Source organism: Campylobacter sp. FU_497 (assembly GCF_025772425.1).
Taxonomy (GTDB): domain Bacteria; phylum Campylobacterota; class Campylobacteria; order Campylobacterales; family Campylobacteraceae; genus Campylobacter_D; species Campylobacter_D lari_C.
Map to the genome: position 1 here is coordinate 1 of NZ_JAKMSC010000014.1, position 40,416 is coordinate 40,416.

General features: G+C 30.7%; 39 protein-coding genes. 30 read left to right on the top strand and 9 right to left on the bottom strand.

The window, feature by feature from the left end; all coding sequences use genetic code 11:
* The first annotated feature begins 211 nt into the window (after positions 1 to 211).
* From L8W68_RS06175 to uvrA, 24 genes are all read left to right on the top strand, one after another.
* Entirely contained in the window at positions 212 to 1,384 is a 1,173-nt protein-coding gene (locus L8W68_RS06175) for a phosphoethanolamine transferase (RefSeq protein ID WP_263675410.1), read from the top strand.
* Positions 1,381 to 2,103, top strand: coding sequence for a UDP-2,3-diacylglucosamine diphosphatase (locus L8W68_RS06180; RefSeq protein ID WP_263675411.1), 723 nt, complete (start codon positions 1,381 to 1,383; stop codon positions 2,101 to 2,103). The genes L8W68_RS06175 and L8W68_RS06180 overlap by 4 nt, the downstream gene beginning before the upstream one ends.
* The gene (locus L8W68_RS06185) at positions 2,103 to 3,056 is read left to right on the top strand and encodes a chemotaxis protein (protein WP_039628997.1); all 954 of its coding nucleotides are present in this window, start codon (positions 2,103 to 2,105) and stop codon (positions 3,054 to 3,056) included. The genes L8W68_RS06180 and L8W68_RS06185 overlap by 1 nt, the downstream gene beginning before the upstream one ends.
* A 2-nt stretch (positions 3,057 to 3,058) precedes the next feature.
* Positions 3,059 to 5,353, top strand: a complete 2,295-nt coding sequence (locus L8W68_RS06190; RefSeq protein WP_263675414.1) for a chemotaxis protein CheW — start codon at positions 3,059 to 3,061, stop codon at positions 5,351 to 5,353.
* Positions 5,354 to 5,357: 4 nt separating this feature from the next.
* Entirely contained in the window at positions 5,358 to 5,876 is a 519-nt protein-coding gene (locus tag L8W68_RS06195) for a chemotaxis protein CheW (RefSeq protein WP_039619209.1), read from the top strand.
* The gene (gene serB, locus L8W68_RS06200; protein ID WP_039619207.1) at positions 5,876 to 6,502 is read left to right on the top strand and encodes a phosphoserine phosphatase SerB; all 627 of its coding nucleotides are present in this window, start codon (positions 5,876 to 5,878) and stop codon (positions 6,500 to 6,502) included. The genes L8W68_RS06195 and serB overlap by 1 nt, the downstream gene beginning before the upstream one ends.
* Positions 6,499 to 7,470 (top strand): transaldolase, encoded by a 972-nt coding sequence (locus L8W68_RS06205; RefSeq protein WP_263675416.1) that lies wholly within the window; start codon positions 6,499 to 6,501, stop codon positions 7,468 to 7,470. Before serB ends, L8W68_RS06205 begins: the two co-directional genes overlap by 4 nt.
* A 46-nt stretch (positions 7,471 to 7,516) precedes the next feature.
* A complete protein-coding gene (locus L8W68_RS06210) occupies positions 7,517 to 8,053 on the top strand; it encodes a 50S ribosomal protein L25/general stress protein Ctc (RefSeq protein WP_133319540.1) in 537 nt (178 codons plus the stop codon).
* Between the two features lies 1 nt (position 8,054).
* Complete coding sequence (gene pth, locus L8W68_RS06215) at positions 8,055 to 8,594, top strand: aminoacyl-tRNA hydrolase (protein WP_263659767.1); 540 nt, start codon at positions 8,055 to 8,057, stop codon at positions 8,592 to 8,594.
* A 3-nt stretch (positions 8,595 to 8,597) separates the two neighbouring features.
* Positions 8,598 to 9,659, top strand: a complete 1,062-nt coding sequence (locus L8W68_RS06220) for an LptF/LptG family permease (RefSeq protein WP_039642280.1) — start codon at positions 8,598 to 8,600, stop codon at positions 9,657 to 9,659.
* Between the two features lie 18 nt (positions 9,660 to 9,677).
* Positions 9,678 to 10,883, top strand: coding sequence for a diaminopimelate decarboxylase (gene lysA / locus L8W68_RS06225; protein WP_263675418.1), 1,206 nt, complete (start codon positions 9,678 to 9,680; stop codon positions 10,881 to 10,883).
* 1 nt (position 10,884) lies between these two features.
* Complete coding sequence (locus tag L8W68_RS06230) at positions 10,885 to 11,646, top strand: HAD-IIA family hydrolase (RefSeq protein ID WP_263675419.1); 762 nt, start codon at positions 10,885 to 10,887, stop codon at positions 11,644 to 11,646.
* A complete protein-coding gene (gene pheA / locus L8W68_RS06235) occupies positions 11,643 to 12,716 on the top strand; it encodes a prephenate dehydratase (protein WP_070255253.1) in 1,074 nt (357 codons plus the stop codon). The genes L8W68_RS06230 and pheA overlap by 4 nt, the downstream gene beginning before the upstream one ends.
* The gene (hisC, locus tag L8W68_RS06240) at positions 12,706 to 13,797 is read left to right on the top strand and encodes a histidinol-phosphate transaminase (protein WP_263675420.1); all 1,092 of its coding nucleotides are present in this window, start codon (positions 12,706 to 12,708) and stop codon (positions 13,795 to 13,797) included. Before pheA ends, hisC begins: the two co-directional genes overlap by 11 nt.
* Positions 13,798 to 13,811: 14 nt before the next feature.
* A complete protein-coding gene (gene fliF / locus L8W68_RS06245) occupies positions 13,812 to 15,497 on the top strand; it encodes a flagellar basal-body MS-ring/collar protein FliF (protein WP_263675421.1) in 1,686 nt (561 codons plus the stop codon).
* The gene (fliG, locus tag L8W68_RS06250; RefSeq protein ID WP_039619192.1) at positions 15,497 to 16,525 is read left to right on the top strand and encodes a flagellar motor switch protein FliG; all 1,029 of its coding nucleotides are present in this window, start codon (positions 15,497 to 15,499) and stop codon (positions 16,523 to 16,525) included. Before fliF ends, fliG begins: the two co-directional genes overlap by 1 nt.
* Before the next feature lie 4 nt (positions 16,526 to 16,529).
* On the top strand, positions 16,530 to 17,348 hold the full coding sequence (fliH, locus tag L8W68_RS06255; RefSeq protein WP_263675422.1) for a flagellar assembly protein FliH: 819 nt from the start codon (positions 16,530 to 16,532) through the stop codon (positions 17,346 to 17,348).
* The gene (dxs, locus tag L8W68_RS06260; protein WP_263675423.1) at positions 17,345 to 19,174 is read left to right on the top strand and encodes a 1-deoxy-D-xylulose-5-phosphate synthase; all 1,830 of its coding nucleotides are present in this window, start codon (positions 17,345 to 17,347) and stop codon (positions 19,172 to 19,174) included. Before fliH ends, dxs begins: the two co-directional genes overlap by 4 nt.
* 81 nt (positions 19,175 to 19,255) lie before the next feature.
* The gene (gene perR / locus L8W68_RS06265; protein ID WP_087699633.1) at positions 19,256 to 19,669 is read left to right on the top strand and encodes a peroxide-responsive transcriptional repressor PerR; all 414 of its coding nucleotides are present in this window, start codon (positions 19,256 to 19,258) and stop codon (positions 19,667 to 19,669) included.
* A 1-nt stretch (position 19,670) separates the two neighbouring features.
* A complete protein-coding gene (locus L8W68_RS06270; protein ID WP_263675424.1) occupies positions 19,671 to 20,813 on the top strand; it encodes a hypothetical protein in 1,143 nt (380 codons plus the stop codon).
* A gap of 49 nt (positions 20,814 to 20,862) precedes the next feature.
* A complete protein-coding gene (ubiE, locus tag L8W68_RS06275) occupies positions 20,863 to 21,564 on the top strand; it encodes a bifunctional demethylmenaquinone methyltransferase/2-methoxy-6-polyprenyl-1,4-benzoquinol methylase UbiE (RefSeq protein ID WP_263675425.1) in 702 nt (233 codons plus the stop codon).
* Positions 21,561 to 22,724, top strand: a complete 1,164-nt coding sequence (gene xseA, locus L8W68_RS06280) for an exodeoxyribonuclease VII large subunit (protein ID WP_263675427.1) — start codon at positions 21,561 to 21,563, stop codon at positions 22,722 to 22,724. The genes ubiE and xseA overlap by 4 nt, the downstream gene beginning before the upstream one ends.
* Positions 22,725 to 22,736: 12 nt before the next feature.
* Positions 22,737 to 23,813: a phosphoserine transaminase gene (gene serC / locus L8W68_RS06285; protein WP_263675429.1), complete on the top strand. Its 1,077-nt coding sequence runs from the start codon at positions 22,737 to 22,739 to the stop codon at positions 23,811 to 23,813.
* A 21-nt stretch (positions 23,814 to 23,834) separates the two neighbouring features.
* On the top strand, positions 23,835 to 26,660 hold the full coding sequence (uvrA, locus tag L8W68_RS06290) for an excinuclease ABC subunit UvrA (protein WP_263675430.1): 2,826 nt from the start codon (positions 23,835 to 23,837) through the stop codon (positions 26,658 to 26,660).
* A gap of 18 nt (positions 26,661 to 26,678) precedes the next feature.
* Here uvrA and trpB read toward each other — a convergent pair whose 3' ends face one another.
* Positions 26,679 to 27,854, bottom strand: coding sequence for a tryptophan synthase subunit beta (gene trpB, locus L8W68_RS06295; protein ID WP_263675431.1), 1,176 nt, complete (start codon positions 27,852 to 27,854; stop codon positions 26,679 to 26,681).
* A gap of 275 nt (positions 27,855 to 28,129) precedes the next feature.
* Between trpB and L8W68_RS06300 the strand changes: the two genes are divergently transcribed.
* A complete protein-coding gene (locus L8W68_RS06300; protein ID WP_263659782.1) occupies positions 28,130 to 28,573 on the top strand; it encodes a YqaA family protein in 444 nt (147 codons plus the stop codon).
* On the opposite strand, the gene L8W68_RS06305 is transcribed toward L8W68_RS06300, so the two are convergent.
* Positions 28,529 to 29,533 (bottom strand): nucleoside hydrolase, encoded by a 1,005-nt coding sequence (locus tag L8W68_RS06305; RefSeq protein ID WP_263675445.1) that lies wholly within the window; start codon positions 29,531 to 29,533, stop codon positions 28,529 to 28,531. The two genes, L8W68_RS06300 and L8W68_RS06305, sit on opposite strands and share 45 nt — an antisense overlap.
* Entirely contained in the window at positions 29,533 to 30,885 is a 1,353-nt protein-coding gene (locus L8W68_RS06310) for an MFS transporter (protein ID WP_263675433.1), read from the bottom strand. The genes L8W68_RS06305 and L8W68_RS06310 overlap by 1 nt, the downstream gene beginning before the upstream one ends.
* Positions 30,886 to 31,017: 132 nt before the next feature.
* Here L8W68_RS06310 and polA point away from each other — a divergent pair, with 132 nt between their 5' ends.
* Genes polA through motB form a run of 3 tightly spaced genes read left to right on the top strand, consistent with a single transcriptional unit; the run spans position 31,018 to position 35,188 of the window.
* Positions 31,018 to 33,657, top strand: a complete 2,640-nt coding sequence (polA, locus tag L8W68_RS06315) for a DNA polymerase I (protein ID WP_263675435.1) — start codon at positions 31,018 to 31,020, stop codon at positions 33,655 to 33,657.
* A gap of 12 nt (positions 33,658 to 33,669) precedes the next feature.
* Entirely contained in the window at positions 33,670 to 34,443 is a 774-nt protein-coding gene (gene motA / locus L8W68_RS06320) for a flagellar motor stator protein MotA (protein ID WP_039619177.1), read from the top strand.
* A 10-nt stretch (positions 34,444 to 34,453) separates the two neighbouring features.
* Positions 34,454 to 35,188 carry a flagellar motor protein MotB gene (motB, locus tag L8W68_RS06325; protein WP_263675437.1) on the top strand — a complete coding sequence of 245 codons (735 nt, stop codon included), beginning with the start codon at positions 34,454 to 34,456 and terminating at the stop codon, positions 35,186 to 35,188.
* 16 nt (positions 35,189 to 35,204) lie between these two features.
* Here the strand turns inward: motB and L8W68_RS06330 are convergent, their stop codons facing one another.
* The 6 genes from L8W68_RS06330 to L8W68_RS06355 form a co-directional block, all read right to left on the bottom strand.
* Entirely contained in the window at positions 35,205 to 36,188 is a 984-nt protein-coding gene (locus L8W68_RS06330) for a beta-ketoacyl-ACP synthase III (protein WP_263675438.1), read from the bottom strand.
* Positions 36,175 to 37,164 (bottom strand): phosphate acyltransferase PlsX, encoded by a 990-nt coding sequence (plsX, locus tag L8W68_RS06335; protein WP_263675439.1) that lies wholly within the window; start codon positions 37,162 to 37,164, stop codon positions 36,175 to 36,177. Before plsX ends, L8W68_RS06330 begins: the two co-directional genes overlap by 14 nt.
* 5 nt (positions 37,165 to 37,169) lie before the next feature.
* The gene (rpmF, locus tag L8W68_RS06340; protein WP_012662034.1) at positions 37,170 to 37,316 is read right to left on the bottom strand and encodes a 50S ribosomal protein L32; all 147 of its coding nucleotides are present in this window, start codon (positions 37,314 to 37,316) and stop codon (positions 37,170 to 37,172) included.
* Between the two features lie 14 nt (positions 37,317 to 37,330).
* On the bottom strand, positions 37,331 to 37,684 hold the full coding sequence (locus L8W68_RS06345; protein ID WP_263675440.1) for a DUF177 domain-containing protein: 354 nt from the start codon (positions 37,682 to 37,684) through the stop codon (positions 37,331 to 37,333).
* A complete protein-coding gene (gene ndk, locus L8W68_RS06350) occupies positions 37,684 to 38,097 on the bottom strand; it encodes a nucleoside-diphosphate kinase (RefSeq protein ID WP_039642239.1) in 414 nt (137 codons plus the stop codon). The genes L8W68_RS06345 and ndk overlap by 1 nt, the downstream gene beginning before the upstream one ends.
* A 139-nt stretch (positions 38,098 to 38,236) precedes the next feature.
* Entirely contained in the window at positions 38,237 to 38,521 is a 285-nt protein-coding gene (locus L8W68_RS06355; protein WP_039619165.1) for a ferredoxin, 4Fe-4S, read from the bottom strand.
* Between the two features lie 186 nt (positions 38,522 to 38,707).
* Here L8W68_RS06355 and L8W68_RS06360 point away from each other — a divergent pair, with 186 nt between their 5' ends.
* Together L8W68_RS06360 and L8W68_RS06365 are read left to right on the top strand one after the other, a co-directional pair.
* Positions 38,708 to 39,304 carry a peroxiredoxin gene (locus tag L8W68_RS06360; RefSeq protein WP_263675442.1) on the top strand — a complete coding sequence of 199 codons (597 nt, stop codon included), beginning with the start codon at positions 38,708 to 38,710 and terminating at the stop codon, positions 39,302 to 39,304.
* Positions 39,305 to 39,483: 179 nt separating this feature from the next.
* On the top strand, positions 39,484 to 40,416 hold a 933-nt coding region (locus L8W68_RS06365; protein WP_263675444.1), incomplete at its 3' end, for a cache domain-containing protein.

The following is a 40,416-nucleotide window of genomic DNA, read 5'->3' on the forward strand; positions in this document are numbered from 1 at the left end:
TGAAATTTATGAATTTTTTGAATTTTATATTGATATTAAATTGATCAGCATTTTTATATTGTTTCTGCTTTTTATTTTTTTATGGATTTATTTTTTTGGTAAAATACAAAAATATTTATATTTATCAAATAAAAAAATACTAATATCTTTTTTTACTATTTATATTTTTGTTATTGTGGGATTGTTTTTAGATTGTGCTAATAGATATTTTATGAAAAAACAGGGAATAAATTCTTTAGATAAAATTAATTTTACCTTTTTGCTTGATTTGCCTTTGCAAATTAGAGGTTATTATGGTGATACCGGATTGTGGGCAAATTATGTTTTTTATTTAAATAATTATCAAAATGTTGCTAATTCTTATAAAGAGAAAATAAATATTAAAAAAAGAGTCCCTTATGTAATTTTTATTGTAGGTGAAAGTACTCAAAGAAATTATATGAGTTTATATGGTTATGATTTAAAAACTACTCCAAATTTAGATATTTTAGAAAAAAATGGAAACTTGATTAAATTTAGCGACACGATATCGCCTTTTGCAAGCACTCAAGCTTCATTAAGAAGGATTATGAATTTTTCAAATATAGAAAATGATGAAAATTGGTATGATAGACTAAATATTATTGATTTATTTGAGTTAGCAGGATACAACACTGTTTTTATATCAAACCATGAACCGATGAGTGGTCATACGAGTATTACTACTGCTGTAGCAAATCGTGCCAAAGAAACTATTTTTTTAAATAAATTTACAACAGATGATAAAATTTTTACTAAAGCATTTGACGCTGAAATGTTACCACTTATTAAAGATAGAATTGATGAAAAGAATTTTTTTGTTTTACAATTGATGGGAACTCACTTTAGATATGACAGAAGATATGAGAAACAGTTTGCTAAATTTACAAGTAAAGATATAAAAAGAAATTTAGATGAGAAATTTAAAGTAAATATTGCTAACTATGCAAATGCGGTATTATATAATGATTATTTTGTCAACGAAGTGTTTAGTTTTTTCAAAGATAAAGAGGCAATTATTGTTTATATTAGTGATCATGGAGAAAGTGTCTATGAATATAGAGATAGAGCGGAACATTTTGTAACTTCAAGATTCACTGCTGAAATTCCGTTCTTTTTTATAGTTAGTGATAAATTCAAACAAAACAATCCTGAATTAGTAGATAGGATAATAAAAGCTAAAAATAGACCATTTATGATAGATGATTTGATTCATACGATGACAACCATTGGTGGCATTAAAGTCGAGGATTATGATCCCGCTAGAGATGTGTTAAGTGATAAATTTAATTCTAATAGGATTAGAATTTTTAATGGCGAAGTAGATTATGATAAAGTGTTAAAATACGAGAAAGCAAGATATTGATTTGTATAAAAGAAAATGCTATTTTCATCGCTGATGCGCATGAAAATGAGAATAGGCATGGTTTTTGGGATTTTTTGCAAGCCTTGAAAGATAAAAAAATTCAAGCCCCACAGCTTTTTTTAATGGGTGATATTTTTGATCTTTTAATTTATGAAGTAAAAGCTACTCATGGTTTTGCAAAAGCTTATATAGACTTACTTGAAGAGCTTGCTGATGAGATTGAAATCATTTATTTAGAAGGTAATCATGATTTTAATTTGGCTAAATTTTTTAAAAAAGTGAAGGTTTTTAGTATAAAACAGCAACCTTTACTTTGCGAATTTCAAGATAAAACCTTAGTAAAATTAGCTCATGGAGATATTTTTTTAAAACCTTTTTTGCAATTTTGCTTAAAAAGTTTAAGAAATCATTATCTACTATTTTTTTTAAATTTTTTAAATATTATTAATAAAGAAAAAATAACTCAAAAAATTCTAAAAAATCAAAACAAAAAACAACTTATTAGAAAAATTCCTCATTTTTCTACTTTAGTAAAAGCGCGTTTAAAGCACTATAATATAGATTTTGTGATAGAAGGTCATTATCATCAAGATGTGTTTTTAGAATACGAAAATATAAAATATTTAAATTTAGCTACTTTTGCATACAAGGAAAGTTTTTTTGTAGTAAAATATGAGCCAGAAATCAGATTTCACAAAATAGAACTTAAGGAGGCATAATGTTTGATGAGAATGTCGTTAAAACAGGTTCAAATGAAATGGAACTTGTTGATTTTCGCATCTTTAAGCAAGGCCACGATAAAGTCTATGAGGGAATTTATGGTGTAAATGTTTCTAAGGTTAGAGAAATCATTAAAATTCCTTTTTTGACTGAAATTCCAGGGGTACCTGACTATGTGGAAGGTATTTTCGATCTTCGTGGTGTGGTGATTCCTGTAATCAACCTAGCAAAATGGATGCAAATTCAAGAACCAGAAATGACAAATATAAAACCTAGGGTAATCATTACTGAATTTAGTAATGTTTTAATTGGTTTTATTGTGCATGAAGCAAAAAGAATTCGTAGAATAAATTGGAAAAATATAGAACCAGCTAATTTTGCCACAAGTGCAGGCAGCTTGGATAAGAGTAAAATTACCGGCGTAACTAAAATCGAAGGAGATGAGGTTTTGCTTATCCTAGATTTAGAAAGCATAGTGCAAGAACTTGGAATTTATACTCCACAAACTGATATTGAAGATGATAAAATTCAAAAAATTGATGGTATGGCTTTAGCGCTTGATGACAGTTCTACTGCAAGAAAACTTGTTAAAGATTTGCTTAATAAAATTGGTTTGAAAGTTATTGAGGCTAAAGATGGAGTTGAAGGTTTGCAGAAATTGCAAGAGTTACATAGTACTTATGGTGATGACTTAAGTAAACATTTAAAAATTATTGTAAGTGATGTTGAAATGCCACAAATGGATGGCTTCCACTTTGCAGCTAAAGTAAGAGATGATGAGAGATTTAAAAATATTCCTATCGTGTTTAACTCTTCTTTATCAAATGAATTTATGAGTGATAAAGGTGTTAAAGAAGCGGGTGGTGAAGGATATTTAGTTAAATTTAACGCAAGTGATTTCTTTGCTGAAATTTCTCGTGTTATTAAAAAACATGAAAAAGGTGAGGAGTAAAAATGGAAGATATTCAAGAAATACTTGAGGATTTTTTAGTTGAAGCCTTTGAATTAGTCGAGCAAATTGACCATGATTTGGTTGAATTAGAAGCAAATCCTGAAGACTTAGAACTATTAAATAGAATTTTCCGTGTTGCGCACACTGTTAAAGGCTCATCAAGCTTTTTAAATTTTGATGTTTTAACAAAACTTACTCATCATATGGAAGATGTTTTAAATAAAGCAAGACATAATGAGCTTAAAATTACTCCTGAAGTAATGGATGTGGTTTTAGAGTCTATTGATATGATGAAAACCTTGTTAAATTCTATCAGAGATAATGGAAATGATACAGCAATAGGACTTGACATAGCTCCAATTTGTGCAAGATTAACTGCTATTTCAGAAGGTGAAAGCTTAGAATCTGTTGCGCCGGCTAAAGCTGAAGAGCCAAAAGAAGAACCAAAAGCTGAAGAGCCTGAAGTTGATGTTAATAAGCTTAGCGATGATGAGGTTGAAGCTGAAATTGAAAGGCTTTTAAAAGTAAGAAAAGCTGAAGATCAAGCAAGACGTGCTGAAAAGAAAAAAACACAAGAGGCAAACCCAGCTTCAAGTAAACCAGCCGCTCAAGCCCAAAATGCAACTGCTGAGAAAAAAGTTCCTGCAGCAGGTGGTGGAAGTAGTGGTGCGAATATGGATCAAACCATTAGGGTTGAAGTTAAAAGACTTGACCATCTGATGAACTTAATTGGTGAGTTAGTACTAGGTAAAAACCGCTTGTTGAAAATTTATGATGATGTTGAAGAAAGATATGATGGAGAAAAATTCTTAGAAGAATTAAACCAAGTTGTTTCTCAACTTAGTATTGTTACTACAGATATTCAGTTAGCAGTTATGAAGACAAGAATGCAACCTATTGCAAAAGTATTTAATAAATTCCCAAGGGTTGTACGTGATTTGGGTCGTGAGCTTGGTAAGCAAATGGAGCTTGAAATTTCAGGGGAAGAAACTGAACTTGATAAGTCTATTGTGGAGGAAATCGGCGATCCTATTATGCACATGATTAGAAATTCATGTGATCATGGTATAGAAGATCCAGCAACGCGTGTGGCTAATGGTAAACCAGAAAAAGGAACGGTTAATCTTAAAGCATACAATGAAGGAAACCACATTGTAGTAGAGATTGCTGATGATGGTAAAGGGCTTGATGCTGATGTATTAAAAGCAAAAGCTATGGAGAAAAATCTAATCACAGAACGTGAAGCTGATCAAATGAGCGATAAAGAAGCGTTTGCTTTGATTTTCAAACCAGGTTTTTCAACTGCGAAAAAAATTACTAATGTTTCAGGTCGTGGCGTTGGAATGGACGTTGTTAAAACCAATATTGAAAAATTAAATGGTGTGATTGAAATCGACAGTGAACTTGGAAAAGGCACTGTGATGAAACTTAAAATCCCACTTACCTTGGCGATTATTCAATCATTGCTTGTGGGTACACAAGAAGAGTTTTATGCTATTCCTCTTGCAAGTGTTCTTGAGACAGTTAGAGTGCCAATTGATGATATTTATACTATTGAAGGTAAAAATGTACTACGCTTAAGAGACGAGGTTTTATCTTTAGTAAGACTTTCAGATGTATTTGGTGTAAAACAAGTGCTTGAAAATACTGATCAAACTTATGTCGTTGTTATCGGGGTAGCAGAAAGTAAGCTTGGTATTATAGTAGATACTTTAGTGGGTCAAGAAGAGATTGTTATTAAATCTATGGGTGAGTATTTACAAAACATTCAAGGTATAGCAGGAGCAACTATTCGTGGTGATGGTAGAGTTACTTTGATTATTGATGTTGCTGCTATGATGGATATAGCTAAAGAAATCAAAGTAGATATTAAAGCGCAAATTGAATCACAATCTAAAAAGACTGCTAAAGAAAAACCAAGTGATTATACAGTGCTTATAGTGGATGATTCTAAAATGGATAGAAATATCATGCAAAAATCACTAGAACCACTAGGTGTGAGTATTGTAGAGGCAACTAATGGTGTGGAAGCTTTAAATATGATCAAATCAGGCGAACATGATATTGATGCAGTCTTGATTGATATTGAGATGCCAAGAATGGATGGTTATACCCTAGCAGGTGAAATTAGAAAGTATTCTAAATATAAAAACCTTCCACTTGTTGCAGTAACTTCAAGAACTAGTAAATCAGACCGCTTAAGAGGTGTGGAAGTAGGAATGACTGAGTATATTACTAAGCCTTACTCTCCAGAGTACTTAGAAAATGTAGTTAGAAAAAATTTAAAACTAGGATAAGAAGATGAATGATAAATTAAGCCAGGTTTTGCAAAAACAACAAGCACAAATTGCAGAACCTGATGTAGATAAAGAAGAGGATATTATTCAGCTTGTTGGTTTTGTGGTAGGAGATGAGGAATATGCTATTCCTATTCTTAATATCCAAGAAATTATTAAACCTATAGAATATACTAGGGTTCCAAGTGTGCCTGATTATGTTTTAGGTGTGTTTAATATGAGGGGTAATGTTATGCCTTTGATTGATCTTGCAAAAAGATTTAATCAAGGTAGTTCTAAAATGACACCTCAAACTAGATATATTGTTTTAAAAGGTATGGCAAATGGCAATCAAACTCCTGCAGGTAATGCGGGTTTTGTGATAGATAGATTAACAGAGGCTATCAAAATTCACAGAAGCAGGATTGATCCACCACCTGAAACTTTATTAAAAGAAAAAGGTATGATTTTTGGTATAGGTAAAAGAGAAGAAAATATCTTGACTATATTAAAAGCTGAAGCTTTATTAAAGCGTGAGTTTTAATGATAAAGCTTTGTGCCTTTGACTTTGATTCTACGCTAATGGATGGAGAAACCATCGATATTTTAGCGCAAGAGTATAATGTTGGTGATGCTGTAAAAGCAATCACCAACAAAGCAATGAATGGTGAGCTTGATTTTTTTGAAAGCTTGAGTGCTAGAGTAGCCTTGCTTGAGGGAATGCCTATTGATCAAGTAAGAAAATGCTGTGAAAATTTACCTTTGATGAATGGCGCTAAAGAATTATGCGAGTATTTAAAAAATAAAAACATAAAAATAATTGTTTTTAGCGGTGGATTTCATGAAGGAATTGACTTAATACAAGATAAACTTCATTTTGATTTTGGTTTTGCTAACTTTTTGCATAGTAAAAATGGTATGTTAACAGGAAAAGTTGGCGGAGAAATTATGTTTAATAACTCAAAAGGTATTATACTACAAAGACTTAAGAAATTTTTAAATTTAAAAACAGAAGAAATTATGTGTGTGGGTGATGGAGCTAATGATATTTCTATGTTTAAAGAGTGTGGATTAAAAATAGCTTTTTGTGCCAAAGAAATTTTAAGATCCCATGCAGATATTTGTATAGATAAAAAAGATTTAAAAGAAATAATAAAGGTAATACAATGAAAAAATTTTCACTATGGTGTGATTTTATAGAAAATGAATTTTTAGATCATGAATTTTTAGATTTAATATACTCAAGAACAATCAACGGTGCTACTTCAAATCCTGCTATTTTTAAAAATGCGATTTTAAATTCAGCTATTTATAAAGAAAAAATCAAAAAATCAAATCTTAAAGATAAAAAAGCTTTATATGAGTATCTTGCGGTAGAAGATATAGCTAAGGCCGCAGATAAATTAGCTATTAATTATTATGAAAATAATGATGGTTTTATTAGTATTGAAATTGACCCAAGATTAAAAGATAATACTAGCTCATCTTTGGCTGAGGCAAAAAGATTATACACGCAAATTGCAAAAGAAAATGTAATGATGAAAATTCCTGCCACGGAAGCTTCTTATGAAGTAATGCAAGAATTAATGAAAAATGGTATTAGTGTCAATGCGACTTTGATTTTTGATTTTGAGCAAACTAAAAAATGCTTTGAAGCTTTAAATTTGGGTTTAAAAGAATTTAGAAAAAATAATATCGCAACCAAAAAAGAACCTCAAGCAGTTATTAGTATTTTTGTAAGTCGTTTTGATAGATTATTAAATAATCAAGTTTTAGATAAAAATTATATAGGAATTCTTACTGCAACAAAGGCTTATAATTATATCATTAAACAAAATGAAACAAATATTAGAGCTTTATTTGCAAGTACAGGTGTTAAGGGTGATGATTTAGAAAAAGATTATTATATTAAAGAATTACTCTATGATAAAGCTATTAATACTGCACCACTAGATGCTATTAAGGCTTTTAAAGGTAAGCAAATTATATTTAAAGAGCCTTTGAAAGATGAATGTATAGAGAAAAAATTAAATGCAAATATTTCAAAAGATGCTTTAAGTAAAGCTTGTAAAGATTTGCTTGATGATGGTTTGGAGCAATTTTGCATAGCTTATGAAGATATTTTAAAATCTTTATAAACTTATTTGGCTATAATTAGCGTTTATTTTTTTAGAAAGGAAACAGATGTTAGAAGGTATCGTTAGAGAGAGTATCGGTAGAAAAGCTGCTAAAGCTTTAAAAAGAGATGGTTATCTAATCGCAAACATCTACGGAAAAGGATTAGAAAACATCAATGCTGCTTTTAAAGTAAATGAATTTATTAAAGAAGTACGCAAAAAAACTACTTTAGCTTTTGATGTAAAAGTAGCAGATAAAGTATTAAATGTTGTGGTAGTTGATTATCAAAAAGATCCTGTAACTGCAGAATTAAAACACGTAGATTTAAAAGTAGCACAAAAAGGTGTTATTTCTAAATATATGGTTCCTGTAAAGATCGTAGGAACAGCTATGGGTCTTAAAAATAAAGGTGTTTTAATCCAATCAAAAAGAAGATTGAAAGTAAAATGTGCAGCTGAAAACTTACCAAATTATTTTGAATTAGATGTAACTAAACTTGATGTTGGTGATGCACTTTTAATCCGCGATGTAGTTGTACCTGAGGGTGTAACTATGGTTGATGCTGATAGAGTAGCTGTAGTTGGCGTAGAAAAAGCAAGATAAAATGACCTTAGTCGTAGGACTTGGTAATATAGGAGAACAATACGCCCAAACCCGTCACAATGTAGGGTTTATGCTAATTGACTTAATTTTGAAAGATTTGCAAACAGCAAAGCTTTCAAATGCCAAATTTAAAGGAGAGCTTTTTAAAGGCTCTTCTACTCTTTTTTTAAAACCTTCCACTTATATGAATTTATCAGGAGAAAGTGTAAAAGCTGTTAGTGAATATTATAAATGTGATAGAATCATTGTAATCCATGATGATATAGATTTAAATTTGGGTGCATTGAAATTTAAAATGGGTGGATCAAGCGGTGGACATAATGGGCTTAAAAGTATAGATAATCTTTGTGGCAATGCTTATGAGAGGGTACGCATAGGAGTAGGAAAAGGACAAGATGTAATTTCTCATGTTTTGGGAAAATTTAAACAAGAAGAACAAGAAAGTTTAACTAAGGTTTTAGAACATAGCAAAAAAGCTTTACTTGAGCTTTTAAATTCTGATATAGAAAAAATCGCTTCAAAATATTCTTTAAAAAGTTAAACGATGAGTATATTTTTTCGCTATATTTCATCTTTGTATTTAAAATCATTTTTTATTTTATTTTTTTCTTTAACTTTTTTCTTTGTAGCGATTGATTTTTTGCTCAATTTCAATAGACTACCAAAAAGTGCAAATTTAGAGCTTTTATATATATTTTTCTTAACATGCTCAGCGGCTTCTTATATACTACCTTTAGCCATAGTCCTTGCTTTGGTTTTATGTATTTTTAATATGATACGCTCGAATGAATTTGTTAGCTTGTATGCTTTGGGTTTAAGTAAAAATCAAGTGATTTTTTACCCTTTTTTATGGGCTATGTTTTTTTGTTGTGTTTATGTTGGACTTAATTTTAGCTCCTTTGCTTATGCAGATGAATATAAAAGTAATATTCTTAAGCGTGGCGTTGTAGATAGAGAGGGTGGGGAAGTTTTGATTAAATATAATGATAAATTTATTTATATACAAAAAACAAGTTCTCAAACCCTATATAATGTAAAAATCTTTGATGTAAAAAATTTAGACATTCAAAGCATAATCCACGCAAAAACTGCTAAATTTAATGGAGATTCTTGGGATTTAAATGATGCTAAAGCTACTAATGTACCGCAAAATTTGATTGTTTCAAAAGAGGGTTTAAGTATAGAAGAATTTAAAAATATTAAAGGTTTAGAAGACTTTTCTCCAAAAATTTTAGAAAGAATTTCTTTAGTAGAGAGTAATCCTTCTTATTCTATTTTAGACGCACTAGAAAGTATGGTGATTTTTGCAAAACAAAATATTTCTACTAATACACTTAGAACAAGTTTATATTCTTTAATTCTTACACCATTTTTTGCACCATTTTTGATGCTTATTGTGTATTATTATTTTCCTTTAACTGCAAGATTTTTTAATCTTGCACTTTTAGCTTTTGTGTTTTTTGTGTGCATACTTTTAGTTTGGGGTTTATTATTTTTATTAACAAGATTGAGCGAAAATGAAATTTTACTTCCAGAGCTTGGTATAATGCTACCAGTATTTATTTTAATGAGTATAGGAAGTTTTTATTATTTTAAACACAAATAACTACAAGTGAGGTTTTTTATGGATTATTTAAAACTAGCAAAAGAATATAACACACCATTTTATATTTACGATTTTGATAAAATCAAAGAACGTTTTGCAATGTTAAAAGATGCATTTAAGGCAAGAAAATCACAAATTTTTTATGCAGTTAAAGCAAATTCTAATTTAAGTGTTTTAAAACTTTTAGCTTCTTTAGATAGTGGGTTTGATTGTGTTAGCGCAGGCGAGATTTATAGAGCTTTAAAAGCAGGAGCTAAAAATTATAAAATTATTTTTAGCGGGGTAGGTAAAAGTGCTGATGAGTTAAAATATGCTTTAGAACAAAACATACTTTATGTAAATTTAGAAAGCTATGAAGAAATGCTTCTTTTGGAACAAATTGCTAAAGAAAATCAAAAGATAGCCCGTATAAGCATAAGAGTAAATCCAAATGTAGATGCTAAAACACATCCTTATATTTCTACAGGTTTGCATGAAAATAAATTTGGTGTAGATATAGAAAGTGCTAAAAAAATGTATCTTTATGCTAAAAACTCACAATTTTTAGAGCCAGTTGGAGTGCATTTTCACATAGGCTCTCAAATTCTTGATATAAGCAGTATTCATGAAGCTTCAGTGATTGTTGCAAAATTAGTAAAAGAACTTTTAGCTTTGAAAATTAATATTAAATTCTTTGATATAGGCGGGGGTTTAGGAGTTTGTTATAAAGATGAACAAGAGCCAAATTTATATGATTATGCTCAAGGAATTTTAGCAAGTTTACAAGGTCTTGATGTGTGTATAGGTATGGAACCTGGTAGATTTTTAGTGGCAAATGCAGGTGAGTTTGTTACTAAAGTTTTATACGAAAAATTTAATGATAAAAAGCGTTTTGTGGTTGTTGATGGGGCGATGAATGATTTATTGCGTCCAAGTTTATATAGTGCTTATCATGAAATCAAGCTTTTGAGCGAAAATAAAGAAGAAAGCCTTTGTGATATTGTTGGCGGGGTTTGTGAAAGTGGAGATTTTTTAGCTAAAGATAGAAAACTAGCTAAGACAAAAGCAGGAGATTTGATCATAGTTAAAAGCGCAGGTGCGTATGGTTTTAGCATGAGTAGTAATTATAATACTCGCAATAGAGTATGTGAGCTAGCTTGTGAAAACGGCACAGTAAGAATGATTAGAAAAAGAGAAAGTTATGAGGATCAAATTGCTTTAGAGCTTGATTTTTTAAAGGATTGAAATGTTGTTTTTAGATGTGCAAGGAACTTTGATTTCAGATTATGATAAAAGTCCTATAAATGGTGCTTTAGAACTCATTAAATCTTTAAATAAAGAAAAAATTCCTTATGTGATTATCACTAATAATACCAAAAAATTAGATTTTTTAAATTATTTGCAAAATTTGGGTTTTGAAATTAATGAAAAAGTTTATATCGATCCTTTTTGTGTTTTAAAAGATCATTTAAAGCCTTGTAAAATAGCAGCTTTTGGAGCAAAAGAATTTTTAGATTCACTTCAAGAGTTAGGTTATGAGCTTGATTATAAAGATCCAAAAGCATTCTTGGTGGCAAGTTATGATGATTTTAAATTTCAAGATTTTGCTAGTATGATAGAGTATCTTAAAAATGGCGTGCAAGCTATAGCAATGCATGAAAGTAGTATTTATAAGAAAAACTCAAGGCTTTATCCAGGCGTTGGAAGTATCATGTCTATGCTTAAAAATGCATGCGAGTTTGATTATAAAGTGATAGGAAAACCTAGTAAGGCTTTTTATGAAAGTGCTTTAAATTTATTAAAACAGCAAGATTGTAATGTGAGTTTTGAAAATACTTTAATCATTAGTGATGATTTTAAAGGTGATTTGCTTGGTGCCTATGAACTTGGCATGCAAACAGCCTTAGTTTTAAGCGGTAAAATTTCTAACATTCAAGGTCTTGATACAACTAAACTTAATTTTGTATATGATAGTATTAAGGATTACTACATATTGAGGTTCAAATGAAAGAGATAGAAAAATTACGCAATAAAATCGACACTATCGATGATAAAATTTTGGCTTTACTTAATGAAAGAATGCTTCATGTTAAAGATATAGGAGTTATTAAACAAAATTTAGGTGGGAGTATTTATAGACCTGAGCGCGAAAGAGCTATTATAAATAGACTTAAAAATTATAATCATGGTTTATTAGATCAAAATGCAATAGAAGCAATTTATCAAGAAATTTTTGCTGTATCAAGAAATTTAGAAATGCCTCAAAGCATAGCTTATTTAGGCCCTGAGGGAAGTTATACGCATCAAGTAGCAAGAACGCGTTTTGGTGCTATGAGTCGTTATACTCCACTTGCAAATATAGAAGATGTTTTTAAAGAATTAGCTCACAAAGAAGCAAAATATGGAGTAGTACCTATAGAAAATAATACAGCAGGTGCAGTGGGTGTGACGCTTGATTGTCTTGGAAAATATGAAGATGTAAAAATTTTTGCTGAAATTTATATGGATATTCATCATTCTTTTGTAAGTATGAGTGAAAATTTAAAAGATATTAAACGCATATATTCTCATCCACAAGGTTATAATCAATGTAGAAATTTTTTAGAAAGTCATGATTTAAGTGAAGTAGAATTTGTAGCAAGCAAATCCACAGCTCATGCGGCTTATTTAGCTTCGCAAGATGTTACTTCAGCTGCGATTTGCTCTAAGATTGCAGCAAAACTTTATAATGTGCCTATATTATTTGAAACGATTGAGGATAATTTGGCAAATCGCACTAGGTTTTTGATTTTAAGTGATATAAAAATACCTCAAATGCCTCATTGTAAAACTTCTATTTTGGCACTTGCTGCACACAAACCAGGTGGGCTTAGTGATTTGTTATATGAGTTTAAAAAAGAGGGGATAAATTTAACAAAACTTGAATCACGCCCTATAAAAACAAGAGAATTTGTGCATAGTTTTTATATAGATTTTGAAGGACATATTGATGATGAAAATGTCCAAAGAGTATTAAAAAAAGCCGAGCATATAAAATGGCTTGGATCATATTTATCAGGAGAAAGTAATGAAATTTAATCCTTTTTTAGAAGCTATTAAAACTTATGAAAGTGGCAAGGATATGGATTTAATTGCTAAAGAATATGGTTTAAAAGAAGTTATTAAACTAGCAAGTAATGAAAATCCTTATGGCACAAGCAAAAAAGCCAAAGAAGCCATTATAAATAATGCACATTTAGCTCATTTATATCCTGATGATACTATGAGTGAATTAAAACAAGCTTTAGCACAAAAATATGATATTTTGAAAGAAAATCTCATCATAGGTAGTGGGAGTGATCAAATCATAGAATATATAGTACATGCAAAACTTGATCATTCTAAGGCTTATTTACAATGCGGGGTTAGCTTTGCTATGTATGAAATTTATGCAAAACAACTAGGAGTTAAGGTTTATAAAACCCCAAGCTTAACCCATGATTTAAATGAGTTATATGAGTTATATCAAAAGCATAAAAATGAAATTAAAGTAATCTTTTTATGCTTACCCAATAATCCTTTAGGTGAGTGTTTAGACGCAAGTGCGGTTTTTGAGTTTTTAGAAAAAATTGATGAGGATTGTTTGGTAGCTATTGATGGAGCTTATAATGAATTTGCTTCATTTAAAGATAGTAAAAAGCATATTAATCCTAAGGAATTAATCCATAAATTTCAAAATACAGTATACCTAGGAACCTTTTCTAAGCTTTATGGTTTGGGTGGTATGAGAGTAGGTTATGGTATAGCTTGCAAGGAAATTATCAATGCATTTTATAAATTAAGAGCACCTTTTAATGTGACTAATTTGAGTTTAAAAGCTGCTGTTGCTGCGTTAGATGATGATGAGTTTGTGCAAAAAACTTTGGAAAATAATTTTTCACAAATGAAACTTTATGAAGATTTTGCTAAAAATTATAAAATTCGATACATTCCAAGCTATACAAATTTTATTACTTATTTTTTTGATGAAAAAAATAGCACAGATTTATCTGAAAAACTGCTTAAAAACGGTATAATAATAAGAAATTTACAAAGTTATGGTTTAAATGCTGTGCGTATAAGTATAGGTACAGAGTATGAAAATTCAAGGTTTTTTGAAGAGTTTTCTAAAAATTTTTAGTTTGTAGGAAATAAATGGATTATAAAACTATACTGCACCAAGTAGGTCAGCTTTATCAAAATTTAAGTTTAAGACAGCGTATTATCATTGCTGCTTCTATTGTTGTTGTAGTTGGATTTTTAGTATTTTTAACCCTTTTTAGAAGTGGCTCTACAGTGGCTAGCGAGGCTGGATATTCAGTATTATTTGAAAATGCTAATACTAGTGATTCGGCGATGATAGTAACTCAACTTGAAAAAAGTGGGGTTCCTTATATTTTGCGCAATGAAGGAACAATTTTAGTTCCTAACGAACAAGTATATAAACAGCGTTTAGCTATTGCTTCTGCAGGATTATTGCCAAAAGATAATAAGGTAGGTTTTGAGCTTTTTGATAAACAAGAATTTGGTGCAACAGAAGCTGAACAAAAGGTAAAATACCAAAGAGCATTAGAAGGTGAGCTTGCTAGAACGATTGAAAGTTTAGAGCCTATTCATAGTGCTACGGTGCATATTGCTTTTGCTAAAGATACACTTTTTACCCAACAACAAGTTCCACCAACTGCTTCAGTAGCTTTGACTATAAAAGAAGGTTTAAAGCTTAATAAAAAGCAAATTATGGGGATTAAAAACTTAATTGCTTCCTCAGTAACAAAACTTACTCCTGAAAATGTAAAAATCATGGATCAAAAAGGTATTCCTTTAGATGATGAGGGTGCTTTTGAAAGTGATTTAATCGCTGCTCAAATTAAATATAAAAGAGATCAAGAATATGAATTAGAGCAAAAAATTGTTGCTTCTATTGCTCCATTTGCAGGTGGCTATGATAGGGTAGTAGCAAAGGTTAGTATTGATTATGATTTTTCTAAAGAAGAATCACAAAGTGAAGTTTATGATCCAAACACAGTTGTACGCAGTGAGCAAACCTTAGAAGAACATAGAGAAGGCTATAAAGATAAAGAAATTCAAGGTGTGCCAGGCGCTGTTTCAAACATCGGTCCTGTAGAAGGTTTAGATGATAAAGGCGCGCGCGAGGTTTATACTAAAAATCAAACCACAACTAACAATGAAATTTCTAAAAAAATTACCAACACCACTAAGCAATTTGCAACCGTTAAGAGAATTTCTGCAGCTGTTGTGGTAGATGGAAAGTATAAAGTAATTACTGATGATCAAGGAAATGTTACTAATGAATATATTCCTTTGAGTGATAAAGAAATTAAAGCGATTGAAAATCTCACTAAAGGTGCTATAGGTTTTAATCTTGCTAGGGGTGATGCGGTTGAAGTAAATAATTTGGAATTTCATAGAACAGCTAAAGTTGAAAATAAGGTTCAAACTTTTTATTCAAGATTTGTTGAGCCATTTATCCCACCTGTTAAGTATGTCTTTGCTGCGATTTTGCTTTTTATCTTTTACAAAAAAGTTATTGTGCCATTTTCTCAAAAAATGCTTGCAGATATCAAGCTTGAAGAAGAAATGGAAGGTAAAGATGGACAAGTTATTGATGAAGCTGAAGACGCTATTGAAAAATTCAATGCAGCGCGTAAGAAGGTTGAAGAGCAACTTGGCTTTGGGGATAATTTTGATGAAGATGCGCTTCAATATGATGTCTTGCTCGAAAAATTAAGAGCAGTGGCTAATGAAAAAGGTGAAGAAGTAGCATTGTTGCTACAAAAACTTGTTGAAAATGAAGCTGAATTTGGTGAGAAGGATATCTGATGATAAAGCTTAGTGAAGAACAAAAAATGGTCTATGATGACCTTTCTATGCCAGAAAAGGTCGCAATTTTTTTAATTCAACTTGGAGAAGATGTAACAACAGTTTTATTTTCTCATATGGATATTAATGTTATTACCGAAATTTCTCGCTATATTGCTTTAGCAAAAAATGTTGACAAACCAGTTGCTACTGCAGTGCTTGAGGAATTTTATACTTTATTACAATCAAACCAGTATCTAAAAAGTGGCGGTTTGGAATATGCAAAAGAAATTTTATTTAGAACTTTTGGTCCTGAAATTGCCAATAAAATTTTGGAAAAACTTACCAAAAGTATGGAAAATAACCAAAATTTTGCTTATCTTTCACAAATTAAACCACAACAGCTTGCTGACTTTATCATTAAAGAACACCCGCAAACTATAGCTTTGATTTTAGCTCATATGGATACCACTCAAGCTGCTGAAACTTTGGAGTATTTTAGTGATGAATTAAGAGCTGAAGTTGTAATAAGAATGGCAAATCTTGGGGATATTTCACCTTCAATCATCAAAAGAGTATCTGCTGTGCTTGAAAGTAAGCTCGAAAGCCTTACTTCTTATAAGGTTGAAGTGGGTGGTCCAAGAGCAGTTGCTGAAGTGCTTAATCGCTTGGGTCAAAAAGCATCCAAAACAACACTTTCTTATATTGAGCAAAGTGATGAAAAACTTGCTACAACCATTAAAGATTTAATGTTTACCTTTGATGATATTTCTCAGCTTAGCACTAATGCGATTAGAGAAGTTTTAAAAGCTGCTGATAAGCGTGATTTGATGATAGGTTTAAAAGGTGCAAGCGAGGATTTAAAACAAAAATTCATGTCCAATATGTCTACGCGTGCTGCTGAAGCTTTTGTAGAAGAAATGGGCTTTTTGGGTGCTGTGCGTGTAAAAGATGTTGAAGAGGCACAAAGAAAAGTTGTAGAAGTGGTGCAAAAACTTGCAGAACAAGGTCTTATCCAAGTGGGTGAGGCTGATGAGATGATAGAGTAAGATTATGGCAAAATTAACTAATGTAATTTCACCCGAAAACATTTCTGCTCATGTAGTTGAGGGTTATCATTTTAAAGTTATGAGTGAAATGCCCTCTAATGAAGAACAAAAACAAGAAGAAACTCAAACTATAAATCAAGCCTCTCCTGTCCAAAATACTACTCAGCAAGCAGTAGAAAATCAAACGGTAGAAACCACACCACAAGCCCCTCAACCACAAATTCAACCTGATTTTGTAGAAGATTTACTTAAAAAAACTGATGAGATGTCAGGAAATATCATTAAGCTACAAATGCAAATAGAAAGCCAAGAAGCTGAATTTAATAATCGCTTAAATACAGAATTAGAACACGCAAAAGAAAAATTTACTAAAGAAGGTTATGAACAAGCTCAAAAAAATTTTGAAAGCGAATTAGAAGCTTTAAAAGAAAAATACTTAAAAAGTGTAGAAAAGCTTGAAAATACAGTGCAAAATTTAAATAACTTTTTATCTAAAAATGAAAAAGAATTAGCCGATACAGCTGTAATTATCGCAAAAGAGGTAATTGCAAAAGAACTTGAGGAAAATTCTTCACTTATAGCCTTAAATTTGGCAAAAGAACTTATGAATGAGCTTAAAAATGCTACTAAGATAGAATTAAAATTAAATCCTGATGATTTTGAGTATGTAAAATCACATTTAGAACAAGAGCAAAGTAATATCAAATTTAGCCTTGATGATGCGATTAATAAAGGAAGTATTTTAATATTAAGTGATGCGGGTAATATAGAATCAAATCTTAACAATCGTTTGCAAAAAATCAAAAATATGGTTAATGAATGATAGATTTAAATAACTTAAATATTAAAAATATGCAAATTAAAGAGCTAGAAAATTTAGCTAATAATTTGCGTGAAGTTATTATAGATACAGTGAGTAAAAATGGTGGACATTTAAGTTCAAATTTAGGTGTAGTTGAGCTTAGCATAGGAATGCATTATGTTTTTGATGTGCGAAAAGATCCTTTTATTTTTGATGTTTCACACCAATCTTATCCGCATAAGCTTTTAAGTGGTAAAATAAATAATTTTCATACTCTAAGACAGTTTAATGGTTTAAGTGGCTATACCAAGCCTGATGAGGGAGATTATTTTGTAGCAGGACATTCAAGCACTTCTATATCTTTAGCAGTTGGAGCTTGCAAGGCTATAAGATTAAAAAATGAAGATCGTTTGCCAGTTGTATTAATAGGCGATGGAGCGCTAAGTGCAGGTATGGCATATGAAGCCTTAAATGAGCTTGGCGATAGAGAATATCCTTGTGTGATCATTTTAAATGATAATGAAATGAGTATTTCAAGGCCAATTGGGGCTATTTCAAAATACCTTTCTCAAGCAATGGCAACGCAGTTCTATCAAAAATTTAAAAAACGCATAGAAAATCTTTTAGAATACTTTCCTCAAGGTGCTTCTTATATGGCAAAGCGTTTTGAAGAGGGTTTAAGACTTATTACACCTGGACTTTTGTTTGAAGAATTAGGACTTGAATATATTGGACCTATTGATGGGCATAATTTAAATGAGGTTATTAATGCGCTCAATCAAGCAAAAGCTATGAATAAACCTTGCGTTGTACATGCGCAAACTATCAAAGGTAAAGGTTATGCATTAGCTGAAGGTAAAAATGCTAAATGGCATGGGGTAGGTGCTTTTGATAGAAGTAGCGGGGAGAGTTTAAAGGCAAATGTAAGTAAAAAAAGTGCTACAGAAATTTTTTCAAATACGCTTTTAAATTTAGCTCAAAAATATGAAAACATAGTAGGCGTAACTGCTGCTATGCCAAGTGGTACTGGAATAGATAAGCTAATGGAAAAATATCCTGAACGCTTTTGGGATGTTGCAATTGCAGAACAACATGCAGTTACTTCTATGGCGGCTATGGCAAAAGAAGGTTTTAAACCTTTTATAGCAATTTATAGTACTTTTATGCAAAGAGCTTATGATCAAGTAATTCATGATTGTGCTATTATGAATTTAAATGTAGTTATCGCTATGGATAGAGCAGGAATTGTAGGAGAAGATGGAGAAACGCATCAAGGTGTTTTTGATGTTAGTTTTTTAAGTGCTATTCCAAACATTACTCTAGCAGCTCCAAGAGATGAGGCTATGATGGAAAAAATCATGGAATATGCTTATTTTCATCAAGGTGTTTTTGCTTTTCGTTACCCTAGGGGTAATTTTTTATTAAATAATGATTTTAATCCATGTGAGATAAAACTTGCCAAAGCTCAAATTTTATCTAAAACACAAAGCGATAAAGTATTTTTAGGTTTTGGTCAAGGTGTAGCCAAAGCAAAACTAGCTTTGGATAAACTTGGTTTAGATTATGCGAGTTTGATAGATTTGATTTTTGTAAAACCTTTAGATGAAGAGCTTTTAAAAGAATTAGCAAAAGATACAAAAACTTGGTTTGTTTTTTCAGATAGTGCTAAAATAGGTGGAGTGGGAAGTTTAATTACAAATTTTTTACAAAAAGAAAATCTTTATCACATAAAGCTAGTAAGCTTTGAATTTGAAGATTGCTTTATCACGCATGGTAAGACAAATGAGGTTGAGCAGTTTTTAAAACTTGATGTTGATTCTTTATGCGAAAAGATTAAAATTTATTAAAAGATAAAAAATATCCTTTAATATAATTATTTTTTTATAAAAAAAGCGTTATACTATAGAAAAAATATTGGAGAATTTATTATGGAACTTATTCAAATGCTTAAAAACTGTGATTTAAAAGCTACTCCACAAAGACTTTGTATTTTAAAAATTTTAAAACGCCATGAACATCCTAATATAGAATCTTTATACGAAAGCATTAAGGAAGAATATCCTTCTATTTCTTTAGCTACAGTGTATAAAAATTTAAATACCTTAAAAGAACAAGGTTTGGTTGTAGAAATCAATACGCCAAATCAAAAAACTTGTTATGATATTTATGAATATCCTCATATTCATGTAATTTGTAGTAAATGTAATCATATAGAAGATGTATGTTATGAAGATAGTGGGATTAATAAATATCAAGAAGATCTTGAGAAAAAAATTGGCAATATTATTGATTATCTTGGTGTATTTGCCTATGTAAATGGCTGTAAAGCTTGTAAAAAATAAAATGGTTTGTGAAGTTCAAAGACGCTTTTTACTTGAAAATGATGATTTTATAAAAATTTTAAAAGAAGAAAAAATTACTTATTCTAAGGATAAGATACGCGTTTTTTTTACGCGTATAAGTCCTTTTTGTGATGCTAAATATAAAAAAATCAATCAAGATTATTATCAATTTTCACTTTATAAACTGCACGATATTATAGATAAAAAAACTCATAAACTCTCTAAAAAAGAATTTAAGCGTCAAAGTAAAAATGCCATAGGGGATATCATTAAAAAAACTAGAATTAGTTTTGAGATTAATGGCATTTGGTTTTTTCTTTATAAATTTAAAAATAATTTGCAAGATTTAATTATTTTGAAAGTTATTTTTCCTACTTTTGAGCAAGCAAAATGCTTTAATTTACCTCATTTTTTGCAAAACTATAAAGAAATCACAGATAATGAAAATTTTTATAGTAAAAATTTAGCATTATATGGAGATTTTTCTAAAATTTTTGATAGCACAAAATGTATTAAAATTTTAGACAAGCAAGAAGATATTAGTTTATATTTCCCAAGTCAAATTCAAAGTTTTGAAGCGGGTAAAATCTTACTTTTTGTGCTTTTAAAAAGATTAAAAAATGAAAGATTAAATTTTTTACAAAAATTGACTTTTGAAAGCTTGGAGCAATTTTTTATAAGCCTTAGGCAAATTTGTATTTTCTTTGAGTTTTTTAGCACTCTTTTTGAAAAAAGTATTCAAAATAAACTTCAAAATTATATTTTAAATTTAGAAAAACAAGTATGTAGTGATAAAAATTATAAATTTGAATTAGAAAAATATATTTTTATTTTAAGTGATGAAAAAATCAATGATATTTTTCTTGATATGGATTTTATTTTAAAGAATGATTGTGATTTTTATCAAGGAGAAAAAAATCAAATTTTAAAGTCCTTGGTAGCTTTTAAACTAAGAAAAGAATTAGTTTTTTTAAAGAAAAAAATTGTAAAATCTCAAAGAAATCTTGAAGAAGAAATAGAAAGAATAAAATTTTTATTATGCTATTTTGCAACTATGTTTGAAGTAAAAAGTATTTTAAAACTAATACTTTATTTTGAATATAATCATTTACAGCATATTTCATATGATTCATATATAATATAACAATTTGAATAAAGTATTCAATAATTAAAAATATATAGTTAGGAAAAACATGCAAAAACAAGAAAAAATAGTTAAAATGTTTGATGATATAGCACCAACTTATGATAAGGCTAATAGAATTTTAAGTTTTGGAAGTGATGTGAGTTGGAGAAAAAAAGCTTGTTTGGATGTTTTTAAATTTTCTAATAATGAACTTGATATTATCGATGTAGCTTGTGGTACGGGCGATATGATTATAGAATGGCAAAATCAAGCCTTAAAAGCAAATAAAAACATTACGAGTATAAAAGGGGTTGATCCAAGTGCGGGTATGCTTGAAATGGCTAAGAAAAAAATTCCTGAAGCAACTTTTGTGCAAGCAAAAGCACAAGAGCTTCCGCTTGAAAGTGAAAGTGCAGACATCATAAGTATAAGTTATGGCATACGCAATGTGGTAGATAGAAAAGAAGCTATAAAAGAATTTGCAAGAGTGTTAAAAAAGGATGGGATTTTACTTGTACTTGAATTTACCAAAAGAGAGCAGGGTGGTTTTATAGCTGCTTGTAGAGATTTTTACTTAAAAAATATTTTGCCAAAGGTGGGTGGATTTATCAGTAAAAATTATAGCGCTTATGAGTATTTACCAAATTCTATAGAAGATTTTTTAAGCAAAGAAGAATTTATCAAAGAATTGAGTGAGCATTTTGAAATGTTAGAGTATAAAAGCTTTAGTTTTGGTGTTTGCTCTATGTTTATTGCAAGAAAAAAATGAAAGTTTCAGAACTTAATCTAAAAGCTAAAAGTTTATTAGAATTTCATCTTGATGATATAGAGCTTAGTGGGGAAATTTCTAAAATTACCATTCATAGTTCAGGACATTGGTATTTTGACTTAAAAGATGAAAAATCAAGCATAGCTTGTGTGATGTTTAAAGGTTTTAATCAATTTGTCCAAGCTAGACCCAAGGTTGGTGATATGCTTGATCTTAGAGGTTATGTGAGTTTGTATGAAGCAAGCGGTAGGTATCAATTTATCGCTAAAAGTATGCAAAAAACAAGCCTTGGGGATTTAGAAGCTAAATTTTTAGCCTTAAAAGAAAAGCTTGAAAAAGAAGGTTTGTTTGATGCAAATGCCAAAAAAAGCATTGTTAAATTTCCTAAAAAAATAGGCATAATCACTTCTTTTACTTCAGCAGCTTTGCAAGATATGTTAAAACTAATTTCACAAAAAGAATACAATCTTTGTAAAATAACTATTTTTAATGCACTCACTCAAGGACAAAGCGCTCCAAATTCTTTGATAAATGCTTTAAAAAAAGCTGATGAATATAATTTAGATGCGATTATTTTAGCAAGAGGTGGCGGGAGTAGAGAAGATTTGTTTTGTTTTAATGATGAAGAACTTGCAAGATGTATTTTTTCTTTAAAAACGCCTATTGTTTCTGCTATTGGACATGAAATTGATTATGTTATTAGTGATTTTGTAGCAGATTTAAGAGCGCCAACTCCAAGTGCGGCTATTGATATGATTTTTCCAAATAAACTAAGCTTAGAACAAGGACTTGATGAGCTTGCTATGCGTTTTAAAAACCAAATGTTAAATCATCTTAAGTTTTATCAAAATAAAATCGATCATTTGCAAAATTTAGCCAAAGCGAAATCTTTAGAAAATGCTTTTTTTCTTAGAAAACAAAAGCTTGATTTTTTACAAAGTCAACTAAAGAGCGTTTTAAATTTAAAATTATTAAACTATGAAAATAAACTTAATAATTTTGAAGAGCTTTTAACTCAGCATAAAAATTTCTTTGATAAAAGTAAAAATTTGATAAATTTACAAAAAGATGGCAAAAATATCTCTCTTGAAAAACTAAAAAAAGGAGATATTATAAAACTTTGCTCAATAAATGAGAGTAAAGAAGCCCAAATACTATAAAAAGGAGACAAAATGAGAGTAATGAATTTTAGTGCAGGTCCTTCAAATTTGCCTGATGAGGTTTTAAAAGAAGCACAGGAGCATTTGTTTGATTATCATGGCAAAGGCTTTTCTATTATGGAAGTTTCTCATCGTGGAAAGGTTTTTGAAGAGGTGCATTTTGAAGCTATTAAAATGGCAAAAGAGCTTTATGGTATAAATGATGATTATGAAGTGCTTTTAATGCAAGGTGGGGCTAGTTTGCAATTTGCTATGATACCTATGAATTTATATATGGGTGGAGTTTGTGAATTTGCTAATACTGGTGTTTGGACTAAAAAAGCTATTAAAGAGGCTGAAATTTTAGGAGTAAATACAAAAATAGTAGCAAGTAGCCAAGAAAGTGAGTTTGATCATATCCCACAATTTGAATTTAGCGATAATGCAGATTATGCTTATATATGCTCTAATAATACCATTTATGGAACTCAGTATAAAAGCTATCCAAAGACTAAAAGTCCTTTGATAATTGATGCTTCTAGTGATTTTTTCTCTAAAAAGATAGATTTTTCTAATGTTGCTATGCTTTTTGGTGGAGTGCAAAAAAATGCAGGAATTTCAGGACTTGCTTGTGCATTTATCCGCAAAGATATGATAGAGCGTAGTAAAAATAAAAATATACCTAGCATGTTAAAATACAGTGTTTATGCTGAAAATAATTCTTTATTTAATACTCCAGCAACCTTTGCTATATATATGTTTAATCTTGAAATGAAATGGCTTTTAAATCAAGGTGGCTTAGATAAAATCAATGAACAAAACATACAAAAGGCTAAAATTTTATACGATGTGATTGATGAGAGTAATGGTTTTTATAAAGGTCATGCTAAAAAAGAAGATAGATCGCTAATGAATGTTAGTTTTAACATAAATCGTGATAAAAACTTAGAACTAGTTTTTGTAAAAGAAGCTGAAGAAAATGGTATGATAGGTCTTAAAGGGCATAAAATTTTAGGTGGAATTCGTGCTAGTATTTATAATTCTATCAGCATTGAAAAGGTTCAAAACTTAAGTGAATTTATGAAAGCTTTTGCAAAAAAACATGCTTGATTAGATAAAAAGAGGATTTTTATGAATAATGACAAAATAAGTATCATTGGTGCTAAGGAAAATAATCTTAAAAATATCAATCTAGAAATTCCTAAAAATAAGCTTATAGTTTTTACAGGACTTAGTGGAAGTGGTAAATCCACCTTGGCTTTTGGTACGCTTTATGCAGAAGGACAACGTCGCTATATTGAAAGTTTAAGTGCTTATGCAAGGCAGTTTTTAGATAAAGTGGGTAAGCCAAATGTTGATAAAATAGAAGGTTTAACTCCTGCTATTGCTATTGATCAAAAAACAACTTCTAAAAATCCTCGATCAACCGTTGGAACTATTACTGAAATTTATGATTATCTAAGACTTTTATACGCAAGGATTGGCTCACAACATTGTCATCAATGTGGCCAAAAAATCTCATCTATGAGTGCAGCAGATATCGTAGGTGAAATCTTAAAGCTTCCAAAAGGAGCTAAAATCATCATTTATGCACCGTTGATTAAAGAAAAAAAGGGAACTTTTGCAGATCTTTTGGAAAATTTAGTCGCAAAAGGCTATGTTAGAGCACAAATTGATGGGGTTTTAACGCGTCTTGATGAGGATATTGAGCTTGCTAAAACCAAAAAACATACAATAAAACTTGTAATAGATAGACTCCAAGTGCAAGATGATATGCTAGCAAGACTTGCAAGTGATATAGAAAAAGGTCTTAGTGAGAGCTTTGGCGAAGTGGAAATTGAAGTTTTAAATAATGAAGAATTAAACATACCTAAGCATTTTCATTATAGCGAGCATAATGCTTGTTTTGATTGTAAAATTTCTTTTCCTTTGCTTGAACCTTTGAGTTTTTCTTTTAATTCTCCAAAAGGCGCTTGTCCAAGTTGTGATGGTCTTGGTATAAGATATACGCTAGATATGAAAAAACTTATTAATGAAGAATTAAGCTTAGAAGCAGGAGCTATAAAGCTTTTATATGGGTTTAATAAAAGTTATTATTATAAGTTTTTAATGGCCTTTTGTGAGCAAAATGATATAAGGGTAAAAATTCCATATAATGAGTTAAGTGAAGAAGAAAAGCGTCTAGTGCTTTATGGTAATGCTAAGGAAATTAACTTTTTATGGAAAAGACATCGCTTAAGTCGTAAATTTGAAGGTGCGGTTAAATATGCCTATGAAATGCTAAAAGATGAAAAAGATTTAAGCGAGTATATGAGCGAAAAAACTTGCAAAGATTGCAATGGCCATCGTTTAAGAGCAGAAAGTTTAGCTGTAAAAGTAGCTGAGAAAAATTTGGGTGAAATTTTAGATATGAGCATAGAAAATACCACTGCATTTTTTTCAAAAGAAGCTAATTTTGCGTATTTAAGTGAGCAAGAAAGATTGATAGCTAAGCCTATTTTTAAAGAAATTAATGAAAGATTGTTTTTTCTTTATGATGTAGGACTTGGGTATTTATCTTTAGGGCGTGATGCAAGAACCATTAGCGGGGGTGAGGCTCAAAGAATTCGTATAGCATCTCAAATTGGTAGTGGTTTAAGTGGAGTGATGTATGTTTTAGACGAGCCTAGCATTGGTTTACATGAGCGAGATACGGCAAAACTCATTAAAACTTTAAGAAATCTTCAGCAAAAGGGTAATACTTTAATCGTGGTTGAGCATGATAAAATGACTATAGAAGAGGCAGATTTTATCGTAGATATTGGTCCAAATGCTGGTAAATTTGGTGGTGAGGTTGTATTTAGTGGAACTTATAAAGAATTATTAAAAAGCAAAAGCCAAACCGCCCTTTATATGAGCGGTAAAAAGCAAATTGCTCATCAAAAAAACAGAGAACAAAAAGATTTTATCAGTTTAAAAGATGTGAGTATTAATAATATTCAAAATTTAAGTGTAGATTTTCCACTACGCAATCTTGTAGCAATTACAGGCGTTTCAGGAAGTGGTAAAAGCTCATTAATTTTACAAACTTTGCTTCCATTCGCAAAAGAAGAGCTTAACCGTGCTAAAAAAGTTAAAAAACTAAGTGGGGCTAAAATAGAAGGTTTAGAAAAACTTGATAAGGTGATTTATCTTGATCAAAGTCCTATAGGAAGAACCCCGCGTTCAAATCCTGCTACTTATACAGGTGCTATGGATGAAATTCGTAATCTTTTTGCAGCTACCAAAGAAGCTAAAATGCGAGGTTATAAAGCAGGGCGTTTTTCTTTTAATGTTAAAGGTGGAAGATGTGAAAAGTGTAGTGGAGATGGTGAAATTAAAATAGAAATGCACTTTTTGCCTGATGTGATGGTAACTTGTGATGTTTGTAATGGCAAAAGATATAATGATGCAACACTTGAGATCAAATATAAAGGTAAAAGCATAGCTGATGTTTTAAATATGAGTATTATTGAAGCAAGTGAGTTTTTTACTTCTGTGCCAAAGATAAAGCAAAAACTTGATACTTTGGTAAAAGTTGGGCTTGATTATCTTACCTTAGGACAAAATGCAACTACTTTAAGTGGCGGAGAGGCTCAGCGTATTAAGCTAGCCAAAGAATTAAGCAGAAGTGATACGGGAAAAACTCTTTATATTTTAGATGAACCTACAACAGGACTTCATTTTGAAGATGTTAATAAGCTTATTTTGGTTTTGCAACATTTAGTTGATCTTGGAAACAGTGTGTTTGTGATAGAGCATAATTTAGATGTGATTAAAAATGCTGATTATATCATCGATATGGGACCTGAAGGTGGAGTTAAAGGTGGTAAGGTTATAGCTAAAGGTAGCGTTGAAGAGCTTGCTAAAAATCATGAAAAAAGTGGTTCTTATACAGGGTATTATCTAAATTTAGAACTAAAAAACACAAAAAAATAAATTGGTTGAAGTTTTACTTCAACCATAAATTTCACCTTTTTTATACTCATAAATACTTTGCATATCTTTATCACCTCTTCCTGAAAGATTTACAACTATTACACTTTTTTTCTTTAAAGTCGGACAAAGTTTTTCCAAATAAGCTAATGCATGTGAGCTTTCAATAGCGGGTATAATACCTTCTTCTTTACATAATAATTTTAAAGCATTGATGCACTCATCATCGCTAATAGCATGATAACTTGCTCTTTTGCTTTCTTGTAAATATGCGTGCAAAGGTCCTATGCCAGGGTAATCAAGCCCAGCAGAGATGCTAAAAGTATGAGCAATGTTTCCTTTATCATCTTGTAAAACTTTAGTTTTCATACCATGGATAATACCCTCTTTACCTTTAGTAAGTGTGGCTGCATGATAAGATGTATCTTTTCCTAAACCTGCTGCTTCAACGCCTATGAGTTTAACTTTTTCATCTTTTAAAAATGCATGAAAAATTCCAGCAGCATTGCTACCACCTCCAGCTGCTGCTATAATGTAATCTACTTTTTTATTTAATTTTCTAAGTTGCATTTTACATTCTTTACCTATAATACTTTGAAAATGCGTAACAATTTGCGGATAAGGATAAGGCCCCACTGCGCTTCCTACTACATAAAATACTTCTTTAGTATTTTTAACCCAAAAATTTAAAGCCTCATCTACCGCATCACTTAAAGTTTTACTTCCACTTTCTACCGCATGAACTTTTGCTCCTAAAAGCTCCATTTTATAGACATTTAAAGCTTGTCTTTTTACATCAATAGCTCCCATAAATATCTCACATTCAAGTCCCAAAAGTGCTGCTGCAGTAGCTGTTGCAAGCCCGTGTTGTCCTGCTCCAGTTTCTGCAATAATTTTTTTCTTATTCATTTTCTTTGCCATTAAGGATTGAGCTATGGCATTGTTGATCTTATGAGCTCCTGTGTGAGTTAAATCTTCTCTTTTTAAATAAATTTCGTGATTATAAAGCTTGCTTAAATTTTTAGCATAGTATAAAGGCGTAGGTCTTCCCACATAATTAGCTAAGAGTTCTTTTAATTCTGTGTTAAAATCTTTATCTTTTTTGAGTTTTAAAAAAGCTTTTTCTACTTCATCTAATGCTGTTTTTACTTCATTTGGCACAAATTGCCCACCAAATTTTCCATAATATTTTTTCATAGTATTTCCTTAAAATGATTAATAATATAAAATCAAAAATGATCAACTAAAACTAAAAATGTAAAATAAAAAATGATTAAAAATGTAGCAGTAGGCTTAACGCCAAGAAAAAGAAGCTTTGTTAAATGAGTATTCTAAATTTAGTTTAGAAAATTTTTTCCTTTCCATAGTTTTTCCTTTTAAAAAATTGCCAAATGACTTTACATTCTAAGATAATTATTATTAAAAATTCTTTAAAATGATAGTTTATAAAATAAATACTAAGAAAATTTGTAATGTTTGATTTTTTATATAATGATATAAGCTATATAGGGCTTTTTATAGTATGTTTTCTCTCTAGCACACTTTTGCCTATGGCAAGTGAGGCTTTTGTACTTGCTTTTGTGAAATTAGATTTTAATGCTTATATGGTTTTATTTATAGCAAGTTTGGGAAATACTTTGGGTAGTTTAAGTACTTATGCGTTAGCTTATTTTGGAGAGAGTCAAATTTTAGAAAAATATTTTAAAAACTCTTTATGTAAATTAGAAAAAATCAATGCAAACTTTAAAAAATTTGGCTCTTTGTATGCTTTTTTTACTTTTTTACCCATAGTGGGAGATCTTTTTGCATTAGGGCTTGGATTTGCTAAGTATTCTTTTTTAAAAGCAAGTATTTTTATAGCCTTGGGTAAATTAAGCCGTTATGCTTTTGTAATTTTCATAGCAAATTCCATTTAAAAGTCTTGATTTTAAAAGATTTAAAAGTCTAGCATTATCAATATCTTTTAAAACTTTTATAGTGTTTTTTAATTCATGATTTTTCATAGGTATTTTTGCATCTTTAAAACACCTTACCGTGCTTCCTCTAGCAAAAGTACTATCGCAAATGACATCTACTAAATACTCATCAAAATTTGCTAAATTGGGATCAAGCATATAAGCAATAGTTAATGCATCATGTATCCATGTGCCATTTGTGCCTCTTGTTTTGCTTGCATAATCAATCCAAACTCTTAAAGTTTGTACTAAAAAATCACAAAGAGGATTTTGATTTTCTAAAGCATTTAAATCTTCATGTGTGAGTATAGTTTGCATTGTTGCATTGTAAGGAACAAGTGTGATTTTAGCTCTTGAGTTTAAAACTATACTAGCAGCTTCAGGATCAAAGCCAAAATTTGTATCTTTGATATGATAAGGCATATCAAAACCTCCACCCATGATAAAAATTTCTTTTACATTTTTATCAAAATCTTTAAAAAGTTTCATCGCTATGGCTATATTTGTTAAAGGTCCTATAGCGCAAATTGAAATTTCACCTGGATTTTGCATAACAAGTTCACCCATTTTCATACAAGCATTTGGGTTTGTGTTTTCTAAAATTTTTATAGGTTTTATATGATCCCAAAGATGAGTAAGCTTAAACTCTTCTACGCTTTTATCTAATCTTTGTCTCCAAAAATGACTATCTTCACATAAAGCTTCATGAGCACCTAGATACAAAGGTATGTCTAGATTAAGCTTATTTAATAAATCTTTAGCAACGCTATAAGCGGTTAAAGCTTGTACATTACCACTTAAAGTGCTAATCATTTCAAGTTTGATTTCTTTAGAGGCTAAAATAAGCCCAAGGGCTAAACCATCATCGGTATTGGCCCCTGCTACGCCATTACCTATATCAGTATCTAAAATAAGGCGTATCATATCGCATCTTCTATTAAATTTAAATCCCTGCCTCTAGTTTCTGGCGCAAAGAAAGTTGTGATAAAACCAATTCCTGCGGTGATAACAAAATACAAGGCTATTGGCCACCAAGTACCATAATAAGCAAGCAAAGCTGAAGCTATCATAGGGGCAGTTCCCCCTGAAAGTATAGAGCCAAATTCTTTTGCTAGCGCCATTTTAGTATAACGATTTTTTGCTCCAAAAAGTTCTACACCCCACGCAGCTTGCACACCAAAAATTCCTAAAGATGCTAAAGACATACCTACGATGATAGTTAAAATTACAATAATTTCATTTTTACTATCAAGTAGCATAAAAGCAGGGAAGGCATAAAGCATTAAAAGCAAGCAAAAGGTTCTATAAGTAATGCGTCTTCCAAATTTATCACTTAAATATCCTGCTAAAGGTATAACTAAAAATCCCACCAAAGAAGCGATAACAACAGCAGTTGTGGCTACTGATTTATCAAGAAGTAAAATTTTAGTTACATAACCTACTATAAAGCCTTGTGCAAGATAAGATGGTCCATTTTCTCCTATCCTTATACCCACCATAGTCCAAAACGCACGACTTTTTTGCCAAAAAGTTCTTTCATCTTTTTTCATATGTGCTTCATTCTCATGACGAATTTTTAGCATTAATTCTTTTTGTTTTTCAAAAACAGGAGTTTCTTTTACATTTAAACGCATATAAACAGCAAAAAGTGCTATGAAGATACTTCCTATAAAAGGAATTCTCCATCCCCATTCTTTAAAACTAGCATCATCCATGCTTGTAACTAAAAGCCACACAAAAGCTGCAAGCAAGGTTCCACTATTTGATCCAAGAGCGATGATAGAAGAGATTAAACCCCTATGCTTACTAGGAGCGTATTCTCCAAGCATGACAGTCCCACCTGAAAGCTCAGCACCTGCGCCAAAGCCTTGCATAAAGCGCAAAATAACCAAACATATAGGAGCCCAAATTCCAATTATTGCATAACTTGGTATAAAACCAATTAAAGTAGTTGAAATACCCATTAATGCAATGGTGCTCATCAATACATTTTTTCTTCCGTATTTATCTCCTAAATATCCAAAAAATAAAGCTCCAATAGGTCTAGCAATAAAACCTATACCATAAGTAACAAAACTAAGCAATAATGCTATAACAGGAGTTTGCTCAGGAAAGAAAACTTCTGAAAAAACAGTAGCTGCAGCTAAACCATAGAGTGCAAAATCTGCATATTCCATAGCAGTTCCTAGCCAACATGAAAACACAGCCTTTTTAAAAGCCTTTTTTCCTTGTGGAGTTTGAAAATTTTCATCCGCGATTGATTTTGTTTGCAAGATTAAACCTTTATTTGAAATTTCAAAATGATAATTTTATCTAAAATGCTTAAAATGGAAATTTAATACTTTTTACCGACTTTTAAATAATTTTGGGCGATAATTATTATTATTTTTTAATATAGGAAAAAAATGAAAACTTTAACCATAATTGATACTTTTGGCTTTTTCTTTAGGCTTTTTTATGCTTTAAAGGGTTTGAAAAATTCAAAAGGCGAAGCTAGTAATATGATTAGCGGTTTTGCTAATTTTATTTATAGTTTGAAAAATGAACATCCTAGTGATATGATTATTTTTGCTCTTGATAGCAAAGGAAAAACTTTTAGAAGTGAAATTGATCCAAATTATAAAATCAACCGCACCCCACCTCCACCTGATTTATTAGCTCAAATTCCAATTTGCATTCAAATGATAGAAAAAATGGGTTTTTCAAGTTTTTCTTGCGAAGGCTATGAAGCTGATGATATCATCGCATCTTTGGTTAAAGAGTGTGAGAATAAGGATATTTTTATAAGAATTATTACTCAAGATAAAGATTTGTATCAACTTATAAAAGATGATAAAGTTAGTATTTATAGTCCTATTTCAAAAAATGATTATAATGAAGCAGGATGTTTGGAAAAATACGGGGTAAAACCTAGCCAGATAAGAGATTTTTTAGCTCTATGTGGAGATAGCTCGGATAATATCCCAGGGGTAAAAGGAATTGGTGCTAAGGGTGCTAAGAATTTACTTGATGAGTTTGAAAGTATTGAGGGAATTTATGAAAACTTAACACTAGTGCGTAATGAAAGAAGTCGTAATTTGTTGCTTGAGGGAAAAGAAAATGCCTTTTTGAGTAAAAAACTTGCTTCTTTGTATGAGGATTTAGATGTAAAAGATATGCTTTTAAATTGTGAGTATCCAAAAGATGAGCCTTTGCTTAAGATTATGGATATTTTGGAGCATTATGAATTAAATGCTTTGTTAAAAAAACTACGTACTAATCCTACTAATAAAGATAAAAATTTAGGATTTAATGCAAGATTAATTTTAGATGAGAAAGAATTATTTGACATTTTAGAAAAAATTGATGATCAAAGCATTGTTGCTTTTGACACTGAAACTACGGGCTTAGATACTAAAGAAGCAAAGATAGTAGGGTTTAGTTTTTGTTTTCATGAAAGTGAAGCCTTTTATGTACCACTTGCGCATGATTATTTAGGTGTTTGTAAGCAAATTTCTATACAAGTGGCTAAAAGGGGTATAGAAAAAATCTATCAAAGCACGGTTATAGGACATAATCTTAAATATGATTTTGAGATTATAAAAAATAATTTTAATTTACTTCCTCCAAAAAACTATGCTGATACTATGATACTTGCATGGCTTAAAGAGCCAAGTTTGCGTGTAAATATGGATGATTTAGCAAAAAGATTATTTGATTATGAGACTTTGCATTTTGAAGATTTAGTAAAAAAAGGAGAAAGCTTTGCAGGAGTGGATGTAGAAAAAGCTTGCAAATATGCAGCTGAGGATGCTTATATCACTTTAAGATTTTATTTGTATTTTTTAAAAAATTTAGAAAAGCCTTTATTTGAGCTTGCACAAAAAAGTGAGTTTGAATTTATCAAAGTGCTTATTATGATGGAAAATAATGGCATTAAGCTTGATACTCAAAAGCTTGAAAACTTAATGCAAAGTTTTAATCAAGATATCAAAATATTAAGTGAAAAAATATATGATTTAGCGGGTGAAAAATTTAATATCAACTCTCCAAAACAAGTAGGGGATATTTTATTTGAAAAACTAAAGCTACCAAGTGGTAAAAAAAGCAAAACAGGTTATTCTACTGATGAAAAGGTTCTAAATACTATTTTAGATGAACATCTGATTGTGAAAGAAATTTTATCTTATAGAGAGCTTGCAAAATTAGTTTCTACTTATTGTGAACCTTTGTTAAAATTAGCTAAAAAAGATGAAAACTCAAGAATTTATTCAAGCTTTTTGCAAACTGGTACTGCAACTGGACGCCTTTCATCAAAAGATCCAAATTTGCAAAATATCCCTGCGCATGGTCAATATGCTAAAGATTATAAATCCTGTTTTGTAGCAAAAGAAGGATTTAGCTTTATCTCACTTGATTATTCACAAATTGAGCTTAGAATGCTAGCGCATTTTAGTGAAGATGAGAAATTGCTAGAAGCATTTTCAAATGATGAGGATATTCATGCAAAAACTGCTATTATGATCTTTGGTCATAGTGATTATGAGACAAGAAGTATTGCTAAAAGTATAAATTTTGGTCTTATTTATGGCATGGGTTATAAGACTTTGAGTCAAAATTTAAAAATAGAAGCAAAGTTAGCTAAAGAATATATTGAAAAATATTTTGAGAATTTTACTAGTATAAAAACTTATTTTGAAAAGGTAAAAAATGAAGCTAAGCAAAATGGTTTTATAAAGACTTTACTAGGTCGTAAGCGTTATTTTGACTTTGAAAATGCAAAGCCTATGCATGTGGCAATGTATGAAAGAGAGAGCATTAACTCTACACTTCAAGGTTCTGCTGCCGATATAATAAAACTTGCAATGATAGAAATTGCAAAAGATTTAGATGAAAATAAACGCTTGATTTTACAAATTCATGATGAGCTTATTTTTGAAGTAAAAGATGAACTTTGTGAGGAATTTGCAAAAAATGCTAGTGATATTATGGAAAATATTGTAAAATTAAAAGTTAAATTAAAAACTTCATCAAGTATTGCCAAAAATTGGGGCGCATTAAAATAAGGAGAATAACTAATGGATCTTTCAACCATACTTGGGATGGTATTAGCTGTTGTTAGTATTTCTGTAGGGGATATTTTAGAGGGTGGTAACCCTTTGCATGTTTTGCACTTAAGTTCATTTTTGATCGTGGTTCCAACTGCAGCATTTTGTGCAATGACAGCAACTCATAAAAAATTTGTTAAAGCAGCTTATAAAGAATTAAAACTTGCCTTTAAAGGTGCAGGGGTAAATTTAAGTCAGAGAATAGCTGAGCTTGTAGAATACTCTATCATAGCAAGAAGAGACGGGCTTTTGGCTTTAGAATCAAAAACTAATGAAATTGATAATGAGTTTTTAAAAGAAACCATGATGATGATGGTTGATGGTAAGAGCGTAGAAGAGATTAAAGAAAGCATGGAAATCCAAATAGAAGAAATGGAAGAATATTACAAAGAAACGGCAGAATACTGGATCCGTTTTGGTGAAACTTGTCCTACTATGGGACTTGTTGGTGCGGTTATGGGGCTTATGCTTGCTTTGCAACTTTTAGATGATCCTCAAGCTATGGCAGCAGGTATTGCAGGAGCATTTACTGCAACGGTAACTGGAATTTTTGGTGCTTATGCTTTATTTGGACCTTGGGGTCATAAAATCAAAGCTAATGCTCATGAGCTCATTAAAGAAAGGATAGTGATTTCGCATGCTATAGTAAGTATTGCAGAGGGAGCTAATCCTAGGGATTTAGAGGCTAAATTGTTTAATTATCTTGGACAAGGCGAGCCTAGAATTTCTCAATTTGATAAGTAAGAGTTAAAAAATGGGAAAAAAACATAAATGTCCAGAATGTCCAGCAGGTGAAAAGTGGGCTGTGCCTTATGCAGACTTTTTAAGTTTGCTTTTGGCGCTTTTTATTGCTCTTTGGGCAATTTCTGAAAGTAATCCTGCTAAAACTGAAGCCTTAAAAACTGAATTTGTTAAAATTTTTGAATTTACTGCTTCAAATCCTTTAGAAAAAGAAAGTGAAGTGCATAATAAATACAGCGCACCATCTAATGCAAATGTTGAAGAGCTTGAAAAGCTTAAAAAATTAAGTATCACTCAACAAGAAAATATAGAAAAATTAAAAGCAGCATTAGATCAAAGAGAAAATAATATTGTTTTAAATTTACCTGCAAGGGTTGAATTTGCTAGAGGCAGTACGCAAATTGATTCAGCTGATGTACAAGATTTTCTAAAACGCATTAGTGAAGTTTTAAAAAGAATGCCTGCGCAAGCTCAAATAGAACTTAGAGGCTATACTGACGCAAGCGATAAAGACCCTAAAAGAAATTTTGATTTAGCAAGTAAAAGAGCTCAAGTTGTGGCTGATTATTTGATTGCTAGAGGGATTAACCCAGCTCAGCTTATAGTGGTTAGTTTTGGTGAAAATTATCCTTTGAGTACAAACAAAGAAGATGAGATAAACAATAGGGTTGAATTTTATATCCGCGTAGATTCTTCAGATAATCAAACTAGAAAGTCAGTATTGGATCAAATTGGGACTTTTAAATAACAAATAAGCAAAAAACTTATTTGTTATTCTCTCCGCCAAAACGAAGCAGTGCTGAACCCCAAGTAAAGCCTCCGCCAAAAGCATCAAGTAATATTAGTGAGCCTTGTTTTAAGCGACCTTGCTCGTAAGCATCATTCATTGCCATAGGAATTGAAGCAGCTGAGGTATTGCCATATTTTTGCACAGTAACTACGCATTGTTCATCTGTAAAATTTAATTTTTCTTGTACGGCCTTGATAATTCTTAAATTAGCTTGATGAGGTATAAAAAGATCAATTTCTTTGCTTTTTATATTATTTTTTGCAAGAATTTCAATAACATCATTACTTAGAGTATTCACCGCGATTTTAAATACCTCATTTCCTTTCATTTGCATGGAAAGTGGAGAGCAAATACTGCTTTTTTGAGCTCTTTGAGTCATTAATAAATCTCCAAATTCCCCATCGCTTGCAGTATGAGTATCTATAATAGGAAAATTATCATCTAATGATACAACTCCAGCCCCAGCTCCATCGCCAAATAACACACAAATGCTTCTATCGGTATAATCCATAATAGAGCTAATTTTTTCAGCTCCTATGATTAATACATTTTTTTTAGCACCACTTTCAACCATAGATTTAGCAAGCTCTAAAAGATAAATAAATCCCGAGCATGCAGCAGAAATATCAAAAGCAGTGATATTTTTTAAGCCCAAATTATGAGCGATTTTGCATGCGGTTGATGGCATGGTAAAATAATCAGGACTTAAAGTAGCTACAATAATCGCATCTATATCTTGAGGATTTAAATTAGCTCTTTGTATAGCCTTAATAGCTGCTTTAGTACCAAGATCGCTTGTATTCTCATCATCACTTGCTATATGTCTTTGTTCTATACCGGTTCTTCTTAATATCCATTCATTGCTAGTTTGAACCATTTTTTCTAAGTCAAAATTACTTAGAGTTTTTGTAGGGATATAAGAAGCTATACTTTTTAAGGAAGCTTTAGTTGATTTCATAATTAGAAAGTTCTTTTTCTATGATTTGATTTATATTTGATTGTGCGAAATTTAATGCTTGAAAAATAGCATTTTTTATAGCTTTTGGACCGCTTTTGCCATGACTTATAATGACACATTCTTTTACGCCTAAAAGTGGGGCTCCACCATATTCTTCATAATCAATATGGGTTTTTAATTCATTAAAAGCTGGTTTTGCTAAAAGATAGCCAAGTTTTGCTAAAAAAGATTTTTGAATTTCTTGTTTTAGAAGCTTTGTAATAACACTCGCTACACCTTCGCCGGTTTTAAGTAAAATATTCCCATTAAATCCATCACATACTAATACATCTATAGTACCATTAAAGATATCTCTACCTTCAGCATTTCCTACAAAATTTGGAAGTTGCTTTAAGAGTTGATGAGTTTCCTTGGTAAGCTCATTTCCTTTGCATTCTTCTTCACCATTTGATAGCAAAGCAACTCTAGGTTTAGCAATTTTTAAAATCTCTTTAGCATAGGCTTCACCCATGATAGCAAATTGAAATAAATGCTCACTTTTACAATCAACATTTGCTCCAACATCTAGTACAAGTGTTCTTGAATGGATATTTGGCATTAAAGTAGCTATTGCAGGTCTAGCAATATTTGCTAATCTTCCAAGTCTTAATGTAGCTAAACTCATGGTAGCTCCACTATGTCCAGCAGAAACAACAGCTTTTGCTTTTTGATTTCTTACTAATTCTATAGCCTTGTAGATAGTACTGTCTTTTCTTTTTAGTGCATCTGTGGAATTTTCTTCCATAGCAAATACATCAAAAGCTTCTTCGTATTCTATATATGAGTTTAATTCTTGAGGTATTAAGGTTTTAAGCTTTTGAGGATCCCCTACCAAGATAGCTTTAAATTCACGCTCTTTTAAAGCCTGAATCACACCTTCTATAATAGGTTTTTCCCCAAAATCACCACCCATTGCATCAATAGCAATGCTTGTCATCGTTATTAATATTCCTTAGTTACTGGATTTACACGGTGAGGCATTTTATAGCTACCATCTTTGTCTTTTATAGGCATAGGTAGGGTAACTTTATAATGAGTTCTGCGTTTTGCTGCACGAGTTTTACTCACTCTTCTCTTAGGTACTGCCATTTTTTACTCCTTTGTTAATTTGAACATTTATTGCAATAAAAATAATCACTTAAATAAGATTGTAACTCACTTGTGGCAAGCTCTATTAAATCTATATGAGAGTCAAAAAACTCCATAGTATCACTTAAAGTGTTATTTTCATCTTTAAAAATTCCATCGCTTGCAAAAAGCTCTATATTTTGATCGATTTCAAGCTCCATTTCATCGCCGCAGCGATCACAGTTTCTATAAACAAAGCCTTTGAAATTAGCCTTTATTTTTGCTAATTTTGGATTAACTTTTGTAATAGTTCCTTCAAAAACTATATTATCAAGATCTAGTTTAAAAGGGTAAGCTATAGAGCTAAGCTTTGCAAAAGCGATTTTCATTATAAAATTTCAGTTTTTGAAAAGAAAAATTCGATTTCAATTTTCGCATTTTCTAAGCTATCACTTCCATGAACTGCATTTGCATCAATACTATCTGCAAAATCTGCTCTAATAGTACCAGGAGCTGCTTCTTTTGGATTTGTAGCACCCATTAATTCTCTGTTTTTTAATACAGCATTTTCGCCTTCTAAAACAGAAACCACAACTGGACCACTGATCATAAATTCAACTAAATCTTTAAAAAAAGGTCTGTCTTTGTGTACAGCGTAAAATTCTTGAGCTTCTTTTTCTGAAAGCTGTATTTTTTTTGTTGCTGCTATTCTTAGACCATTGCTTTCAAAGCGTGTTAAAATTTGACCAATAACACCTTTTTTAACTGCATCAGGTTTAATAATAGAAAGTGTTTTTTCCAAAATCGTCCCCTTAATTTAAATAAGTTTTATATTTATAAAAGAGCTAATTATACCAAAAAATGCTTTAAAATTATATAAAATTTAGAGTTTATAGAAGAGTTTGTAAGTAGCTTGAAACCAAGATACTTACATTAAATTATTAAGCAAATACTGGAGTTGAACCGTCTCTTAAATCACTTCCGATGTTATCACGGCTTGGTTGTCCGCTAACTACATCACTCCATACAATACAGCCATCAGTTGGGCAAGCGCTTGCACAGGCTGGTTGGTCATTGTGTCCTACACACTCAACACATTTATCAGCATAAACATAATATCTATCTTCGCCCTCAGGATTGTTTGCATCATCTACGATTGCGCTTACTGGGCATTCATCTATACAAGAACCACATGCTATACAAATATCAGTAATTTTAACTGCCATTTTTTACTCCTTAATATTAAATGTTAAATGCAAGATTATCAAAATTGTCTTAATTTTATTCTTAAAATCTTTTAATTTTGATAATAAAATTAAATTATGGATAATTTTACACAATTAATAAATTTTTAAATTTACAAATGATATTATTTTGTTACAAATAAAATTTATTAATTAGGAGATAAAATTATGGTAGTAACTAAAAAAGCTATTGATTTTACAGCACCTGCTGTATTAGGTAATAATGAAATAGTAGGAGATTTTAATCTTTATAAAAATATAGGACAAAAAGGTGCGGTAGTATTTTTCTATCCAAAAGACTTTACTTTTGTTTGCCCATCTGAAATTATTGCTTTTGATAAAAGATATCAAGATTTTAAAGATAGAGGTATTGAAGTAATCGGCGTATCTTGCGATAATGAATTCTCTCACTTTGCTTGGAAAAATATGCCAGTAAATCAAGGTGGTATAGGTCAAGTTAAATTTCCTTTAGTAGCTGACTTAACAAAACAAATTGCTAGAAATTTTGATGTTTTATTTGAAGAAGCAGTTGCTTTAAGAGGCTCTTTCTTGCTTGATGCTGATGGAACAATCCGCCATGCAGTAGTTAATGATTTACCACTTGGAAGAAACATTGATGAAATGATTAGAATGGTTGATACTATGTTATTTACTAATGAGCATGGTGAAGTTTGTCCAGCTGGTTGGAATAAAGGTGATGAAGGTATGAAAGCTGATCCTAAAGGTGTAGCTGATTACTTAAGCAAAAACGAAGGTAAATTATAATCAAAAGCCTACTATATGTAGGCTTTATAATCTTTTTTATTCTTTCTATGGTTTATATATTTTAAAAATATTATTTCTACATTTTTTGTTATTTAAATTACATTTTTTATCAATTTTAAATCAAATAATACAATTTTAATCTTATTTGTCAATACAACATTCAATACAAGGAGTAAAAAATGTTTCAAAGTATTACAGGTAGATTAACTTTGGTGATTGCTATTGTGAGTATTATAGTGCTTGCAGTGGTTAATGGTATGAGTTATTACAACTCTAAAGAGGACACTTATACTTATCTTGAAGAAATTCAAAGGAAAACTATGCTTGATACAGCTGAAGTTTTTTCTATATATTCACATGCAAAAAGAAGTGCAATAGCGACTTTAGCGGAAGAAATTGTAAAGCAAGATTTTTCTAATGATGAAAATATATATAAATTTTTAGAGGCTTTTAAAAAGGCAAATAGCTTTGACATTATATATTTTGCGCTAGATGAAACTGGAAAACATTATAAATCAGATCATACTTATTTGGATAAATCTAAAGGATTTGATGTTAAAACTAGAGCATGGTATATTAAAGCTAAAGAAGAGAAGAAATTAATCGTATCAGATCCATATTCTAGCTTTGCAGATGGTAAAATGAAAATTGCATATGCAGTACCTGTGTTTAAAAATAATCAATTTATAGGGGTAGTTGGTGGAGATTATGATTTAGAAAGATTTTCAAAAGATGTATTATCAGTTGGAAAAAGTTCTCAAGCATATACAGCCATATATGATATAGAAGGAAATGCATTTTTTCATCCAGAAGTTGAAAAAATAGGTAAAAAAGACAAACTAAGTGAAAATATTTCTGCTTATATGAAAGCAAATCCTCAATTTTTAGATCCAAAAAATGAAAGCGCAATTGCTTATATACCTAATGAAGAAGGAACTGTAGAAGCAGTTATGTGTACTAATTCTTTTAGTTCTAAGTATAAAGTTTGTACAGTTACTAAGGAAAAAGTGTATTCAGAAAAAGCAAATAGTGCTTTAATTAAACAAGTGCTTGCTGCATTTGTAGCTATATTAATTGCATTAGCATTAATTAAAATTGTTATAAGCAGGCTT

Bases quoted from the DNA above. Each gene is read 5' to 3' on its own strand.
- L8W68_RS06175 (WP_263675410.1), top strand. From the start codon at position 212: ATGAAAAAACAGGGAATAAATTCTTTAGATAAAATTAATTTTACCTTT.
- L8W68_RS06185 (WP_039628997.1), top strand. From the start codon at position 2,103: ATGTTTGATGAGAATGTCGTTAAAACAGGTTCAAATGAAATGGAACTT.
- L8W68_RS06190 (WP_263675414.1), top strand. From the start codon at position 3,059: ATGGAAGATATTCAAGAAATACTTGAGGATTTTTTAGTTGAAGCCTTT.
- L8W68_RS06195 (WP_039619209.1), top strand. From the start codon at position 5,358: ATGAATGATAAATTAAGCCAGGTTTTGCAAAAACAACAAGCACAAATT.
- serB (WP_039619207.1), top strand. From the start codon at position 5,876: ATGATAAAGCTTTGTGCCTTTGACTTTGATTCTACGCTAATGGATGGA.
- L8W68_RS06205 (WP_263675416.1), top strand. From the start codon at position 6,499: ATGAAAAAATTTTCACTATGGTGTGATTTTATAGAAAATGAATTTTTA.
- L8W68_RS06210 (WP_133319540.1), top strand. From the start codon at position 7,517: ATGTTAGAAGGTATCGTTAGAGAGAGTATCGGTAGAAAAGCTGCTAAA.
- pth (WP_263659767.1), top strand. From the start codon at position 8,055: ATGACCTTAGTCGTAGGACTTGGTAATATAGGAGAACAATACGCCCAA.
- L8W68_RS06220 (WP_039642280.1), top strand. From the start codon at position 8,598: ATGAGTATATTTTTTCGCTATATTTCATCTTTGTATTTAAAATCATTT.
- lysA (WP_263675418.1), top strand. From the start codon at position 9,678: ATGGATTATTTAAAACTAGCAAAAGAATATAACACACCATTTTATATT.
- L8W68_RS06230 (WP_263675419.1), top strand. From the start codon at position 10,885: ATGTTGTTTTTAGATGTGCAAGGAACTTTGATTTCAGATTATGATAAA.
- pheA (WP_070255253.1), top strand. From the start codon at position 11,643: ATGAAAGAGATAGAAAAATTACGCAATAAAATCGACACTATCGATGAT.
- hisC (WP_263675420.1), top strand. From the start codon at position 12,706: ATGAAATTTAATCCTTTTTTAGAAGCTATTAAAACTTATGAAAGTGGC.
- fliF (WP_263675421.1), top strand. From the start codon at position 13,812: ATGGATTATAAAACTATACTGCACCAAGTAGGTCAGCTTTATCAAAAT.
- fliG (WP_039619192.1), top strand. From the start codon at position 15,497: ATGATAAAGCTTAGTGAAGAACAAAAAATGGTCTATGATGACCTTTCT.
- fliH (WP_263675422.1), top strand. From the start codon at position 16,530: ATGGCAAAATTAACTAATGTAATTTCACCCGAAAACATTTCTGCTCAT.
- dxs (WP_263675423.1), top strand. From the start codon at position 17,345: ATGATAGATTTAAATAACTTAAATATTAAAAATATGCAAATTAAAGAG.
- perR (WP_087699633.1), top strand. From the start codon at position 19,256: ATGGAACTTATTCAAATGCTTAAAAACTGTGATTTAAAAGCTACTCCA.
- L8W68_RS06270 (WP_263675424.1), top strand. From the start codon at position 19,671: ATGGTTTGTGAAGTTCAAAGACGCTTTTTACTTGAAAATGATGATTTT.
- ubiE (WP_263675425.1), top strand. From the start codon at position 20,863: ATGCAAAAACAAGAAAAAATAGTTAAAATGTTTGATGATATAGCACCA.
- xseA (WP_263675427.1), top strand. From the start codon at position 21,561: ATGAAAGTTTCAGAACTTAATCTAAAAGCTAAAAGTTTATTAGAATTT.
- serC (WP_263675429.1), top strand. From the start codon at position 22,737: ATGAGAGTAATGAATTTTAGTGCAGGTCCTTCAAATTTGCCTGATGAG.
- uvrA (WP_263675430.1), top strand. From the start codon at position 23,835: ATGAATAATGACAAAATAAGTATCATTGGTGCTAAGGAAAATAATCTT.
- trpB (WP_263675431.1), bottom strand. From the start codon at position 27,854: ATGAAAAAATATTATGGAAAATTTGGTGGGCAATTTGTGCCAAATGAA.
- L8W68_RS06300 (WP_263659782.1), top strand. From the start codon at position 28,130: ATGTTTGATTTTTTATATAATGATATAAGCTATATAGGGCTTTTTATA.
- polA (WP_263675435.1), top strand. From the start codon at position 31,018: ATGAAAACTTTAACCATAATTGATACTTTTGGCTTTTTCTTTAGGCTT.
- motA (WP_039619177.1), top strand. From the start codon at position 33,670: ATGGATCTTTCAACCATACTTGGGATGGTATTAGCTGTTGTTAGTATT.
- motB (WP_263675437.1), top strand. From the start codon at position 34,454: ATGGGAAAAAAACATAAATGTCCAGAATGTCCAGCAGGTGAAAAGTGG.
- L8W68_RS06330 (WP_263675438.1), bottom strand. From the start codon at position 36,188: ATGAAATCAACTAAAGCTTCCTTAAAAAGTATAGCTTCTTATATCCCT.
- plsX (WP_263675439.1), bottom strand. From the start codon at position 37,164: ATGACAAGCATTGCTATTGATGCAATGGGTGGTGATTTTGGGGAAAAA.
- rpmF (WP_012662034.1), bottom strand. From the start codon at position 37,316: ATGGCAGTACCTAAGAGAAGAGTGAGTAAAACTCGTGCAGCAAAACGC.
- L8W68_RS06345 (WP_263675440.1), bottom strand. From the start codon at position 37,684: ATGAAAATCGCTTTTGCAAAGCTTAGCTCTATAGCTTACCCTTTTAAA.
- L8W68_RS06355 (WP_039619165.1), bottom strand. From the start codon at position 38,521: ATGGCAGTTAAAATTACTGATATTTGTATAGCATGTGGTTCTTGTATA.
- L8W68_RS06360 (WP_263675442.1), top strand. From the start codon at position 38,708: ATGGTAGTAACTAAAAAAGCTATTGATTTTACAGCACCTGCTGTATTA.